Annotated in this window: 45 protein-coding genes and 2 pseudogenes (2 of these 47 only partly in view); 8 read left to right on the top strand and 39 right to left on the bottom strand. The window is 65.1% G+C overall.

The window, feature by feature from the left end; translation table 11 throughout:
- The 12 genes from FAZ98_RS01745 to FAZ98_RS01690 all read right to left on the bottom strand — a co-directional run.
- Nucleotides 1-1,648: the 5' portion of a YadA-like family protein gene (locus FAZ98_RS01745; RefSeq protein WP_158948191.1), read on the bottom strand. It extends 1,406 nt beyond the left edge of the window; 1,648 of the gene's 3,054 nt are visible here — the first part of the coding sequence; it begins with the start codon at nt 1,646-1,648; its stop codon lies off the left edge, out of view.
- A gap of 537 nt (nt 1,649-2,185) precedes the next feature.
- Nucleotides 2,186-3,001, bottom strand: coding sequence for an orotidine-5'-phosphate decarboxylase (gene pyrF, locus FAZ98_RS01740; protein WP_158948189.1), 816 nt, complete (start codon nt 2,999-3,001; stop codon nt 2,186-2,188).
- A gap of 278 nt (nt 3,002-3,279) precedes the next feature.
- Entirely contained in the window at nt 3,280-4,464 is a 1,185-nt protein-coding gene (locus FAZ98_RS01735) for an aldose 1-epimerase (RefSeq protein WP_158948187.1), read from the bottom strand.
- Nucleotides 4,465-4,788: 324 nt separating this feature from the next.
- The gene (locus tag FAZ98_RS01730; protein WP_158948185.1) at nt 4,789-5,721 is read right to left on the bottom strand and encodes an SMP-30/gluconolactonase/LRE family protein; all 933 of its coding nucleotides are present in this window, start codon (nt 5,719-5,721) and stop codon (nt 4,789-4,791) included.
- Nucleotides 5,718-6,518 carry an SDR family NAD(P)-dependent oxidoreductase gene (locus FAZ98_RS01725; protein WP_158948183.1) on the bottom strand — a complete coding sequence of 267 codons (801 nt, stop codon included), beginning with the start codon at nt 6,516-6,518 and terminating at the stop codon, nt 5,718-5,720. Before FAZ98_RS01725 ends, FAZ98_RS01730 begins: the two co-directional genes overlap by 4 nt.
- 42 nt (nt 6,519-6,560) lie before the next feature.
- Nucleotides 6,561-7,595 (bottom strand): L-arabinose ABC transporter permease AraH, encoded by a 1,035-nt coding sequence (gene araH, locus FAZ98_RS01720; RefSeq protein WP_158948181.1) that lies wholly within the window; start codon nt 7,593-7,595, stop codon nt 6,561-6,563.
- Between the two features lie 23 nt (nt 7,596-7,618).
- Complete coding sequence (gene araG, locus FAZ98_RS01715; RefSeq protein ID WP_158948179.1) at nt 7,619-9,130, bottom strand: L-arabinose ABC transporter ATP-binding protein AraG; 1,512 nt, start codon at nt 9,128-9,130, stop codon at nt 7,619-7,621.
- A 124-nt stretch (nt 9,131-9,254) separates the two neighbouring features.
- Complete coding sequence (locus FAZ98_RS01710) at nt 9,255-10,256, bottom strand: arabinose ABC transporter substrate-binding protein (protein ID WP_158948177.1); 1,002 nt, start codon at nt 10,254-10,256, stop codon at nt 9,255-9,257.
- A gap of 163 nt (nt 10,257-10,419) precedes the next feature.
- Nucleotides 10,420-11,199 carry an SDR family oxidoreductase gene (locus tag FAZ98_RS01705; RefSeq protein ID WP_158948175.1) on the bottom strand — a complete coding sequence of 260 codons (780 nt, stop codon included), beginning with the start codon at nt 11,197-11,199 and terminating at the stop codon, nt 10,420-10,422.
- Nucleotides 11,196-11,882: a 2-dehydro-3-deoxy-6-phosphogalactonate aldolase gene (locus FAZ98_RS01700; protein WP_158948173.1), complete on the bottom strand. Its 687-nt coding sequence runs from the start codon at nt 11,880-11,882 to the stop codon at nt 11,196-11,198. The genes FAZ98_RS01705 and FAZ98_RS01700 overlap by 4 nt, the downstream gene beginning before the upstream one ends.
- Before the next feature lie 47 nt (nt 11,883-11,929).
- On the bottom strand, nt 11,930-13,003 hold the full coding sequence (locus FAZ98_RS01695) for a 2-dehydro-3-deoxygalactonokinase (RefSeq protein WP_233272727.1): 1,074 nt from the start codon (nt 13,001-13,003) through the stop codon (nt 11,930-11,932).
- On the bottom strand, nt 13,003-13,944 hold the full coding sequence (locus FAZ98_RS01690) for an IclR family transcriptional regulator (protein ID WP_158948169.1): 942 nt from the start codon (nt 13,942-13,944) through the stop codon (nt 13,003-13,005). The genes FAZ98_RS01695 and FAZ98_RS01690 overlap by 1 nt, the downstream gene beginning before the upstream one ends.
- 504 nt (nt 13,945-14,448) lie before the next feature.
- On the opposite strand from FAZ98_RS01690, the gene FAZ98_RS01685 reads away from it, so the two are divergent.
- A complete protein-coding gene (locus FAZ98_RS01685) occupies nt 14,449-14,796 on the top strand; it encodes a type II toxin-antitoxin system RelE/ParE family toxin (protein WP_199272277.1) in 348 nt (115 codons plus the stop codon).
- A pseudogene (locus tag FAZ98_RS01680) lies at nt 14,793-15,014 on the top strand (helix-turn-helix domain-containing protein); the annotation flags it as partial. The gene FAZ98_RS01685 and the pseudogene FAZ98_RS01680, both read left to right, overlap by 4 nt.
- 208 nt (nt 15,015-15,222) lie before the next feature.
- Here the strand turns inward: FAZ98_RS01680 and FAZ98_RS01675 are convergent.
- From FAZ98_RS01675 to FAZ98_RS01665, 3 genes are all read right to left on the bottom strand, one after another.
- A complete protein-coding gene (locus tag FAZ98_RS01675) occupies nt 15,223-15,612 on the bottom strand; it encodes a RidA family protein (RefSeq protein ID WP_158948165.1) in 390 nt (129 codons plus the stop codon).
- A 136-nt stretch (nt 15,613-15,748) separates the two neighbouring features.
- Complete coding sequence (locus tag FAZ98_RS01670; RefSeq protein ID WP_158948163.1) at nt 15,749-17,278, bottom strand: N-acyl-D-amino-acid deacylase family protein; 1,530 nt, start codon at nt 17,276-17,278, stop codon at nt 15,749-15,751.
- A 58-nt stretch (nt 17,279-17,336) separates the two neighbouring features.
- Nucleotides 17,337-18,311: a MurR/RpiR family transcriptional regulator gene (locus tag FAZ98_RS01665; RefSeq protein WP_158948161.1), complete on the bottom strand. Its 975-nt coding sequence runs from the start codon at nt 18,309-18,311 to the stop codon at nt 17,337-17,339.
- Nucleotides 18,312-18,485: 174 nt separating this feature from the next.
- On the opposite strand from FAZ98_RS01665, the gene FAZ98_RS01660 reads away from it, so the two are divergent.
- Entirely contained in the window at nt 18,486-19,766 is a 1,281-nt protein-coding gene (locus tag FAZ98_RS01660) for an amino acid deaminase (protein WP_158948159.1), read from the top strand.
- A 76-nt stretch (nt 19,767-19,842) separates the two neighbouring features.
- Here the strand turns inward: FAZ98_RS01660 and FAZ98_RS01655 are convergent, their stop codons facing one another.
- Both FAZ98_RS01655 and FAZ98_RS01650 read right to left on the bottom strand, forming a co-directional pair.
- A complete protein-coding gene (locus tag FAZ98_RS01655) occupies nt 19,843-20,310 on the bottom strand; it encodes a MarR family winged helix-turn-helix transcriptional regulator (RefSeq protein ID WP_158948157.1) in 468 nt (155 codons plus the stop codon).
- Nucleotides 20,311-20,419: 109 nt separating this feature from the next.
- Nucleotides 20,420-22,015, bottom strand: a complete 1,596-nt coding sequence (locus tag FAZ98_RS01650; protein WP_158948155.1) for an MDR family MFS transporter — start codon at nt 22,013-22,015, stop codon at nt 20,420-20,422.
- A gap of 122 nt (nt 22,016-22,137) precedes the next feature.
- Between FAZ98_RS01650 and FAZ98_RS01645 the strand changes: the two genes are divergently transcribed.
- On the top strand, nt 22,138-23,046 hold the full coding sequence (locus FAZ98_RS01645) for an EcsC family protein (protein ID WP_158948153.1): 909 nt from the start codon (nt 22,138-22,140) through the stop codon (nt 23,044-23,046).
- On the opposite strand, the gene FAZ98_RS01640 is transcribed toward FAZ98_RS01645, so the two are convergent.
- The 3 genes from FAZ98_RS01640 to FAZ98_RS01630 form a co-directional block, all read right to left on the bottom strand.
- On the bottom strand, nt 23,016-24,020 hold the full coding sequence (locus tag FAZ98_RS01640) for an alpha/beta hydrolase (RefSeq protein WP_158948151.1): 1,005 nt from the start codon (nt 24,018-24,020) through the stop codon (nt 23,016-23,018). The two genes, FAZ98_RS01645 and FAZ98_RS01640, sit on opposite strands and share 31 nt — an antisense overlap.
- 94 nt (nt 24,021-24,114) lie before the next feature.
- Nucleotides 24,115-24,549 (bottom strand): CHRD domain-containing protein, encoded by a 435-nt coding sequence (locus FAZ98_RS01635; RefSeq protein ID WP_158948149.1) that lies wholly within the window; start codon nt 24,547-24,549, stop codon nt 24,115-24,117.
- Nucleotides 24,550-24,817: 268 nt separating this feature from the next.
- Nucleotides 24,818-25,975 carry a porin gene (locus FAZ98_RS01630; RefSeq protein ID WP_158948147.1) on the bottom strand — a complete coding sequence of 386 codons (1,158 nt, stop codon included), beginning with the start codon at nt 25,973-25,975 and terminating at the stop codon, nt 24,818-24,820.
- Between the two features lie 491 nt (nt 25,976-26,466).
- On the opposite strand from FAZ98_RS01630, the gene FAZ98_RS01625 reads away from it, so the two are divergent.
- The gene (locus FAZ98_RS01625; RefSeq protein WP_158948145.1) at nt 26,467-27,513 is read left to right on the top strand and encodes a LysR family transcriptional regulator; all 1,047 of its coding nucleotides are present in this window, start codon (nt 26,467-26,469) and stop codon (nt 27,511-27,513) included.
- Nucleotides 27,514-27,769: 256 nt separating this feature from the next.
- On the opposite strand, the gene FAZ98_RS01620 is transcribed toward FAZ98_RS01625, so the two are convergent.
- The 6 genes from FAZ98_RS01620 to FAZ98_RS01595 form a co-directional block, all read right to left on the bottom strand.
- The gene (locus FAZ98_RS01620) at nt 27,770-32,242 is read right to left on the bottom strand and encodes an ATP-binding protein (protein ID WP_158948143.1); all 4,473 of its coding nucleotides are present in this window, start codon (nt 32,240-32,242) and stop codon (nt 27,770-27,772) included.
- 550 nt (nt 32,243-32,792) lie between these two features.
- A complete protein-coding gene (locus FAZ98_RS01615; RefSeq protein ID WP_158948141.1) occupies nt 32,793-33,533 on the bottom strand; it encodes an aquaporin in 741 nt (246 codons plus the stop codon).
- A gap of 273 nt (nt 33,534-33,806) precedes the next feature.
- The gene (locus tag FAZ98_RS01610) at nt 33,807-34,550 is read right to left on the bottom strand and encodes a response regulator transcription factor (protein WP_158948139.1); all 744 of its coding nucleotides are present in this window, start codon (nt 34,548-34,550) and stop codon (nt 33,807-33,809) included.
- The gene (locus FAZ98_RS01605; RefSeq protein WP_233272637.1) at nt 34,547-35,365 is read right to left on the bottom strand and encodes a response regulator transcription factor; all 819 of its coding nucleotides are present in this window, start codon (nt 35,363-35,365) and stop codon (nt 34,547-34,549) included. Before FAZ98_RS01605 ends, FAZ98_RS01610 begins: the two co-directional genes overlap by 4 nt.
- Nucleotides 35,362-36,003 (bottom strand): response regulator transcription factor, encoded by a 642-nt coding sequence (locus FAZ98_RS01600; RefSeq protein ID WP_158948137.1) that lies wholly within the window; start codon nt 36,001-36,003, stop codon nt 35,362-35,364. Before FAZ98_RS01600 ends, FAZ98_RS01605 begins: the two co-directional genes overlap by 4 nt.
- A gap of 275 nt (nt 36,004-36,278) precedes the next feature.
- Nucleotides 36,279-37,652: an MFS transporter gene (locus FAZ98_RS01595; protein ID WP_158948135.1), complete on the bottom strand. Its 1,374-nt coding sequence runs from the start codon at nt 37,650-37,652 to the stop codon at nt 36,279-36,281.
- Nucleotides 37,653-37,819: 167 nt separating this feature from the next.
- Here FAZ98_RS01595 and FAZ98_RS01590 point away from each other — a divergent pair, with 167 nt between their 5' ends.
- Nucleotides 37,820-38,728 (top strand): LysR family transcriptional regulator, encoded by a 909-nt coding sequence (locus FAZ98_RS01590; protein WP_158948133.1) that lies wholly within the window; start codon nt 37,820-37,822, stop codon nt 38,726-38,728.
- A 106-nt stretch (nt 38,729-38,834) separates the two neighbouring features.
- On the opposite strand, the gene FAZ98_RS01585 is transcribed toward FAZ98_RS01590, so the two are convergent.
- The 11 genes and pseudogenes from FAZ98_RS01585 to FAZ98_RS01535 form a co-directional block, all read right to left on the bottom strand.
- Nucleotides 38,835-39,800, bottom strand: a complete 966-nt coding sequence (locus FAZ98_RS01585) for a threo-3-hydroxy-L-aspartate ammonia-lyase (RefSeq protein WP_158948131.1) — start codon at nt 39,798-39,800, stop codon at nt 38,835-38,837.
- The gene (locus tag FAZ98_RS01580) at nt 39,797-40,477 is read right to left on the bottom strand and encodes a helix-turn-helix transcriptional regulator (RefSeq protein ID WP_158951825.1); all 681 of its coding nucleotides are present in this window, start codon (nt 40,475-40,477) and stop codon (nt 39,797-39,799) included. The genes FAZ98_RS01585 and FAZ98_RS01580 overlap by 4 nt, the downstream gene beginning before the upstream one ends.
- Before the next feature lie 496 nt (nt 40,478-40,973).
- Nucleotides 40,974-41,636: a hypothetical protein gene (locus FAZ98_RS01575; RefSeq protein ID WP_158948129.1), complete on the bottom strand. Its 663-nt coding sequence runs from the start codon at nt 41,634-41,636 to the stop codon at nt 40,974-40,976.
- A gap of 47 nt (nt 41,637-41,683) precedes the next feature.
- Nucleotides 41,684-43,927: an ATP-dependent DNA helicase gene (locus FAZ98_RS01570; RefSeq protein ID WP_158948127.1), complete on the bottom strand. Its 2,244-nt coding sequence runs from the start codon at nt 43,925-43,927 to the stop codon at nt 41,684-41,686.
- The gene (locus FAZ98_RS01565) at nt 43,924-44,364 is read right to left on the bottom strand and encodes a VPA1267 family protein (protein WP_158948125.1); all 441 of its coding nucleotides are present in this window, start codon (nt 44,362-44,364) and stop codon (nt 43,924-43,926) included. Before FAZ98_RS01565 ends, FAZ98_RS01570 begins: the two co-directional genes overlap by 4 nt.
- The gene (locus tag FAZ98_RS01560) at nt 44,364-44,798 is read right to left on the bottom strand and encodes a hypothetical protein (protein WP_158948123.1); all 435 of its coding nucleotides are present in this window, start codon (nt 44,796-44,798) and stop codon (nt 44,364-44,366) included. The genes FAZ98_RS01565 and FAZ98_RS01560 overlap by 1 nt, the downstream gene beginning before the upstream one ends.
- Nucleotides 44,795-46,813 (bottom strand): integrase, encoded by a 2,019-nt coding sequence (locus FAZ98_RS01555; protein ID WP_158948121.1) that lies wholly within the window; start codon nt 46,811-46,813, stop codon nt 44,795-44,797. Before FAZ98_RS01555 ends, FAZ98_RS01560 begins: the two co-directional genes overlap by 4 nt.
- On the bottom strand, nt 46,810-48,354 hold the full coding sequence (locus FAZ98_RS01550) for a site-specific integrase (RefSeq protein WP_158948119.1): 1,545 nt from the start codon (nt 48,352-48,354) through the stop codon (nt 46,810-46,812). Before FAZ98_RS01550 ends, FAZ98_RS01555 begins: the two co-directional genes overlap by 4 nt.
- Nucleotides 48,329-49,591 (bottom strand): tyrosine-type recombinase/integrase, encoded by a 1,263-nt coding sequence (locus FAZ98_RS01545; RefSeq protein ID WP_158948117.1) that lies wholly within the window; start codon nt 49,589-49,591, stop codon nt 48,329-48,331. The genes FAZ98_RS01550 and FAZ98_RS01545 overlap by 26 nt, the downstream gene beginning before the upstream one ends.
- A 134-nt stretch (nt 49,592-49,725) precedes the next feature.
- Nucleotides 49,726-50,271, bottom strand: coding sequence for a single-stranded DNA-binding protein (locus tag FAZ98_RS01540; protein ID WP_158948115.1), 546 nt, complete (start codon nt 50,269-50,271; stop codon nt 49,726-49,728).
- A gap of 117 nt (nt 50,272-50,388) precedes the next feature.
- Nucleotides 50,389-51,523, bottom strand: a pseudogene (locus FAZ98_RS01535) (MFS transporter).
- Between the two features lie 625 nt (nt 51,524-52,148).
- On the opposite strand from FAZ98_RS01535, the gene uvrA reads away from it, so the two are divergent.
- Together uvrA and FAZ98_RS01525 are read left to right on the top strand one after the other, a co-directional pair.
- A complete protein-coding gene (gene uvrA / locus FAZ98_RS01530) occupies nt 52,149-55,061 on the top strand; it encodes an excinuclease ABC subunit UvrA (RefSeq protein ID WP_158948113.1) in 2,913 nt (970 codons plus the stop codon).
- A gap of 69 nt (nt 55,062-55,130) precedes the next feature.
- A complete protein-coding gene (locus FAZ98_RS01525; protein ID WP_158948111.1) occupies nt 55,131-56,237 on the top strand; it encodes an AI-2E family transporter in 1,107 nt (368 codons plus the stop codon).
- A gap of 100 nt (nt 56,238-56,337) precedes the next feature.
- Here the strand turns inward: FAZ98_RS01525 and purU are convergent, their stop codons facing one another.
- Nucleotides 56,338-57,207 (bottom strand): formyltetrahydrofolate deformylase, encoded by an 870-nt coding sequence (gene purU, locus FAZ98_RS01520; RefSeq protein WP_158948109.1) that lies wholly within the window; start codon nt 57,205-57,207, stop codon nt 56,338-56,340.
- Nucleotides 57,208-57,266: 59 nt separating this feature from the next.
- Nucleotides 57,267-57,671: the 3' end of an NUDIX hydrolase gene (locus FAZ98_RS01515; RefSeq protein ID WP_158948107.1), read on the bottom strand. The gene runs 456 nt beyond the window's last position; the window shows 405 of its 861 coding nt (coding positions 457-861); its start codon lies off the right edge, out of view — the gene reads right to left on this strand; its stop codon occupies nt 57,267-57,269.

The following is a 57,671-nucleotide window of genomic DNA, read 5'->3' as shown; positions in this document are numbered from 1 at the left end:
CGCCGCTTGCCGTCGTCACGCCAGTGGTGTTGGCGACCGAGCCCTGGCCCAGTGCCACCGAGTTCGCGACCGTCGCTTGCGCGCCCTGGCCCAGGGCCGTTGCGTTCGCTGCGGTTGCCTTCGCAGCGCCACCGAAAGCACTCGCGCTCGCGCCCGAAGCCGTTGCGCCGTAGCCGATTGCAGCAGCGTTGTTACTCGGACCCGTACCGTTTGCGTACGAGTTGGTGCCGAAGGCCACGTCCCCGTTGTTCAGCGTTTGTGCAAGCGCACCCACTGCAGCGGAGTTGAAGCCAGACGCACTGGCCCCATTGCCGATCGCAATGGTGTTCGTGTTGCTCGACTTAGCCGACTGGCCGAGCGCGATCGCGCTCGAGCCCGAGGCTTGTGCTGCGGAGCCGATCGCCGTGGCGTAACCACCCGTCGCGGCTGCATTTGAGCCGAATGCCGCGGTGCCTGCGGCGCTGGCGACCGCACTCGTACCTACCGCTGTCGCGTACTGGTTGTTCGTTCCACCGCCGGTTGCACTGGAAGACGCGCCCAGGGCCATATCGCCTAGTTTGTTGGCGATTGCGGCATTGCCCATGGCTTCGGTGTAGTCAGCCAGCGCCCTGGCCGTCGAACCAATCGACACCGAGTTTGCGCCCGCAGCCGTCGCCCCGGTACCGATCGCCGCAGTGTTCGTGCTGCTCGACACAGCCGACTGGCCGAGCGCGATCGCGCTCGCGCCCGAGGCTTTTGCAGCGGAGCCGATCGCCGTGGCGTAACCACCCGTCGCGGCTGCATTTGAGCCGAGTGCCGTGGTGCCCGCGCCGCTGGCGGCCGCATTCGTACCTACCGCTGTCGCGTACTGATTGATCGCGCCACCGCCGGTTGCACTGGAAGACGCGCCCAGGGCCATATCGCCCAGTTTGTTGGCGACTGACCCATTGCCCATGGCTTCACTGTAGTCAGCCAGCGCCTTGGAGTTCGACGAAAGCGCCGCCGAACTCAGGCCCGCTGCGGTCGACGTCGAACCAATCGCCACCGAGCTTGCGCCCGATGCGCGCGTCGCGTCGCCGAGCGCCGTGGCGTTGTTGGCGGAAGCCACCGAGTTCTGGCCAAGCGCCGTTGCGCTTGTGCCACCAGCCGCCGCGTTCTGGCCAATCGCGTTTGAGCCCGAGCCCGTAGCCTTTGTCGAGTCGCCCAAAGCCATTGCGTAGCTGCCAGATGCAACGCTAGTTCTCCCCATCGCAGTGGCCCCGCTACCACTCGCGTTCGCACCCCAGCCAAATGCCATCGCGTAGTTGCTTGTGGCGGATGCGGCGTAGCCAAATGCCGCAGCACCGCCTCCACTTGCGGTAGAACCGCTGCCGAATGCCTGAGCGTACCCGCCCGAGGACAACGCATTCACCCCCACCGCGACGCCCGTTTGACCGTCATTGGTACTGGCGGTGACCTTCGCGCCGGAGCCAATGGCAATCTGGGGGGCACTCACGATCGATCCGCCGTCAATGCCGCTCGCGTGCGCGACGCCGCCTAGCGCTGCAAGCGAACCCGCGACGATCAATTTCGCGCTGCGGTTCTTCTTGCCACGCGCAACGGCAGTTTCCGCCGCCGCAACCCACGTTCCGGTTGCTTCGTTCCAGACTGAACGATAAGCCTTATTCATTTGCAATCCTAAATTAATCTTGAAGATTTACAGAGATTTTTGAGCATTCCAATCCCGTCTGAAATTTCAACCGGGTCAGTCTCAAATCACATCAGGTCAGAGGGCAACCAAAGCGTCGGCTCCCACTCACGAGCCCAGGAAAAATCGGCAGAAAGCCTTTCGACTTCCATGACCTAATATCGCGTTTTTCGAGCGGCGAACCTATCGAATGACTTCGATTAACGAACCGCACTTGGCAGGCCGAAGCGTGCTGGCAACGCGCTCAGCGAGTCATCTGAAGTGGAGAAAGAAAATCGAATTCGAGTCGTTCCAGACGCATCGACACACGCGCCGAATACACGCGCGCAGGGTCTTTGGCCATGTAGTGGGCATCATACGAATCGGAAAATGCCGGACGTATCAGAGAACTCTTAATTTCTCGGCATTGCACCAAGAAGTCTCTGAAATCAGCAAAGAATGTTAGGAAAACTTTAAGTCACTTCGGGCACGCGTCGCAACGCGCGCCCGATACAAACAAGGCTTAAACAGAATTGACGATTAGCGGAACGCGTTAATCGTGTCGCGCGTGTTCCGTGCAGCCGTTGCGGCCGCCTGCGCGTAGTCCTCGCCCTTGCTCGCGTAAATGATCGCGCGCGACGAGTTGACGAGCATGCCGGTGCCGTTCGCGGTGCGGCCCGCCTTGACGGTGGCCTCCACGTCGCCGCCCTGCGCGCCAATGCCCGGAATCAGCAACGGCATGTCGCCGACAATGCCGCGCACCGTTTCGATTTCCTTCGGGAACGTCGCACCCACCACGAGGCCGAGTTCGCCGCTGGCGTTCCATGTGTTGGCCGCGAGATCCGCCACGACCTGATAAAGCGGGCGGCCCGCGGTGTCAAGAAACTGAAGATCCGAACCGCCGGGGTTCGAGGTACGGCACAGCACGATCACGCCTTTGCCCTTGTGCTCGAGCCACGGCTCGATCGAATCGAAACCCATGTACGGGTTGACCGTCACGGCATCGGCCTGGAAGCGCTCGAAGGCTTCGCGCGCGTACTGTTCCGCCGTGCTGCCGATGTCGCCGCGCTTGGCGTCGAGAATCACGGGCAGGCCGGGATGCTTCTCGTGAACGTGCGCGATCAGCGCTTCGAGCTGGTCTTCGGCGCGGTGCGCGGCGAAATAGGCGATCTGCGGCTTGAACGAGCACGCATAGGGCGCCGTGGCATCGACGATCTCGCGGCAAAACTCGAAGATCGCGTCGCTGCGGCCATTGAGCGCAGCCGGGAATTTTGTCGGTTCGGGGTCGAGGCCCACGCACAGCAGCGAGCCGGTGCGCTGCCAGGCGGCGCCGAGGGTCTGAATGAAAGAGGTCATGGTGAGGGCTTGCGGCGGGCCGCGCGTTTGCAGGATAAGGAAACGGCGCGTATTTTACCCGCCTTGGGATGGCGGGTCGTGCGGGCGTCCGTGGCGCGCCGCGCATGGCGCTGACCGAGCCCCTGGCGAAATCCGCACACGAACGCCTTGCCGTGCGCGGCGCCATGAATAACGGGCCAGAACGCTTTGCTGCAATGTCGATCGGCAAAAAAAGGCGCTCACGCGCCTTTTCGGATGGCTCAAACGAGAAGCGCCCGCTTAGGCCCGCTTAGGCCCGCTTAGGCCCGCGCCCGCGCGCCCTTCCCGCCCCGCGCACCGTTGCGGCCCCGTGCGCCCGCGCGGTGCGGGTTCGCCGCCGCCCGCATGTCCATGCGCTCCACCGTGAATGAGAAACGCCGCACGAGCCGCTCGCCGTGCGCGAGCACGGTCATGCCGTTGGCGTCGCCGCCGCCGCGCAGGTTCACGGCATTGATCGGGTGATCGACGGGCTCGAAGCAGAAGAAGTCCTTGCCCGGCGGCGTGTAGAGCACGTAGTAATCCGTGTTCGCGCAAATGGAAAGCGAGAGCCGCTTGCGCTCCCACACCACGGCCGCGCGCCCGCTCCAGCCGCTGAACGCATGATTGACGAGCTGTTCCGGCAGCGGATACGCCACGCCGAACTGCCACGCGGGCGGCGCGGGCACGTGGCGTTTGGGCAGCCAGTCGTCGCCGGAAAGCCACAGGCCGCTCGCGGGTGCGGAGAGTTCCGTGCTCGTGTCGCGCGCGAGGAACGGGTGCACGCCCAGACCGAACGGCAGCGCGTCGCGGCCCGTGTTCTCCACTTCGAGCGTCATCGCCAGCGTGGCGCCGTCGAGCGCGTAGCCCAGCGCCGCGCGGAACGCGTACGGCTCGCCATTGCTGCGATCGAGCACGAGACGCACGTTTTCGCGATCGGCGCTTTCGACGGTCCACGGCGCGAGCCAGCCGTCGCCGTGAATCGGCATGGGTTCGCCGGCGCGATTGCGCGGAATTTCGATGTCGCGGCCGCCGAAGTGGAAGCGCCCGTCGCCGATCCGGTTCGAATACGGCAGCAACGGGTAGCACGCGAGTTCGTTCGGGTCCATGCGCGCGCTCACGTGCTCGCAGCGGCGGAACACGGGTTCGAGCACGCCTTCGCTGCGCCAGTCGAAGCGCGTGATGCCGCCGCCCAGTTGCGGCGCGACGTCGAGGCGCAAGTAGGCGTTGGCGAGCGTCACGCAGGCCACGTCGCTCACGCCTGCCGCGCCGATCGCGACCGCCGAGGTGCTCGGCCCCGGCATGACCGGATGCGTGGCCGCTTCGAGCCGCGCGCGCCGCGCGGCCGCGGCGGGTGAGACAGGCGCGGCGCCACCGGCAGCCTGATTGGCTGCGGGCGCGCTCGCGGCGTTGAGAGAAGGTGTGGAGGAAGGATTCGATCGACGCACAGCGGAATTCGCGACGCTCATGAGAGGCTCCTCGAGAGGCAAGTCTTGGATTGCCGCCTTGACGGGTTCAAGGCGGCTCACGGGTGGCCTTGCCGCTCGGGTGCGCGATGCGTGCACGCGCGCGTGGCCGCTTCTTGTGTTCGCCCTTCTACTCGATGACGCTTTGAACTGGCAACTGCGGTTTGTCCTGGCGGACCTTCGTGTTGCCCGATGACAACGCTAAACCACGATGGGCAACGGCCAACGACAATGCCGCCCCTGCGCACCGCTCACGGCATTTGCTTCGTCCTGCTGACGAAGTTTGCTAACCGTTTGTCAACCCGCGTGCCAACCGCCCATCACGCGTTACGCGTTACGCGACTCGCTCCGGCGCCCCGCAAACAGCGGCTCGGTAAGGCCCGTGTGCGCCACGTGGGCCGCGAACACGCCGCCCGCCTGCGGTTCGCGCGCGAGCGCTTCGTCGCTCATTTCCGCGCGCGCACTCGTCACGTAAAGGGTGTCCAGCAACGCACCGCCGAGGGTAACGCAGCTTGGCTGCGCTGTGGGAATGTTTACGCGCGCCGTTTCCACGCCATCGGCGCCGTAGCGCACCACGCGCGCGCCGCCCCATTGCGCATTCCAGAGGCCGCCTTCCGCGTCCACCGTCGAGCCATCGGGGCCGCCGGTTGGGTCCGTGAGCTTCACGAAGCAGCGAGCGTTAGCAATCGTCCCGTCGGCGCCGTAGTCGCATGCCTGGATCTCGCCCGTGAGCGTGTCGCAAAAGTACATCGTCGCGCCGTCGGGGCTGAACGCAATGCTGTTCGAGATCGCGGGCGCGGGCAGCGGCAGGCGCTCCAGCGTGAGATCGTGATTCAGCCGGTAGAACCCGCCGATCGCCTGCATCGGCGCGCCTTCGTATTTCGTGCCGAACACGAAGCGGCCCTGGCGGTCGCAGCGGCCGTCGTTCAGGCGCGTGGGCACGCCCGGCTCGACTTCCACGATGCTCTCGATCTCGCCCGTTGCCAGGTCGAAGAACGCGAGCCGCGATTCGAGCCCGAGCAGCAGCGTGTTTGGGTCCTCGCACAGCGCGAAGCACGCGAGACGCTCGGGCATCGTCCACGTTTGCGGCTGCTCGCCCGAAGCCTGCGCGTCGTAACGGAACAGGCGTTTGCCTTCGATATCGGTCCAGTAGAGCCGGCCGCTGCGCGCGCACCACGTCGCCCCTTCGCCCAGTTCGCACTGCACGGGCACGAGCAGTCCGGCAACGTCCTCGCCTTGCGTTTCGCGCGGCGCGCTCATGCCCAGCCTCCGTCGACCACCACGTCCTGCGCCGTGATCATGCGGCTGTCGTCGGCGGCGAGGAACAGCGCCATGCGCGCGAGGTCGGCGGGCAGCAGCTCCTCGCCGATGCACTGGCCGCGCTTGATGTTCGCGCGGCCTTCGTCGTCGAGCCACAGGCGGCGCTGCTTCTCGGTCATCACCCAGCCCGGCACGAGCGTGTTCACGCGGATGCCATGCGCGCCCAGGTCTTTCGCGAGGCCGCGCGTCAAGCCTTGCACCGCCGACTTGCTCATCGTGTAGACCGGCATTTCCGCCTGCTTGAGCATCCAGCTGATCGAACCCAGATTGATGATCGAGCCCGCGCGCGCCGCTTTCATGTCTTCCGCCACGGCTTGCGCCGCGAACAGTTGATGGCGAAGGTTCACCGCCACGCCCGCGTCGAACGACTCGGGCGTGACCGAGGCCAGCGTGTGACGCTTGTCGTTGGCCGCGTTGTTCACGAGCACCTGGATCGGGCCGAGCGCGGCTTTCACGTCGGCGATGGCGGCGCGCAACGCGCCGATGTCGGTGAGATCGACCGTGGCGAACAGCGGCTTGTGACGCGAGTCGCCGAGTTCGTCGGCGAGCGCCTGGCCCGCGCTCGCGTCGATGTCGAAGAACGCGACGCGCGCGCCTTGCGCGGCGAAGTGCTCGACGAACGACGCGCCGATACCGGTCGCGCCGCCCGTGATCAGCACGACGCGGTCGACGAGGCTCGGGTAGCGCGCGTAGTTCTCATGCGCGTGATGCGCGGTAGCGTTAGCCGGGGACGACATAAGCTCAACTCCTCAAGGTGGGATCGGCGGCTTTTAACCGGATCAGTCGCGCGAACCGCGGTTCTTCAACTGGTCGAGCAGCACCGCCGCCAGCAGGATCGCGCCGCGCACGAGGTACTGGTAGAACGCGTCGATATTGAGCAGGTTCATGACGTTCTCGACCGTGCCCATGATCAGCACGCCGATCACCACGCCCGAGATGGTCGCGCGGCCGCCCAGCAGCGAAACGCCGCCCAGCACGCACGCCGAGATCACGTTCAGCTCGAAGCCTTCGGCCGCGTTCGGCTGGCCCGAGGTGATGCGCGCCGCCAGAATCACACCCGCGAGCGCCGTGACCGCGCCCTGGATCAGGAAGATCCACACGCGCGTGCGCTCGACCTTGATACCGGCGAGACGCGAGGCTTCCGGATTGCCGCCGATCGCCAGCGTGTTGCGGCCGTACACGGTTTGATTGAGCATCACGCCGAACACGATGAAGCAGATGAGCGTGACCCAGATCGGCATTTGCACGCCGAAGAAGGCCATCGTGCCCATGGCGATGAAGGTGTCGGACGAAACCCCCACGGCCTGACCGTGCGAGACGATAAAGCCGAGGCCGCGCACGATTTCCATCGTCGCGAGCGTGGTGATCAGCGCGTTGATGCGCAGGTACGCGATCACCGCGCCGTTCACGAAGCCGATGGCCGCGCCCGCCGCCACCGCCGCCACGATCGCGATGAACGTGTTATTGGTGGCGTTGAGCACCATCGCGCAGAGCACGCCCGCGAACGCGACCGTTGACCCCACCGAAAGGTCGAAGTCGCGCGAGGCGAGACAGAACATCATCGTGCAGGCGACCATGCCGATCTGCGAAACCGACAGCGCGAGACCGAGCATGTTCTCGACGGAGAAGAAGTGATCCACCGTCAGCGACATCACGATGAACATCACCGCGAAGATCACGATGAGGCTGTACTCGGTGATCTGCTGCCACCACTTCTGCTTGTCGGACTTTTGCGGAATAAGCGCTTCCGCTGCGCTGTGCGCGACGCTCTTGGCTGCGTCGGCGGCATCCGCCGCCAGATTCTCTCGTTGCATTTCCTTGACTCCTCCCCGTTGCGTCATGCCGCGCGCTTCTGCGCGCCTTGCGGCAGCGCGAGATCGAGCACCGCATGTTCGCTCGCCGCGCTACGCGGCAACTCACCCGAAATCCGGCCTTCGCGCATCACCACGATGCGGTCCGACACGCCCAGCACTTCCGGCAATTCCGATGACACCATCACGATCGCACAGCCGCGTTGCGCGAGCTGGTAGATCACGTTGTAGATTTCGTGCTTCGCGCCCACGTCGATACCGCGCGTGGGCTCGTCGAGAATCACGACCTTCAGGTCCGGCTCGGCGAGCCAGCGCGACAGAATCGCTTTCTGCTGATTGCCGCCCGAAAGAAAGCGGATCTTCTGGCGGCGGCTCGGCGTCTTGATCTTCAGGAGCTTGATGAAGCGGTCCGCCGTTTCGGCTTCCTTCTTGCGGTCGAGGAACATGCCCGCGCGCAGGAAATGGCGGCGGCAACTGATGTTGATGTTCTCCGAAACCGTGGCCATCGCCACGATGCCCTGCTCCTTGCGATCTTCCGGGCACAGCACGATGCCGTGACGGATCGCGTCGCTCGCGCTCTTCACGCGAATGACCTTGCCGTCCAGTTCCAGCTCGCCCGCGCGCCGCTTGTGGGTGCCGTAGATCAACTGCATCAGTTCGCTGCGGCCCGCGCCCACGAGGCCGAAAAAGCCAACGATCTCGCCCGCCTTCACCTCGAAGCTCGCGGCCTGCGCGAGCGGCGCGCCTTCGATGCCGCGCACCGCGAAGCGCGTGTTGCCCAGCTCGCGCGGCGCGTAGTTGTAGATGTCGCTGATCTCGCGGCCCACCATCTCGGCCACGAGCGTTTCGCGCTTCACCTCTTCGAGCTTCTCGTGCGAGGCGATCTTGCGGCCGTCGCGGAAGATCGTGCAGGCGTTGCACAGCTCGTAGATCTCGTCCATGCGGTGCGAGATGTAGATGAGCGCGCGGTTGTCGGCGCGCAGTTCGCGCACGAGCTTGAACAGCACTTCGGTCTCGCGGTGCGAGAGCGAGCTGGTGGGCTCGTCGAGCGCGATCACGCGCGCGTTGCGCAGCAGCGCCTTGCAGATTTCCACCATCTGGCGTTGCGCGATGGAAAGCTTGCGCAGCTTCGCCGCGGGGTCGAGATCGACGCCCATCGCGGCGAGCCGTTCGCGCACGAACGCGCGTGCCTCGCGGCGCTTCACCCAGCCGAGCGAATTGGGCAGCGCGCCGAGCAGCAGGTTTTCCATGACCGTGAGGTCGGGCACGTATTGCAGTTCCTGATGGATCACGGCAATGCCCGCGCCGATCGACGCGGCGGCGTCGGCAAAACGCGTCTCGTTGCCGTCGATCAGGATGCGGCCCGAGTCGGGCTGATATTCGCCGCCGAGAATCTTCAGCAGCGTGGACTTGCCCGCGCCGTTCTCGCCCATGAGGCCATGCACTTCGCCCGCGTTCACGTCGAACGACACGCCGTCGAGCGCGCGCACGCCAGGGAACACCTTGCCGATATTGTCAAAACGCAGTGTCGCTGACACTTCGGTTTCCTCTCATTCGATACGCCGCGAGCGCGGCGGCGCAATCACCCCGGATTGCGCCGCCGCCCCGCCGCGGGAAACACACTTCAAACCACTTGCCTGGAAACGCGGTGTTTCGAGGCGCTTACTTCGAAGCGAGACCCATCTGCTGACGCACGCTTTCCACGTTGTCGCGCGTGGCCAGCATGCCCGTCGTCAGCGTGAGCTTCGGCGGTTCCTTGCCTTGCGTGATCCAGGCGTACATCAGGTCCGAGGTTTCTTCGCCGTGACGCTTCGGGCTGATGATGACCGTGCCGTAGAAGCCCGTGGGTTGCGGCTTCTTGAACTCGTTGAGCGCCGAGTCCGAACCGCCGATGCCAATGCCGATCATGTTGTCGGCCTTGAAACCGCGGCCTTCCGCTGCGCGCACGGCGCCGAGCACGCCCTCGTCGTTCAGCGCATAAGCCACCCAGTGCTTGAACTGCGGGTTCTTCGTCAGCGCGATGTTGGCGGCGTTGAAGGCGTTTTCCGTGTCGGTCTTGGCTTGCGGCGCCATGATGATGTTGGCCTTCGGGAAGCCCGCGGCCACCAGCGCGTCGGTCGCGCCGCTGGTGCGGTCATGCGCCGTGGGCAGCTGTTCGTAGGTCACGTCGATCGCGCCCACGTCCTTCATGTCCCAGCCGCGCTTCTTGATCTCGGCGGCGATGCCGTCGCCCACCTGCTTGCCGATGTTGTAAGCCGAAATGCCCATGTGCGGCACCGACTCGATCGGCTTGCCCGCGCCGTCCACCAGACGGTCGTCCACCGTCATCATCTTGAGGTTGTCGGCCTTCGCCTTGGCGACGATGCCCGGCCCGAGCTTCACGTCCGGCGTGCAGATGATGAAGCCCTGCGCCTTTTGCGCGGCGAGGTTGTCGATCGCGCTCATCACCTTTTCACCCGAGGGCGCGCCGATCTTCACGAGCGTGAAGCCCTTTTCCTTCGCGGCCATTTCGGCGAACTTCCACTCGTCCTGGAACCACGGCTCTTCGGGCTGCTTCACGAGAAAGCCGATCTTCACCGGGTCGGCGGCCTGCGCGATGGGCGCTTGCGCGAACATGGCGGTGGCAGCGGCGGCCACCAGCGTCAGAAAGATACGTCGTTGCATGCTGTCAGTCTCCTGTCTTCTTCAGTCACGGGAAGGGTGTCGGCCGCCTCTTCTTTTGCCCGTCGAAACGCGCGGCCAGCGTGTCGTCGGATTCCTGCGTTATCGGTTTTCCTTCGTGCTGCGAATTACTTTTTTATGGCGTCGATGTGGCTTGATTCCAGCGTCAATCGTGATACAGCGCCGTGCGGCCGCCGTCGATGGTGATGCAGCTCGCATTGATGAACGGCGCTTCGTCCGAAGCGAGGAACACGGCTGTCATCGCCACTTCGTCGGGATGGCCGATACGCTTCATCGGCTGCAACGCGAGCGTCGCGTCGCGCGCGGCCTGCGGGTCGGGCTGCTCGTTCCACCAGTCGTGCGTGAGCTGCGTTTCGATGTAGCCCGGCGCGATCGCGTTCACGCGCACGTTCTTCGGCGCGTACTCGATACCGAGCGCGCGCGTCAAGCCGATCACGCCGTGCTTCGCCACCGGATACGGAAAGCAGCCCGGAATGATCTGGAACGAATGCGTGGACGCGATATTGACGATGCTGCCCGCGCGCCGCTCGACCATGCCGGGCAGCACCGCGCGGCAACCGTTCCAGACGCCGTCCAGATCGACGGCGAAACAGCGCCGCCAGTCGTCGTCGGTCATCGTGAGCGGGTCGGCGAACACGTTGATGCCCGCGTTGTTCACGAGCACGTCCACGGCGCCGAAGTCGCGCTCCGCACGGGCCACGGCGTCGCGCACCGAGGCGGCCTGCGTCACGTCCGTCTCTACCGCGAGCACCTGCGCGCCCGCGTGTTCGGCGGCGATGGCGCGCGCCGTGGTCTCGCCCAAAGCGAGATCGAGTTCCGCGAGCACGACCGCCGCGCCCTGGGCCGCGAACGCGCGCGCGATCGCCGCGCCGATGCCGCGTCCGGCGCCCGTCACGAGCGCGACCTTGCCCGCGAGCCGAGTCACTTTTGCGCTCCGCGCGCGTCGTGCGTGCGCTTCCAGCCTTCGATGAAAGCGATGGCGTTCGCGCGCGTGGTCGCCACGTCCTGCCCCGGCTTGTAGAGCGCCGAGCCGAGGCCGAAGCCGGTCGCGCCCGCCGCGAGCTGCGGCCCCATGTTGTCGGGCGTCACGCCGCCCACCGGCAGCAGCGGCACGATGGCCGGCACCACGGCGCGCCACGCCTTCGTCACGGCCGGGCCGAGCTGTTCGGCCGGAAACATCTTGAGCGCGTCGGCGCCGTGCTTGAGCGCGCTGAACGCCTCGGTGGGCGTGGCGACGCCCGGCACGCAGGCGAGCCCTTGCAGCTTCGCGGCGAGGATCACGTCGACATCGGCATGCGGCATCACGATCAGCTCGCCGCCCGCGTTGCGCACGTCGCGCACGCGTTCGGTCGAGAGCACGGTGCCCGCGCCCACGAGCGCGTCGGCGGGCAGCACTTTGCGGATCGCCGCGATGCTGTCCAGCGGCTGCGGCGAGTTGAGCGGCACCTCGATCAGGCGAAAGCCCGCCTCGTAGAGCGCGCGGCCGTGCTCTGCGGCTTCGGCGGGCTGGATGCCGCGCACGATCGCGACCATGCGGCACGCCGCGAAAGCCGTGACGAAGCCGGCGTGCGGCGTGTACGGTGCGGGCAGGTTCAGTTCGGGTTGCATGTCGGCGTCCTGTTCGTTCCGGTGTCTCTATCTGTCGATGTGTCGGGTCAGCGCGGCGTGACGAGGCCGGCCTGCACGGCGATGCGCCAGAGGCCGTGCTCGGTCGCGTGCCGCACCAGACGCGCGCCGTCGCAGCCGAACTGCGCGAGCGCGAGCCGGTAGCGCTCGCACAGCGCCTCGGCGCCGATCAGTTGCGGCGCGCACGCGGCGAGCGAGACGTCGCGTCGCGCCAGCGCCGCTTCGAGGCCCGCGAGTTCGTGCCCGATGACGAGGCCCGAGAGATAGTCGGGCTGTTCGTCGGCGGCCAGCTGGCCCGTGAGACCGAGCGTGCGCGCGCTGAACGCGGTGGCCAGCAAACCGACGCAGCCTTGCTCGCGCGCCACGCTCACGCCGCGCAGAAACGCCGCCGTGTCGGGATCGACGGGATGCTTCATCGTGCGGCCGAGAATCGTGTGCGCGCACAACGCCGCGTAGATCTCGCCGGTCATGAAGGTGTAGAAGCGCGCGATGCGCTCGCCTTCCACCACGACCCATTTCGCGTGCGTGCCGGGCAGGCCGATCAGCGCGGGCGGGGCGTCGCCGGTGTCATCGACATTCGATGTCGCGCCCGAGGCGCCCGAATCCGCGCCGGATACGGTGCCAGCCGCCGTCAACGCGCCGAAAATCTGCGTTTCCTCGCCGCGCATCACGTTGGGCAAGGCGCCGGGTTCGAGCACGCCGGGCACCACGGCCACCTCGGCGCCCGAGGCCGCGCGCACCCGCACGATGCCGTCCACCAGCGCCTGCGCGCCCGCGGGCGTTTCCACGTACGGCGCCTGCACCCAGCCCTGCGCGCTGCCGACCATGCCGGCCGCCAGCACGGGCAGACCGGGCGCCTGAGCGAGCCACACGCCCACCGCTTCGTCGAATGCCACGTCGAAGCCGCCTTCCTCGGCCGGCACCGGCAGATTCATGATGCCCGCCGTCGAGGCGCGCGTGGCCAGCACCTTGCCCGCCGCATCGAACAGATACGCGCGCAGCGAGGTCGTGCCCCAGTCGAGCGCGATCAACGCCGCCTGGCTCAGGTCCGGCGTCGCATCGTGCGCCGCGCCGGCACCCTTCACGTCGTTCTCGCGCGCCATCATCGACGAATCCTGCGCGTAGCCGGCTGCGGCGCGCGCCAGCCGAGTTCCTGCGAAATCGCGCGCGCTTCGCGCTGCACGACGGGAATCAGTTCATCCATGCGTTCGAGCGGCATGTAAGGAATCGTGCTCGCGACGGAGAGCGCCGCGACGACCGCGCCCGAGGCGTCGCGCACGGGCGCCGCCACGCAGCGGATCGAGATTTCGTTTTCTTCGAGATCGAACGTGTAGCCGCCAGCCGCATAGGTGGCCATGCGCTTGATGAACGTCTCGGGTTCGAGGCTGCTGTCGGGGCGAAAGCTCACGCCCGCGAGCGTGCGGCGCGAGGCGTCGAACAGTTCGCGCCACGTTTGCGGCGCGAGGTCGAGCATCATCGCCTTGCCGATGCCCGTGGACGCGAGCGGCATGCGGTGCCCGACGCGCGAGCGCATTTCGAGGCCGCGCTGGCCGGGAATCTTGTCGATGTAGAGCACGTCGTCGCCGTCGCGCACGCCCAGATGGATCGTGTCGAGCGTTTCGTCGGCGAGGGCTTGCAGATGCGCGCGCGCCACGGCCGTGAGCGGCATCTGTTCGAGCGCGATCGTGCCGAGTTCGATCAGCTTCGGGCCGAGCAGATAGCCGCCCTGCACCTGCCGCAGATAGCGCGCTTGCACGAGGCTGGAAACGAGGCGATGCGTGGTGCTGCGCGTGGTGCCGAGCACCGCGCCGAACGAACGCAGATCGCGCACGCCGGCGGCGGCGGCTTCGAGAATCGCGAGGCCGCGCAGCAGCGTTTGCGTGCCGGCCTGTTGCATCGAGCCGTCGAGCAGCGAGCTGGCGAGGCCGATTTCGTCGGCGCCGCCGTGGCCGCCCGTGGCGCCGGTGCCGCGCGAAGCCGTACGCGAGGGCGCCGCCGACGCTTCGTCGTGCCCGGCAACCGAGGGGGACATCGCTTTGTTCATGGCGATTTCGGGAAAGAGACGGGGGAGCGGCGCGGCGTCAGACGACGGCGCGCGAGCCATGGGCAAAGGCGGCAAGAGCGGTGCAAGGCGCTGGCGCGCTCGAGTGCGGAAGGCTGAAAGCCGCGCGCTTCGCAGGCTGCAACATGGCGATGTCTCCTGGTGTCGCCGGCAGGCTGCGCGAGGCGCGGCTGCCGGGCTGTGTCTCAGTGTCTTGTGCCGATTCTCGTTGTGCGACGCCGCGCTGCATTTCGCGCATGACGCGTCGGATCGGATGGGTTGGATTGTAGGCAGATTTTTTCCGGTTCTCCAATATGTGATTGGGGCGCTCATATATTGGGAAATTGGAAGAGCGCCAATAGCAAATGGTGCGCCTGGCCGGACGGCCAACGTTGCAGGCGAGTTTGACGTGAGTAAAGGCGCTGACGGGAAAGGGTTCGGAGACTTGAGCGATGTCATTCCCGGCGTGCGCCGGGCCGCTCAACGCTCTCTAATTTATATAAAATTTTGTATAATCGAACCCACTTGAAACCGCTGGAATTTCGCGGCAGCAGCTATGCGGATCTTTGCAAGTTTCCGCCTGACATCCGCAAGGAAGCGGGTCGCCAGTTACAGCGCGTGCAGGAAGGCCGCGAACCAAACGACTGGAAGCCGATGAATCCAGTCGGGCGTGGCGCACGGGAAATCCGTCTACGCGACGCTTCCGGCGCATTTCGCGTGATTTACGTGACGCAGATCGGCGAAGTCATTTATGTCTTGCACTGCTTTCAGAAAAAATCCGAAAGAACCGCGTTCGTCGATCTGTCGCTCGCCGCGCGGCGCTACCGCGATGTAGTCAAGGAGTTGCGATCATGAGCCGCAAAATGCAAGAGAATCAGCGCTTCGAGAGTATCTGGGACGCGCTCGAAGAAACGCCTCAGGCAGCCCAGAACATGACACTGCGCTGCAGCCTCATGATCGAACTTGAGGAATACATCAAGCGCCGCAAGCTCACCCAAACGCGAGCCGCCGAACTCTTCGGCGTCACGCAGCCGCGCGTCTCCGACCTCACTCGCGGAAAAATCGATCTCTTCTCGCTCGACGCGCTCATCAACATGGCCGTTTCAGCTGGCATGAAAGTCGAAATGAGCATCACTGAGCGCAAGCCGCTCGACGACAATCCGCAGGAAAAAAAGCAAGAAAAGGCGCCAGAGAAAGCACGGGCCAAAAAGCCAGCAAAACGGCTGCCGGATAACTCCGGCAGCCGTTCTCCAGGCGACAGCGCACAGTGGGAAGAAACCGTTACTTCCCCGCCGGCGCCTTATACGCCACGCAGTCCACTTCGACCTTGCAGTCCACCACCATGCTCGACTGCACGCACGCGCGTGCCGGCGGATGCTCGCCGAAATACTCGCGGAACACCTTGTTGAACGAGGTGAAATCGCGCGCGTCGTCGAGCCACACGCCGCAGCGCACGACGTGCTCCGCGCCGTAGCCCGCCTCCTTCAGGATCGCGAACAGGTTCTGGATCGCCTTGTGCGACTGCTCGACGATATTGCCGTTGATGACCTCGCCGTTTTCCATCGGCGTCTGGCCCGAGACGTACAGCCAGCCGTCGGCTTCCACGGCACGCGCGAACGGCAGATGTTGTCCGCCCTGCCCCTTGCCGCCTTCCGCTCCAATTCGTTTCATCGTTTGCTCCTTTGAGATCGTGCGGCGCGCCGGGCTTCGTGGGCCAGGCGCGCCGAGGGTCGAAATGTGTCGATACCGAATGCGATGCCGATACGGAAGCGCATCGCGATCGCATGCGGCATCGCGTTGAACACGTTCAGAACGCGCTCGCTTCCGGGTTCGCTTCCCGGTTCACTTCTGGGTTCGCTTCCGGGTTCACCTCGGCGTTCCCTTCGCGCTTGCCGCGCGCGACGAAATGGCCCGCGCGCTCGCCCGTGGGTTGCCCGTCGCGATACGAAAGCACGCCGTTCACCCACACCGCGTCGATGCCTTCGGCCACCTGCTGCGGCTTTTCGAAGGTCGCCGCATCGCGCACCTTCGCCGGGTCGAACAGCACGAGATCGGCATGCCAGCCCACGTGCAGCTCGCCGCGCTGCGCGAGGCCGAAGCGCCGCGCCGAGAGCCCCGTCATCTTGCGCACCGCTTCTTCGAGCGGCAGCAACTTCGCGTCGCGCGCGTAATGCCCGAGCACGCGCGGAAACGCTCCCCACAAACGCGGATGCGGCAGCGGATCGTTCGGCAAACCGTCCGAGCCCACCATCGAAGCCGGATGCGAGAGGATGCGCCGCACGTCGTCCTCGGACATGTTGTGATACACCGCGCCCGCCGGTTGCAGCCGCTGGCCCGCCTCCTGTTGCGACACGCCCCACTCCGCGGCGATGTCCTTGATGAGCTTGCCCGCCTGCTCGGGATGCGGCGTCGACCACGTAATGGTGATGTCGATGTCGCCGCTCACCTGCCGGAGGTCGAGCGTCGAAGAACTGCGGCTGTATGGATAGCAGTCGCAGCCCACCGGCTGATAGCGGCGCGCGTTGTCGAGCGAGGCGAGCACTTCCTCGCTGCGCCCCCAGTTCTGCGGGCCCGCGCATTTCAGGTGCGAAATCACCACCGGCACGCGCGCATGCTTGCCGATGTGATACGCCTCGTTCATCGCGTCGAGAATCGCGTCGAACTCGGTGCGCATGTGCGTGGTGTAGAGCGCGCCCGCGGCGGCCAGCGGTTCGGCGAGCGTGGCGACTTCTTCCGTCGACGCTTCGAACGCCGAACCATAGGCGAGTCCCGTCGACAACCCGAGCGCGCCGTGCGCGAGCGCTTCCTCGAGCTGCGCGCGCATGGCGGCGATCTCGCCCGGCGTGGCCGCGCGCTTGAGGTTGTCGAGATGATTGTTGCGCAGCGCCGTATGGCCGATCAGCGCGCCCACGTTCACGGCCGGTTTCGCGGCATTCACCGCGTCCACATACGCGGCGAAGGTCGGATAGCCGAACGCGGCGCGATCGCCGAGCAGGTTCATCGGGTCGGGCGGATCGCCGTTGAGCGTGACCGGCGCGGCGCTGATGCCGCAATTGCCGACGATCACCGTCGTCACGCCCTGGCTGATCTTGGGCAGCATCTGCGGCGCGCGGATCACGTGCGTGTCGTCGTGCGTGTGGACGTCGATGAAACCCGGCGCGAGCGCGCGGCCCTCGGCCTCGATCACCGTTTCGGCGAGCCAGTTCGAAAGATTGCCGATCGCGGCGATGCGGCCGTCGCGCAACGCCACGTCGCGCTCGACGGGCGGCGCGCCGGTGCCGTCGTAGAGCATGGCGCCGACGATCAGCGTGTCGGCGGCTTCGGGATGCGAATGCATGCGCGTTCTCCTAAGGATGGCTTCAATCGCTTCAATCGCTTCAGTCTCTTCAGTCGCGTCAATCGCCGAGCGGCTGGCGTTCGCCGCCGCCGCGATGCGCGTCGAGCGTGTGCTTCATGCGGCGCAACAGCTCGCGGCTCGTTTCGGGCTGCGCGAGCGCCAGCTCCGTCACGAGCACGTCGAGCGCCATCATCATCGCGTAACGCGAGGAGGACGGCTTGTAGATGAAATCGGTTTCGCTCGTGACGATGGGCACGAGCCAGTCGGCCAGCGCGGCGAGCGGCGAGGCGGGCGCGGTGATCGTTACGAGTTTCGCGCCGTAATCGCGCGCAATGCGGCACGCATCGAGCAACTCGGGCACGCGACCTGTTACGGACAACGCAACGACCACGCAATCGGGCGCGAGCGTGCTCGCCACCATGCGTTGCAGCAGGCTGTCCTGATACGACGCGACCGGACGGCCGAGACGCACGAGCCGGAAGCGCAATTCGTCGGCGAGTGCGCTCGAACCGCCGCCCATGCCGAACACGTAGATCATGCGCGCGGCGCCCAGCGCGGCGGCGGCTTCGGCAAACGGCGCCTGGCGCAGCAGTTCGTGATTGCGCGCGAGCGCCGTGTGCACTTCTTCGTAGACGCGCGTGGCGAGCGGCTCGGCCTGCGCGACAGCGTGGGGTTCGGCCTGCGGATCGATCAGGGCGTCGGCGTGCCAGCCCGAGGCACCCGCCGCGCCGTCGCGCGACATGTCGACGGCCCGCGTGCCGCGCAGGAAACGCTCGCCAACGGCCGCGGCCTGCGCGAGCCGCAGCTTGAGTTCGCGCACGTCCGCGCAGCCCACGGCTTTCGCGAAACGCGTGACCGAAGCGACGCTCACGCCCGCGCGCCGCGCGAGTTCGCCGATACTCGCGCGCGCGGCGCCCGCGAGATCGTCGAGGATCAACGCGGCCACGTCGCGCTCGGCGGGACGCAGGCCGGGCACGCACTGCGCAATGCGTGCGACGATGTCGAAGCGGGCCGGGTCGGTGGCGAGATTCATGCGGGAATGCCGGTCAGAGACACGCTGTTAGTAAATAACATTTCACGAGGCGATGTTACTTTGTGTACTATCGCTGAGTCAACGCCGAACCTTCCCGCATTGCCGGGGATTGGCGAAATCAAGGCAAAATCAGGCATAAAGACGAATACACCGGACCGTATGGAGCGAACGGAAATGAAAGTTACAAACTATCAGAGTGCGACGATCGACCCGAACAGCAAGGGTCTCGGCAACGTGCCGGGCGCGAGCGTGCCGCTCGCCGACGCCACGCGCCTCGAATGGAATCTGCTCGACGAAGACGTGAGCCTGCCGGCCGCGGTGCTCTACGCGGACCGCGTGGAGCACAACCTCAAGTGGATGCAGGAATTCGTCACGCGCTACGGCGTGAAGCTCGCGCCGCACGGCAAGACCACGATGGCGCCGCAACTCTTTCGCCGCCAGCTCGACACCGGCGCATGGGGCATCACGCTCGCCACCGCGCATCAGACACGCGCGGCATATCGCGGCGGCGTCTCGCGCGTGCTGATGGCGAACCAGCTGGTGGGCCGCCGCAACATGGCGATCATCGCGGAGTTGCTGAGCGATCAGGACTTCGAGTTCTTCTGCATCGTCGACTCCGTGGAAGGCGTCGAGCAGCTCGGCGAGTTCTTCCGCGCCTCGCGCCGCACGCTGCAAGTGCTGCTCGAACTCGGCGTGCCGCGCGGCCGCACCGGCGTGCGCGACGCCGAAACCCGCGAGGCCGTGCTCGCGGCCATCGCCAACTATCCCGACTCGCTCAAGCTCGCGGGCGTCGAGATCTACGAAGGCATCCTCAAGGAAGAAAGCGAAGTGCGCACCTTCCTGCGCGACGCGCTCAACGTCACCCAGGAACTCGCGGCGGCGGGCCGCTTCGGGCGCTCGCCCGCGCTGCTCTCAGGCGCGGGATCGGCATGGTACGACGTGGTGGCGGAGGAGTTCGCGCCGGCCACCCAGGCAGGCACGATCGACGTGGTGCTGCGCCCCGGCTGCTACGTCACGCACGACGTGGGCGTCTACAAGCAGGCGCAATCGCAGATCCTCACGCGCAACCCGGTCGCGCGCGAAATGGGCGTGGCGCTGCAACCCGCGTTGCAGCTTTGGGCGTACGTGCAGTCGATTCCGGAGCCGGGCCGCGCGATCGTCGGCTTCGGCAAGCGCGACGCGGCGTTCGATGCGGGCTTCCCGGAGCCCTCGCGTCACTATCGCCCCTCGCAGGGCGGCGCGCCGCGCGAAGTGGCCGCGAGCGAAGGCTGGGAAGTGTTCCAGATGATGGATCAGCATGCCTACCTGCAGATCCCGGCGGGCACCGACCTCAAGGTCGGCGACATGATCGCGTTCGACATCTCGCACCCGTGCCTCACGTTCGACAAGTGGCGCCAGGTGCTGATGGTCGACCCGTCGTATCGCGTGACGGAAGTGATCGAAACGTTCTTCTGAGCGCGCGGTTATCGGCAAAACCGCGGGACACCACGCGTGACAAAACGCCGGGCGGCATTACCGCGCCCGGCGTTGTTCATTCCGCTTCCGGCTGCGCCTGGGGCAACGGCTCCGCGCCCGCCGCCACCTCGCCGATGCGCTCCTCCATCATGCCCAGCGCATCCTTGAGCGCCGTGAGCGCCTCGTCGGGCAGCGCCATCGTCACGTTGAGGAAGTCGTTGCGTCGCGGCAAGCCTTCTTCTACCGCGGCGCGCCCGGCTTCGGTGAGCGTCACGTTGGTGATGCGGTTGTCGCGCTCGTCGGCGCGGCGCGCGATCCAGCCGAGCGATTCGAGCGGCTTCAACTGCCGCGTGAGCGCGCCCGGGTCCACACGCAGCCGCTCGACGAGCCGCTTTTGCGACGACTCGCCGTTCTGGTCGTAGAGCGCGAGCAGAATGCGCCAGCGCGGCATCGGATGGCCGACGCGCGCCTCGAACGCCGCCATGAACGCGCGGTAAGTGCGCCCGAATTGCTGAACGATGGCGATGCGGTCCTGAGTGTCCATAAGCGGTTTCAAACGAGATTCAGACGGGTTTTCAGACGGATTTCAGACGGGCTTCAAGCCGGTTTCGCGCGAGGCTCGACCGGCTCGCGCCGACCACGGCGCCGCGCGCTCAATCGGCATGCATCACGGGCTCGGGCTTGCTGCGCAGCTTGATGGGCGGCACGCGGCGCGTCTGCCACAGCGAGATCAGCGCGATGATCGCCGCCAGCGCGAGGCCGAGGTGAATCGCGCTCACCAGCGCCTCGCGCGCGGCTTCGAGCAGCGGCGCGCCGTGATGGCCCGCGCGCGTGAGATCGGCGACGAGCGAGGTTTGCGCCTCGCGGTTGATGAGGATCTGCGGGTCGGCGAGCTGCGGCAGCCAGTGCGTGGCCTGCTCGGCGTCGAGCGCCTTGTGCACGCCGTTCGTGTACAGCTGCGTGACCATCGTGCCGACGATCGCCGTGCCGAACATGCCGCCGATCATGCGCAGCGACTGCAGCAGCGCGGTGGCAATGCCGAGATGCTCGCGACCCGCCGTCTGCTGCGCGAAGATCGTGAGATTGGGCAGCACGAGGCCGAGCCCCATGCCGCCAACGATCATGCTGCCCATCAGCAGCGCGCGCGGCGTGCCGCGCGTGGCGATCGCGATCACGAAACAGCAGAACGCGATCATCGCGAAACCAATGTAGAGCATGAGATTCGGCTTGCTGATCCGCGAAATGACGCGCCCGTTCGCGATGCTGCCCACGGTAATGAACACCACGAACGGCGTGATCACCACGCCCGCTTCGTTCGGCGTCATGCCAAAGCCGCCCTGGAACAGCAGCGGCGCGTAGAACAGCAGCGAAAACAGCGTGAAGCCGCCGAGCACCGCGAGCGTGAACAGCGCGTTGAGGCTGGCGTTGCGAAACATGTCGATGGGCAGGATCGGCTGCGGGCACACACGCTCCCAGCGCCACAGCCCATAGGCCGCCACCACGGCGAGCACGAGCAGACCGAGCGAGCCCGCCGTGAGCCCGTGCTCCGGCAGGCGCTCCACGAAGAGTTGCAGACTGCCGAGCGCGATCGCGATGAGCAGCGCGCCGGGCCAGTCGAGCCGCATGCGTTCGCGATGCTCGACGTGCCGCAAATGCGGCAGATAGCGCCACACGAAGTAGAACGAGATCAGCCCGACCGGCAGATTGACGTAGAACACGGAGCGCCAGCCGCAGTACTGCGTGAGAAAGCCGCCCAGCGAAGGCCCGACCGCATTGGCGATGCCGAACGCGGAACTCATCACGACCTGCCAGCGCAGGCGCACGACGGAGTCGGGGAACAGATCGGGAATGCAGGCGAACGCGGTGCCCACGAGCATGCCGCCGCCAATACCTTGCAGCCCGCGCGCGATCACGAGAAACAACATGCTGTTGGCTGCGCCGCACAACACGGAAGCGGCGGTGAACACGATGATCGACGCAATCACGAAGGGTTTGCGCCCGTAGTAGTCGCCGAGCCGCCCGAAGATCGGCACGGTGATGACCGAGGCCAGCAAGTACGAGGTGGCGACCCACGCGTACAGCTCGAAGCCGCGCAGTTCGGCGACGATGGTGGGCAGCGCGGTGCCCACGACGGTCTGATCGAGGGCGACCAGCATCGTCACGAACGAGACACCGAGAATGGCGAGCAGCGACTCGCGGAACGGCAGAACCTGCCCGGCCGAATGGTGGGCGGCGGTATGAACGGCCATTTTTTGATCCAGCAATGGTTGACGCGTCAAAGAATTGGCATCATAGCATGACCGCCTCCGTTACACTGGGGCATCGCATCCAGATCGGCCCTGGCAACTCGGCCTGCAAATCCGGGAGAGTCATGACCCCTGATCGTCTCGAACGCTTCGATCCCGCACTGCCCGGCGCCGCGCTGTCCGCCGCCGATCTCGACACGCTGCGGCGCGCGAAACATCGGCTGGAAACGCCGCCGCTCGGCATGAAACTCGCGGCCATCGTGGGCGCGCCCGTCGAAAAGCTGATCGCCCGGTTGCCCGGCTTGGCCAACGACAAGGTCAACGAGGCCACCCAGGCCGCGCTGCGCAAATGCCTGCAACTCGCGCTCAAGACGCTCGGCAAGCCCGGCGCGCTGGCGCTTTCCGGCGCAACCTCCACCGCACTTTCCGTCGATACAACCCCCGCCGACGCCAAACCGAACCTCAAGCCCAGCAACCTGCTGCACAAGTTCGCCGTGGCCACGACCGGCGCGGCGGGCGGCGCGTTCGGCCTGTTCGCGCTGCCGGTGGAATTGCCGGTCACGACCACGCTGATGTTTCGCTCGATCTGCGACATCGCGCGCAGCGAAGGCGAGGATTTATCCGGCGCCGATACCCAGCTCCAGTGTCTGACCGTGTTCGGCATGGGCGGACGCTCGAGCGCCGACGACGAAGCCGACTTCGGCTACTTCGTGGTGCGCGGCGCGCTGGCTCAGGCGGTCTCGAAAGCCTCGACCGAAATGGCGACGAAGGGGTTCGCCGCGCACGGCTCGACCGCGCTGCTTAAACTCATGCAGACCGTGGCCGCGCGCTTCTCCGTGCAGGTCAGCGAACAGGTGGCGGCGAAGTCGATTCCGGCCATCGGCGCGGTGCTCGGCGCGATGGTCAACACCGTGTTCATCGACCACTTCCAGCAGGTCGCGCACGGGCATTTCACCGTGCGCCGCCTCGAACGCCGCTACGGCGAGGCGGCCGTGCACGCCGCTTACGACGCGATCGACCTGACGCTCGACTGAATCTCGGGCGATTGAACGGCGCTCGACAACGCGACGCCGCCCGCGCCCGGCTCGCTCGCGGCGCTCACACGGCGCACGAAGCGCGCGGCGTCGTCGAGCGTGCGGCGCGCCTCGGGCAGAAACGGCGCGTAGATCGGCCAGATATGCGGCAGATTGGGCGCGATCTCGCAATCGACGCTCACGCCCGCCGCGCGGGCGCGCTCGGCCACGCGGCGCGTGTCGTCGAGCAGGGTTTCGGTGCTGCCCGCGTAGAGGCTCAAGGGCGGCAGGCCGTGCAGATCGGCGTAGAGCGGCGAAACGTACGGATGCGCGGCGTCCGTCGTGCCGAGATAAAGCGGCGCGATGCGGGCGAATACGTCGCCGCAAAACATGGGATCGCGGCCGTCGTTGTCGCGAATCGAGGCGCCCGTGGCGGCGAGGTCCGTCCACGGCGAGAACAGGATCGCGCCGGCCGGCAGTGCGTCGCCCGCGTCGCGCAACGCCACCAGGGTGGCGAGCGCGAGTCCGCCGCCCGCCGAATCGCCGGCGATCACGATCGAACTCGCCGGCACGCCTTCGGCGAGCAGACGCCGGTACGCGGCGAGCGCGTCGTCATGCGCGGCGGGAAACGGATGCTCGGGCGCGAGGCGATACGCGAGCGAAAAGCAATCGGCATCGGTGCGCTTCGCGAGCCCGAAAGCGATCGCGCGATGCGTGCGCGGCGAGCAGAAGTAATAGCCGCCGCCGTGTAAATACAAAATCGTGCGCGTCGCGTGGCCCGCCTCGGCCCGGCGCTCGCGCACGAGCCATTCGCCGCGCAACGGCGCCTCGGGGCAGGCGTACTGCTCGCGCAAACGCCAGCCACGCGGCGGCGGCGGCGTCCACACGCGCCGCGACGTGAGCGTGCGCACGCGCGCGACGTCGACCGGCTTGCGTGTCTCAGGCAGGAAATTGCGGCGCAAGGACCAGCAGATCAGCGTGTTTTGCCAACTCATCGGCTGGAGTCCTCGCCCGTTCGTGATGTCGAGACCGGCTGCGCGGCAGCCGGTCGCTCAGGTTGTCGATACCGCAATGCCGTGAAGGCGGCGCTTAGCTGGCCGGCAGCACCTGACCGCGAATTTCGCCGGACGGGTTCTGTTGCGTATGAACGTTGAAGTACCACTGCCCGCCCATCAGATCCGTGACCTGCTTCTCGGTGAGCGTGGCGGAACCCTTGATCGGGCTCGCGAGCTTGTCCTTCGGAATCGGCACCTGCACGTTGGCGTTCTGGCCAACCGGCGCGGGACCGTGGAAGTGCGCGGCCGTGGCGGGCCCCGTCAGGCCCTCGTAAGTCACCGTCCACGTCAGCGACTTCGTGGACGTGTCGAAGGTCGCGTTGAGCATGCCGTGCCCCTGGCTCACGCGCGGCGGCACTTCACTGGACGGTTCGAGATCGGCTTTCAGCGCGACGGTATCGGCGAAGGCGGCGCTGGAGGCAAGGACACACAGTGCGAAGGCGAGCTGAAGCGAACGAAGCGCTTTCATGGGATTTCTCCTGTTGTTTTTGCGCGCCATGACAGTGAGCCAAAGCCGCGCTCCCACATGCTAGAGCAAATCCGCGAGGCGCGTCCGATGCGCCGATATGCGGCCGGCCTCCCCTTCGCGCGGCCTCGAAAATGCGGGCGAAAAAAAGGGCGCCGCAAGCGACGCCCTCAACCCAAGTACTACCTTCTTGCCATCCGGTGCTTCGTGCTTGATACCACTTCATGCCGGTCTGATGCCGGCAAGCCGCACGAGGACCCCGAATTCTTTTTTAGAAGCGGTGACGGATACCCGTCGTGATCACGCCTTGGTTCTTCGACGACGAGACGCCGTCGGTGCCAGTGACTTGCGTCAGGCCCACTGCGTTCTGGCCAGCGCCCCACAGGCCCACGCCTTCGATGTACACGTCGGTGCGCTTGGAGAGCGCGTAGTCAGCCTGCAGGCCGAACTGGTTCCAGTGCGCCGAGTTGCTGCCCGTGTACGCCGACTCCGGCAGCGCGCCGCGCATCGTCGTGTACGCGTACATACCGCCCACGCTCAGCGCCGGCGTCAGGTTGTAACGCACGTTCGCTTCGAGGTTGTTGATACGCACCGAGTCGTTGAACACGTCGTTCACGCGCGTTTGCGTGAAGACCACGCCGCCGACCAGCGGACCGTAGGCGTAGCTCGCGCCCGCGCCCCACGTGCGTTGACGCTGGCTGTCGCCGCCGAGCGCATTGAAGAGGCCCGTGACCGGCGTGCCCGAGACTGCGGCGGCGCCGTTTGCACGATCCAGACCTTGTGCCTGCAGGTAAGCCGCGCCGAGACGCAGGCCACCGTAGTTGTAGCTTGCGCCGGCGCTGTATGCGCGACCGTTCGCGAAGCCGCCGGCCTGGTTCGAGAAGCCGTACATGCCGCCGAACTCGAAGCCCGAGTAGTTGGCGCTACGGAACTTGACCGAATTGTTGACCGAGAACGAACCGTTCAGGTTGTCGTTGTCGCCGAGGTGGGACATGTAGGTGCCGCCCCACGTGCCGGCTGCCGTCAGCGGTGCGACATAGTCGACGACCGAGTCGAACTGGCGGCCGAACGTGACCGTGCCGACCTGGTCTTGCGTGAGACCGACGTAAGCCTGGCGATTGAACAGGCCGCCGTTCTGCTGGCCGTTCATCACGTTGAAGCCGCTTTCGAGGGTGAAGATTGCGCGCAGACCGCCGCCCAGATCTTCCGTGCCACGCAGGCCCCAACGGCTGGCCTGGAGGTTGCCGCTCGTCATGGCGAAGTTCCTGTCGCCCGTGGGATGGCCATAGGCGTTCACGCCATTGGCGACGTTCGTCGTGTACGAGAAACCGGCATCGACGATACCGTATAGCGTCACGCTGCTTTGTGCGTACGACGCCGATGCGAAAGTCGCAGCGACTGCCGCCGCGATTACGAGGTTCTTTTTCATATGCTTCCTTCGATGCAAGGCCTTTCGGCAAAAATGGATGCCGTCGCCGGCCTCACGCCGGCATAGCGAGTCCATGGCGCCGCAAACACGGCACCGCATTGATATGCATGACGAAGTTTGGAGCGTCGCTTTTGCACGGGCCATCCCGCTATCCGGCAAAAGCGTTTTCGAAGAAGTCGAAAATTGCTGCCGTTAACCCGCAAAGCGCTTAAGCGTCAATGCTCACGAGCTATCTCGTATTTGCGTGAATGTGCCTATAGACAAGGCGTATCCCGATAATGCGTTGCCGCTGGACAACACGCTAATTTCAGGACAACGCGGTATTAGGACGATTCCGATTCGCCGGAACGAGAGGCGTCGGTAATATCCGTCGCGGCATGCGCTGACGTCGCGCACAATGCTTCGCCATCCTCAATTTCCCCCTCGGCTTTTTCGCCCTCACCCGCCTTCACCGAAGTCCCGCCTGTCTTATGTCCACGCGTCCCAAAACGATGAATCAGTTGCAAGCGATGCGGGTATTCGTCAGCGTCGCCGAGCATGGCTCGTTCGGACGCGCAGCCGCGAGTCTCGCCATGTCGAATGCCGTGGTGACGCGCTATGTCGCGCTGCTGGAAGCGCATCTCGAAACGCGGCTCATCAATCGCAACACCCGCAGCGCGTCTTTGACCGAGGCGGGCGCGGCTTATGCGCAGGGTTGCCGCCAGGTGCTCGACGATCTCGAACGCATCGAGACCCACATCGCGCATGGTGTCTCGGTGCCGTCGGGCATTTTGCGCGTGGTGGCGCACGCGTCGTTTTCGTTGCACGATCTCACGCCGCTGCTGCAGCACTATCTCGCCGCGTTTCCCAAAGTGCGGCTTTCGCTCACGCTGCTGCATCGGCCCGTCGATCTGATCGAAGAAGGCTTCGACGCGGGTATCGTCGCGCCGCGCCAGGTGAGCGGCGGCACACTGATCCGGCGCCCGCTCGTGAGCGTTGCGCCTATCGCAGTGGCCGCGCCCGCTTACCTCGCCAGCCACGTGGCGAACGGCGTGGCAAACCGCGCTGTCAATGGCGTTGCCGAAGGCATTGCCGCGCCCATGCGCCCGGCCGATCTCGCGCGTCATACGCTGCTGGCGCCTTCCGCCGACATCCACGGCAACGAATGGCATTTCGAGCGCGCCGACGGTACGCGCGAGACGGTGCTGATCGAGCCCGCTTACGCGGTCAACAATTCGGTGATGTTGCGGCAGGCGGCGCTCGCGGGCATGGGCATCACGATCCTGCCCGCCAACCACGTGGCCGCTGATCTGGCGCAAGGTTTGCTCGTGCGCATGCTGGCCGGATGGGAGATTCGCGAGGCGGACAAGGAGTTGTCGCTCGTGTATCCGGGGCGCCGTCACGTGCCAGCGAAAACGCGCTCGTTCGTCGATTTCACGGTCGAATGGTTTCGTAAGCGTGACGTGGCCATGCCGCGTGCCGGCTACGCCGTGAATTCGCCCGACACAGCGTTAACGAATTCGATGCCCGCGATTATCCGCACTTCCGGTAACAGTTAATTGATCGAAATTGTCTCGATTTCTGACAGCGCGACCACTAAGCTTCTTCCTGCGAGAAGTGACTCTTCATCGAAGGGTCTCCAAGCTTGAACGCGGCTTCGGCCGCGTTTTTTTTCGCCTGTATCTCGCGCATCGACTGCGCATCGACTGCGCATCGACTGCGCATTTATTGGGACGCGGAATGGGGACACGGCCTCGGGACGCCGGGTTGGAATGCCGGGTACCGCGCTCGCGCCCTCTAAAGCGCGAGGCGACGTCAGGCGAGCAGCGCCGCCTGCTGTTCGATGCTACCCAGCATGGCATGACAGATGCGTATCAGCGCTTCGCCTTCCTCGCGCAGTTGCTCGGCCGAATGCGTGTTCATATGCCCGCGAAACGCTTCCAGTTCGGCGAGTAGCGCCGGATATTGCAACACGCCCACCGCGCCCGCGAGCCGGTGATGCCATTCCCGCAAACGCGGAATATCGACCTCTTCGAGCAGCGGCGGCAATGCGTCGAGGTCGTCGCGCATTGCCGAAACGAATGAGCCGAGCAAGGTTTTCACCGTCGCTTCGCCGCCCCACACCTGGATCATGTGCGCGAGATCGAGCGGCTCGAACGTGCGCGTGTTCGCGGTCTTGTCGACCACGGCGGCCGTACCGGTATCGGCGCCCGCCATCACGCGCTCGGCGACGCCCGAGTCGCGCCCGCCCTCCTCCTGCGCCGAACGCTGCACGCCTTCCACGCCGAACCAGCGCGCGAGATGCTCGCGCAACGTCGCCACGCGCGTGGGTTTGATGAGGCAGTCGTCCATGCCCGCCTGCACGCACTGGCTGCGATTTTCGGGCGCGGTGTTCGCCGTGATGGCGAGGATGGGCAGATGCCGCTCGGTGCCGGCGTGGCGCTCCTGCTCGCGAATGCGACGCGCGAGGTCGTAGCCCGATACGTTCGGCATATGGCAATCGGTGATGAGACAACCGTAATCCGTGGATGCGAGCGCGGCGAGTGCCTGCGCGCCATCGTCGACAACATCGCACGCGAACCCGAGCAGCGCCAGTTGATGGCGGATCAGTTCCTGATTCACGGGGTGGTCTTCGGCGACGAGAATCAAACGCCCCGCCGCGCGTTCTCCATCGCGTTCGGGCGCGGCGAGCAGCGCTCCGGTCGCGGCCACGTTGGCCACGGGAGCGCGCTTCGCGCCTGAGCGGGGCTGCCACGCCGGCTTGAGCGGCAGGCCCGCGAGCGCCATCGCGCAGGCTGCGCTCAGCCCGCGCCACGACAGCGGGTTGACGCTCACGCGCACGCCGGTCTCGGCCACGCGGTAGCCGCTCGGCTTGGGCTTCTCCGTGAGTATCAGCACGGGCGCGCCGAGCGCACCCAGCCCGGCCGCGAGCGTCTCGGAAGCGAAGACCATGTCGACGTTGTCCGCGCGCCCGCCGCGCGTGAGCTGCTGCGCCTCGACGCGCCGCATCCGCATGCCGAGCGCCGTGCAGAAGTTCAGCACCGCGGTCGCCACGCCGTCGTCGTCGCACACCACCACGCCGCGCTTGCCGCGCAAGCCGTCGCTGGCGCTGTCGCGGGCTTCCACGGGTAGCGCGATGGACAGCGTGAGACGCGTGCCGCGCCCCACGGCGCTTTCCAGAGTGAGCGCGCCGCCCATCAACGCGGCGAGCTTGCGGCAAATGGTGAGACCGAGCCCGGTGCCGCCGAAGCGGCGCGTGGTCGAGGTTTCGGCCTGCACGAACGGTTCGAAGAGTTGCGCCTGCGCTTCGGGCGCGATGCCGATGCCGGTGTCGAGCACGGCGATCGACAGTTGCTGACTCGCCAGTGCGAGGTCATCCGGCACGTCGATATCGCGCGCGCGCACGTGCACGCTCACCTCGCCTTGCAGCGTGAACTTGATCGCGTTGCTGAGCAGATTGAAGAGAATCTGGCGCAGCCGCACGCTGTCGCCGCGCAGCGTAGCCGCGACGCCCGGCTCGATGTCGACGCGCACCTTCAACCCCTTTTCGTGCGCGCGCGCGGCGAGCAGCCCCACGGCGTTGTCGACGAGGTCGCGCACGTCGAACGGCTGCGAGTCGATCACGAGATGACCGGCCTGGATCTTCGAGTAGTCGAGCAAGTCGTCGAGAATCTGCAGCAGCGCGCCCGCCGATTCATGGACCATGCCGACCATCTGGCCTTGATCCGCGTTGAGCGGCGTGCGTTCGAGCACTTCGACGAGTCCCAGTACACCGTTCATCGGCGTGCGGATTTCGTGGCTCATCATGGCGAGAAAATCGTCTTTCGCGCGCGAGGCCGCTTCGGCGTTGTCGCGCGCGTGTTCGAGTTCGTGGGCGCGCGCGTGTTCGACGTTGGCGTCGACCGCATAGCCGCTCCAGACGATCGCGCCGCCCTCGGCGCGGCGCGGCACGAACGCCGCGCGCACCCACACGCGCCCGGCCGCGCCGTGGAAACGAAACTCGGTATGCACGGACACCGCGCGGCGCGCCGAGCGTTCGAGACAGGCCGCGAGCCGCGCGCGGTCCTGGCGGCATACCCGCGTGAGGTCGACGGTATGCGTGCGCATGAGCGCGTCGGCAGATTCGCCGAGCAGGCGCAACGTGTCGCCGCCGATATACGGAAACGTGTAGCTGCCGTCGCGCGCGCGCCGCAGCTGGAACACCACGATGGGCAACGAACGCGTGACTTCGGAGAGCAGCCGTTCGGACTCGCGCGCGCGCAGTTCGGCGTAGCGGATGTCGGTCACGTCGATCATCGTGCCGAGCACGCAGAACGGCGCGCCGTGCAGATCGCGGCACAAGCGTGTCCAGAAGATGCCGTGGCGCGGCTCGCCCTCCGGCGTTTCGAAGACGATATCGACACGCTGACCCTCGCCCGCGACGATCGTGCGCCGGTACTGCTCGTCCATGCGGCGGCTGTTTTCCGGCCCCCATGCCGCCACCGCCGTACCCGAACGGCCCAGCGCCTGGGCGCGCGGCACGCCCGTTACCTCCTCGAACGCGCGATTCACCGCAAGATAGCGATTCTCCAGATCGCGCGCGCTGAGCGGATACGGGATCATCTCCATCATCGTGTCCTGCAACTCGACCTGACGCGCGAGCACACGCTCGGCGCGGCGCCGCCGGCGCATCTCGCGCTGCAACAGCGCATAGGCGCGCAACGTCACGACGAGCAGCACGCCGAACACGATCACGAGCGGCAACAGGCGCAGCGCGTTGACACTCCAACCGCCCGTGCGCGTAGCGGCGGGCGCCGTCCAGCGATTGCGGATCTTCTGCTGTTCGGCGGGCGGCATCGCGTCGAGCGCGCGGTCGACCAGATGCGCGAGCGGTGCGAGGTCGGCGCGCACGGCGAACGCCGTCGAATCGTCCATGCCGACCGCCCCCAATACCTTGAGGGAGTCGAGATAGACCCCGCTCAGCGGCGCGTCGAGCGCCGCGGCGTTGCCGATCAGCACGTCGGCCTGGTTGTGCGCGACCATCCACAGACCGGCATCGATGCTTTCCGCGCGCACGACCGGCACACCGGGCGCACTCGCGCCGAGTTCGGGCGGCGCGCTCGCGTGCGGCGCGAGTACGATGCGACGCCCGGTGAAGTCGCTGAGCGCACGCGCCATCGGCTCGTCGCGGCGGCCCACCATGACGAGCCGATAGTGCTCGAACGCTTTCGTGTACACCACGCCTGTGCCGAGCACGGCGTCGTTCGCGGAGGTGGCGGCCAGCGCGATCTCGCCGCGCCCCAGCATTTCGACGATGCGGCCCCATGGCGCGACGGGCACACGCTCGAACGTGACGCCGAGCGTGCGGCCGAGGTAGTCGAGATAGTCGTTGGCCATACCCGACGGCTGGCGCGCGGCGCTCAGGAAGCTGAACGGCATCCAGCCGACGTCGTAGCCGGCCTTGAGCGGCGGCAGCGTGCGCAGCCAGGCGCGCTCCTGAGCGGTGAGCGTGAACGACGCCTGGGTGGCCGCCGCGCTTTCGCCCGCGTTGCCGAGCCAGCGCGAACGCAGCGCCGCCGCCGTCGCGGGCCGTACGCCGCCGAGCAGCGTGTTCAGACGGTCGCGCAACGCGAGCTTCGGAGCCGGCACGCCGAAGCGCAGTTCACTTGTGCGGCCACGCTCCTCGAATGCCACGCGCAGATCGCCAAACGCTTCGAGCGAAAGTGCGTAGCGCGCGACCGGCGAAAAACCGATATAGACGTCGGCGATGCCCTCCGCGACGGCTTGCAGCGCGGCCGGCGTGTTCGCGTAGCTGTGGAAGCGGGCGCGAGGAAAGCGCGCGCGCAAGCTCGTTTCGAGCGCGTAACCGCGCTCGATCGCGATCCTCGCGCTGGCGAGCCGGGGCGTGGCGGTGGCGAGCGTCTCGTGACCCGCACGGGTGACGAACGCCGTGGTGCCGGAGAGATACGGTGTCGTGAATGCGAGGCAGCGCTCGCGCGTGGGCGTGCGCGCAAAGCTCATCACCACGTCGATGTTGCCCGCGCAGGCGGCCGCGAGCAACGCGGGCATGTCGGCGAAGACGCGCGGTTCGAGGGTGACGCCTTCGCCGACGAGCATACGCAGATAGTCGCCGCTGAAGCCGGTGAGCGTCGCTCCGTCGAGGTCTTCGAGCGGCGGCCAGCCGCCCGCCAGCACGCCCACCACGAGTTGCGACTGGGCAATGCCTTGCGAAGGCGCGTTTCCAGCGGGTGCGGCTTGCGCTGCGGGCGCGGCGAGCAGACCGGCGGCGACGACACAGGCGGTGAGCACGCATGACGCGAAGGCGCGGGTTGTCGACGTGCGTGTTGGCGACGTGCGTGTTGGCGACGTGCGTGTTGGCGACGTGCGTGTTGGCGACGTGCGGGTTGTCGACGTGCGGGTTGTCGACGTGAGTGTTGCCGCCGTGAGTGTTGTCGACGTGAGTGTTGGCGACGTGAGTGTTGCCGCCGTGAATGTTGTCGTCGTGAGTGTTGCCGCTGTGAATGTTGGCGACGTGCGTGTTGGCGACGTGCGTGTTGGCGACGTGCGCGTTGGCGACATGCGCGTTGGCGACATGCAGATTGCGGCCGCCCCACGCCGCGCCAGCGCGCGTGCCACGAGGTCGCGACCGTACGCGACGCTCGCCGCGCTCGCGGCACGCCTGATAACGCGCGCGAACGAGGCGGAAACGCGGTGGAGCGGATTCATCGACACAAATGACAACGGCACGAAAACCACGACGCGCACGGCGAGCGCAACGCGGACATTAAGCACGTCAAGCATGGTGAGCACGAGGCCCACGACGAGCGCCGGCAGGCGAAGCCAGCGAGGCGAGCGGCGTTCACGAGCCGTCGCGCAAGGGCGCCGCTTCCGGCGCAGCGAGTTCGCGCGGCTTGCCCAGGAAGCGATGCGCGACACCGGCCGCCGCGCCGCCGATCAGCGGCGCCGCCCAGAACAGCCAGAGTTGATCGAGCGCCCAGTCGCCGACAAACAACGCGGGCGCCGTCGAGCGCGCGGGATTCGCGCCGCCGTTGCTGACCGGTACGGCGACGAGATAGATGGCCATGAGGCAAGCGCCCAGCGCGACGGGCGCCGACTTGCGCCGGCCCGACGTGCTCGACATCGCGAGATGCACGAAAACCAGCACGAACGTCAGTACGAGTTCGAGCGAGAACACAGCGGCGAGCGCGTATTCGCCCGGCGAATGGTCGTCGTAGCCGTTACTCGCGAAGTCCGCCACCGCTACCGAAAAGCCGGGCCTGCCGCTCGCAATGCGTACCAGCAACGCCGCGCCGACGATTGCGCCGATGGTTTGCGCCGCGATGTACGGCGCGACGTCGCGCACGGGAAAGCGCCGCGAGATCGCGTAGCCGATCGTGACGGCAGGATTGAAATGCGCGCTCGACGGGCGCGCGGCCGCGTAATTCGCCACCGTCAACGCCAGCCCGAACGCCATGGCCATTTCGAGCACGTTGCAGCCCTGCGCGGGGACGCTCGCATTCAGCACCGTGGCCGCGCAACCGGCGAACACGAGCCACGCGGTGCCCGCGCCCTCGACCGCCAACCGCTTTCCGAGCTTCATTCGTGTCTCCGTGTTTGATCGGCATTGCGGGGATTGCACCGATAGCGCGCAAGATCGCGCGACGCGGTCGTAGGACCGGTCGCGAGACGCGTATGGTTTGTCTGACCGGGGTTGCATCGCGCGGAGTGCCGGGACGGCAATATCTGACGAACCACGCGTCGAGCTTGAAATTATGGAGAGACGATCCCCGCAATCAGATAGGACAACTCTGAAAACACGGCAGACGTTACGTGGCAGGCGGTAGGAAAAGCGCTGAAATCCGGGTCGGGCGTTTCAGGTGATGCCGACGAGCGTCGCGAAGTCGATCAGATCGCGCTCGGTGACCAGCCCGAGCTTGCGCATGGTGCTGCGTTTTTGCGAGCTGATGGTTTTCACGCTGCGTTGCAGGCGGTTCGCGATCTCGCAGACGGGCATGCCCTGCGCGTAGAGCTGGAACACTTCCCACTCGCGCGCGCTCGGGATACCGGCGCAGGGCGCGCAGTCGGCGCCGGCGTTGTCGAGCGCGGCGCGCACGTGCTCCGACAGAAACGCCTGACCCGCGCAGGCTGCCGCGAGTGCGGACAGCAACGCAACCGTGACGTCGCGTTTATCGACGATCACGGTGAGGCCGATCTGCAGCAGGCCGGTGAGGATCTGCGGCGTTGACATCATCGTGAGTACGACCACGGCCGGCGCGCCGCTCGCCTGCGCGAGCCGCCGCAACACCGCGAGCGAACTGTATTCGCCATGCAGCCCCGGCATGCACAGATCCGAAATGACGACGTCGCAAGGCGTCATGTCGAGTTGGGTGGCGAGCGCGAGTGTGTCGTCGGCTTCGCCCACCACGGTGGCGCCCGGTGTGGCGCGCAGCAATTGCGTCACGCCAAGGCGCACGCAGGCGTGGTCGTCGGCGACGAGCACACGCAACGGTGCAGGCGCGCGCTCGACCGGCGGGGTCGCGGGGCGAGCCACGAGCTGCGGGTAATTCGCCTGCTCCCCCTGTGCAGCGAGCCCGCGCTCGTAAAGCGCCTCATTCATGTCAGCTCGCTCTGCGTGACGCCGCATTCCACGGCGAATCGATACAGCTCGATGTCGTTGGTGAGCGCGAGCTTTTTCATTGCCGAACACTTTTGCGCGCTGATGGTTTTCACGCTGCGCCCGAGCCGCCCCGCGATTTCGGTCACGCCAAGGCCGCGCGCGTAGTGCGTGAGCACCTCGAATTCGCGCCGCGTGAGCAGGCGATGCACTTCCTCGCGGCGTTCGTTGCGCGCCGCTTCGGCGAGCAGATCGCGCACGACCGGCCCCACGTAATGCTCGCGCGCCATGGCCGACACGATGGCCACGGGAATCAGGTCGATGCGGTCGCGCTTGCTCAACATGCCCTCCACGTCGAGCGAGATGGCCTTGCGCAGCGCCTGGGCGTCGGTTTCCATGGTGAGCACGACCACGGGCTTGTTCGCGAATTCGCTGCGAAATGCGCGGATCGCTTCATGCGCGTCGAACTGGCCCGGACCCGCCATGTGGAGGTCCATCAGCACGAGATCGAACGCATGCAGCGCGGCGGCTTCGAACAGCGTGGACACGCTTTGCGCGCGCGCGACGATCTGCAGGTTGGGATAGTTGGCGATCAGGCTGTCGAGCGCATGCAGCACGAGCGGATGATCGTCGGCGACGATCACGCGCACGGGCGCCGCGCTATCGAGCGTTTCGGGCGCGGCAGCGACGGCCGTGTCCGGCGCGCCCGGCGGTTGCCCGCGCGAAACGGGCGACTCGAGCATCGCGTGCGAGGGCTGCGCCCGGTGCGTGGCGCGCCGCATGGAACCCGGCGCGAGCGAAACGGCGAACGTAGTCATATCAGTCCATGCGCCCTGACGAACGCAAAAAGGCCGGCGTCGTTGCTCACGCCGAGTTTTGCCATGGCGTCGCGTTTCTGGCGGCTCACGGTGCGCACGTCGCGCTCCAGCGTGCGCGCGATTTCGGTGATGGTGTTGCCGCTCACGAATTTGCGGATCACTTCGGATTCGCGCGGCGTGAGACGCGGCAGCGGCGTGCCGATACCCAGGTCGCCCGCCGCCAGCTCATGCTGGATGGACGGGCTCAGCCACGCGCGCCCGCGACCCGCGCCGCGCACGGCGTCGGCAAGGTCGTCCATGGGTTCGCTCTTGCGCAGCATGGCCATCACGCCGGTGTGCATCACCGCGCGCAGGATGGCGACGTTGGCGATGCTCGTGAGCACGACCACGCGCAGCTCGGGCCAGTCGCGGCGCAGGCGGCGCACGAGACGCAGGCCGTCTTCGGCGTTGCCGGCGGGCTCGGGCATGGTGAGGTCGGTAACGACGACGTCGCAGTTCACCGTGTCGAGCAGCGTGAACAACTCGCTCGCGTTACACGCTTCGCCGACGACCTCGATGTCACCGGCGGCGGCCAGCGCGGAACGCACGCCGAGCAGGACGAAGGGATGGTCGTCCGCCAGGACGGCACGTAACTTCACGCGGTTCTCCTCTGATTCGACTTCACGCGGTTCTCCTCTGATTCGAATAGATTTTCGCGCTGCGAACGAATGTGAACAGGCACGATGGCGAATGCATGGAACGTCATGCAATCGAAGCCTTTTATCTGAACATCGAAACTCGTTCGCCTGAATCGGAGATTTCTGAATCGTTAAATTCTCCTTAATGATGTTTCGACCGTGCTATGCGTGTTGAATCGCGGGCCGACTCGCCGCGCTGCGTGCGCGCAAGACGCTGCCGATTTCGCTCGCCTGAGCTAAACGCGCGGCGGCGAGATGCGAGTGATCGTGTCGAGCGCGTCGATCTTGATTGCCTCGACGCCACGATTCCGGCGATCGAAGCGACGCCCCGTGTCCTCACCGTGCGCGGCGTTCGCGTTGCGCGGACCGGCGAACGCGGGCCACGCGAGTGCCGCGCACAGCGCCGCCGCGCTCCACACGGCTGGCCACGCATGCCAGGCCAGCAGCGCCGGAATGGCCGAGGGCGCGACCCAGAACGCGATGAACGCGCCCGTGTTGCCCATCGCGAGTGCGGTGCCCACGCGCCCGTTACCCGCGAGCGTCGCGAGTTCGGTGAACGCCACGCCATGCCACGCCGAAGCCGCCACTCCGCCGAGCACGAGCACCAGCGCCATCGCCGCAACGACCACGCCGTGCGCCGCATGACCGTGCGATGCGAAGCCGCTCTGCACCGCCAGCACCGCGAATAGCGTGACGGTGAGCGCCGCGCAGCCGCGCAGATACGCGCCGCGATTGCCGCGCCGGTCGGTCCAGCGGCCGCTCCAGACGCGCATGAAAGCCGCGCCGCCCTGCACCGCGAACAGCGTCGCGCTGACGGCCACCGTGCCCGCGCGCCCCACGTCGTGCAGGAAGATGCTCGCGAACGACAGCACGGCGACCTGCGGCATACAAAGCGCGCCGATACCGATCACCATGCGCCATACAGGCGCGCTGCGCAGCGGCGAGACGGCAGGCGCCGTTTCGGACTGCGTAGCGTTGGCGTTTCCGGGCTCCGCTGCCGGTTCGTGCAGCCACACGAAGGTGAGCGCCAGGGCCACCAGGCACAGCGCCGCCAGCACGCCGAACACCGCCGCGAATCCCGCATGCACCGCCAGCGCCGGCAGGACGAGCGCGCCCAGTCCGCCGCCTGCGGGCACCGCCGTCTGCCGGATGCTCATCGCGAGGCCGCGTTCGCGCGCCGCGAACCATGTCATCACGGCACGCCCGCTCGAACCATTCACGCTACCGCCGAGCAAGCCCAGCGCGAGCAGGCCGAGCGCGAGCGTCGTGGGCGCGGGCACGTGCGCGGGCGTGGGCGCGCCCCATAGCGCCATGACCGCGAGCGCGAGCGCCGTGGTGCCGAGGCCCGTGAGCAGCACGCGCCGGTCGCCCCATCGGTCGGTGAGCAATCCCCACGGCAGTTCGGACAGCACGATGCCGAGCCCGAGCATGCCGAGCACGAAACCGAGTTCGCCCGTGCCGAGACGGTAGTCGGCGCGCAGTACGACGGCCGTGGCGGGAATGCCGCCGAACGCCGCCGCGAAGCTCACGTTGGCGGCGAAACCCACGCCGAGCACTTTCCAGCGATGCGATGCGCCACGCGTTGCGCCGCGCGTTGTCCCACGTTTCATGACGACCTCCTGATGCCGATGCAAAGGGTTGACCAAGGGCATCGTAGAAGCGCACTATCTATCGGAAAAGAGGGAATTTCCAATCGCTCGATTCGGTTTTACCGAAACATCGGCATCGGCAGATTCTCGGCGGATTCACGGCACAATCAGCGCAAAACATCACGACCATGAGCACACGCGGTTTCGATCTCGCGCAATTGCGCACCTTTATTGCCGTCACGGAGGCGGGCAGCGTGTCGGCGGGCGCCGAACGCGTGTTTCTCTCGCAGTCGTCGGTGAGCGAGCAGTTGAAGAAGCTCGAGGAGCGCGTCGGCCAGCCGCTGTTCGTGCGCAGCAAGCAAGGTATGGCGGCCACGCCCGCGGGCGCGAAGCTGCTCGACCACGCGCGCCGCATCGTCGCGGTGTGCGACGCCGCCTTCGACGACATGCTCGGCCGCTCGCTCGACGGCGAGTTGCGCCTCGCGATCACCGACTACTACCGGCCGCACGACGTCGCCGAAATCATTCGCCGCTTCGCGAGCCAGCATCCGCGTTTGCGTCTGCATGTGACGGTGCTGCCGAGCGCCGTGATCGACAGCGGCGCCGAGGACAACGCCTACGACATCGGCCTGTCGCTGCGGCTCATGGAGGACGGCGCGCGGGCGAGCGCGCGCAGGAGCACGGTGATTCGCCGCGAGAAGCTCGTGTGGGTGGGTGCGGAGGCGATGCTGCGCGAGCGGCCCGCATTCATGCCGCAAGCGCCGCAAGCACCGTTCAGGGCGCCGTGGCCGCTCGTGCTGCTGCCGTCCACGTGCCAGTTGCAGCGCCGTGTGGTGAAACTGCTGGACGACGCGCGCATGCCGTATCTGATCTCGCATTCGGCGTCGGGGGTGGCCGGGCTCCAGCTCGCGCTGAAGGCGGGGTTGGGGATTTCCTGCTTGAACGAATCGGCGATCGGCGACGGCATCGTGGCCTGCCCCGCTTCGTTCGGACTGCCGAATTTGCCGGCCGCGGAATTCCATCTGCTGCCGGGGCAACCGGGCGAGGCCGCTCACGTGACGAACGCGCGCGTGGCGCTCGCCGAACTGCTGGGCTGACTGGCCAATATGCGCCGATGTTCGTCGATGTTTCTCCGCTAGCGGCCAACCCGCCCACCATCGGCGAAATTCGCTCAACTTATCAGGCGCGCGAGGCTAAAAACCGTCAAGCCGCCTGCACGAGTTCCGCGAAGCGCAGCAGATCGACGTTGCCGCCCGAGATCACCACGCCCACGCGCTTGCCGCGCACATCCACCTTGCCGTGCAGTACGGCCGCCGCCGCGAGGCAGCCGGTGGGCTCGACCACGATCTTCATGCGGCTCGCGAAAAACTTCATCGTGTCGACGAGTTCGGCGTCGCTCACCGTGACGATCTCGCTCACGCGCTCGCGGATCACGGCGAAGGTCAGCTCGCCGAGATGCTGCGTTTGCGCGCCGTCGGCGAGCGTCTTCGGCGTGTCGATATGGACGATCTGGCCGCTCTGGAAGCTGCGCTGGCCGTCGTTGCCCGCTTCCGGTTCCACGCCGATCACCGTGCAGGCGGGCGACATCGCGTGCGCCGCCGTCGCGCAGCCGGAGAGCAGGCCGCCGCCGCCGAGCGGCGTGAGCAGCAGGTCGAGTTCGCCCGTTTCCTCGAACAATTCCTTGGCCGCCGTGCCTTGGCCCGCCATCACGTGGGCGTGGTCGTAAGGCGGGATCAGCGTGAGACCGCGCTCGGCCGCGAGCCGCTTGCCCAGCGCTTCGCGGTCTTCCGTGTAACGGTCGTAGAACACGACTTCGCCGCCGTAGCCGCGCGTGGCCTCGACCTTCACCGCGGGCGCGTCGTGCGGCATGACGATCACGGCTTTCACGCCCTGCAATTTCGCCGATAAAGCAATGGCCTGCGCGTGATTACCCGACGAAAACGTGATGACGCCACCCGCTTTCTGCTCGGGCGTGAATTGCGCGATGGCGTTGTAGCCGCCGCGAAACTTGAACGCGCCCATGCGCTGGAAGTTTTCGCACTTGAAGAACACCTGCGCGCCCGTGCGTTCGTTGGCGGTGCGCGAAGTGAGCACGGGCGTGCGGTGCGCGATGCCGCGCAGGCGTTCGTGGGCGGCGACGACGTCTTCGAAGGTGATGGGCAGGGTCATGATTGGTGTTCGGCGGGCAGGTAGGTGTAGACGGTCGAGCGCGCGACGCCGAGCGTGGCGGCGACGTCGGCGAGTGCGTGGCGCAGGTTCAGGTGGCCGCTCGCGGCCAGTTCGCGCACGGCTTCGCGGCGCTGCGCGAGCGTCATGCCGATGGGCGTGGTGTTGCGCGCCGCGGCGAAGCGTTCGAGCGCCGCGCGCACTTCGCCGCTGCTGCGCTGCGCGAGCGTTTCGGCGACAGGCGCGGCCACGCCGGTCTGGATCAGCTGGCCGAGGCCCGCCGTCACGGCGCCGAGCAGCGAGACGTCCATGTTCAGGCAGAGCGCGGCGACGCACTCGCCCGCGTGGTTCTTCAGGCCGATCGACGTGCTCTTGGCCGGGCGGCCGTCGGGAAAGCGGTTCGGGTAGCTCGCCACCACGTCGGGGAAACCGGGGTCGGCAAGGCGCGCGAGGCCCATTTCCGTGGCCGCGTCGCCGACCTGCCGTCCCGACAGATTGTTGGCGATCGCCACCACCGAATGCTCGGGCCGCGTGAGGTCGTGCAGCACGACTTCGACCAGCGGGGCGAGCGTCTGGCCGAGCGCTTCCACGATCTTGCGGCCTTCGCGCAGCAAAAGCGCGGTTTCGTCGCTCGATGGGGAAGCCGGGGCGCGCGGGGCGGGTTCGCGGTCGGGTATCATGATCGACATTTTGACACTTACTGACTGTTTGTCAATCGACAGAAAAAGTCTGCCGGATGCGGCGCGCCAACAAAAAGCCCCGGATGCCAGGCCAGGTGGCCGGAATCCGGGGCTCATGATCTTGCCGCCGCGCCGCAAGCGGCGCCACGAAGCGGCTTAAAACGGTTATCCCCACTAAAAAATGTTGGTAGATGGCTCGATGTGAGTGAGTAAAAGGCTTTCCGGCAGTCCCACCAAACAGGATTGTTGGTAGGGTTGTTCTCGTAGGCCATTTTCAGGGCATACCGAGCGTCAGACTGCAACTTTGTGGGTAGTACCTGCCCGGCTATAGACGCCAAGAACGCGTATGTATGGCATGGTTGGAAGCCCGATAATGCCGAGCTTCCAACCATGCCTCAGCCTATCAATCCCATCGCGCGTCAAGGGTCCGCTGCGCCGGGCTAACGCCCGCCCTTGACCCATTCAGCGTTATCGCGCAGAGGTGGATACGTCTCATTTATTGAATCGCACCCGGGGTCTCGCCACGCACATGGTCCTCGTGCAATCGAGCGGCGTGCGAGCTATCGAGCACTGAAAGCATAAGAGCTGCCCAGTCGAGAAACGCCTGGCCCAGTTCACTCGGTGCGATACGTCCCACGACCGCTGACTGACCGTTGGGCTGGGGGATAGCCCATTGAAACACGCACGGTGAAAGTGCAATCGAGTTGTTATCGACTGCGCTCGCAATCACGAAGCGCGGATTCATCGTGACTGTCCCGTCAGCACAAGCAATAAACACCAAGAGCCGTCGAGGGCTGGCTTCACCACCGTCGCGCTTCGGCACGTGTGACAGCACCACCTTTCTCGAATGCTCGTCCAGTTCGGTCAAGCCTACTGCAAGCACAGCCACCCATTCGTCGTCACGCTTGAGGTCGCTCACAATGACGCTGCGATAGGCCAAATCTACCCCTGGCTCCAGTAGCTTGGAGGAAAGGTCGTGGTCGTCATAGATACACGCGTCGACACCACCTGCGGCATTGACAAGGCTAGACTTAATGTTCGCGATTGCCGGAGGGGCCTTGCCACTGCCTCCACCGACATTTTTCACCATCTGAAGCGCTCCGTCGAAATGATGGCGGATGCACCCAATAATCAGTTCCTTGTGCTTGACCGACTCCATCGAAGCTCCCGTTTATGCAAATGTCAGATTTGAAATTTTGACCGATTTTACGCAGTCTCAGGCGCACTGACTTCGATAGGCTCAAGGTATCTCATTAGAGCCTGCTCCAATGCGACCTTGCGAGTATGTGCCTTGGGAGGTCCAAGCACTGCCTTGCGCGCGGCGGCCATATTGCCCACCAGTAGGACCTGCACCTGCGCGCGGGTGATAGCGGTGTAGAGCAACGTGCGGTCCAAGAGCCGCGAATCCGTCACGGGCACGATGACTCGAGGCCATTGCGAGCCTTGAGCCTTGTGGACGGTAACTGCACGGCCCAGCTCGATATCCTCGAGCATGTCCTCCGTGAACGCGCGGAGAATGCCGTCGTCCCATTCCACCCAAGCGAGAACGGCTGGCGACAGTGCTGACGCCTCCACGGGCGGGGCTTCTACGCGCATGACTTTACCGAGCGACCCGTTTTGCAATGCCTTGTCCCACATATTGCGCGTACATAAGAGCACATCGCCCTGATTGAACCCGCAGTGCTCCGGCCTCTCGAACTCGTCATTCCACCGAGTTACTGCAGCACACCCATTTGTGAAGCGCTCCTGACACAGCTGATTTAGAACTTTCGTTCCCGCCGGCCCATTACGCAACGGAGACAACACCTGAGTGCGCTCAGGGTCCATGGCATACAGTTGGACAACCAGTTCGGCAATCTGCCGGTCGTCGCATGGAATGAAGGCGACCGGGGCGGTGTGGTCGGTTGCTACAGTGGGCCAGTGTCCGGCACGAACCGCCGACGCCACCCTGGCTATCTCACCGCCATAGCGCTTCACGGTCTTCAGCTCTATGGCTGGGATAGCCGCCAGTTGCACGAGGCAATGAAGAACCAACCCGGGTCCAACGGGCATCAATTGATGAGGGTCACCAGCCAACAACAAACGCACATGGGAGGGCAACGCTGCGCAGATGCGACTCATCGAAACGATATCGACCATGCTCGCTTCATCGATAACGAGCACGGTGGGGCCGTCGAAGTCAGCATCTCGCATCGCCTTCAGGAAGCTAGCAATCGTCACGGCCGCGCGGCCGGTTGCCTCCTGCATTCGTTTGGCGGCACGTCCCGCGAGAGCGACCTGGAGAACTCTTACACCCGAACCGTCGTAGATACGGTAGAGCGACTTGAGGACGGTTGTTTTGCCAACACCAGCCCCACCCGTGATGCAAGCGAACGCTTGCTCCGCAGCCAGATGGATGGCGGCCTGCTGCTCCTGATTCAGGCTAATTCCATCTTCAGCCTGAACCGCCGCGATTACCCGGTCTACTGCAGCGCGGTCGAGCAGTTGCTGCGCATCGCTTGTCAGCCGTTCGCAAATCGCTTTGGCCACCTGCCGCTCCATGACCAGCGCGCCTAGCGGCTGCAACCCGAAGGCGCTCTCCACGACGCTGCCATTGGCCAAACCCTCGTCCATAGCTTCGGCAAGCAGGCTTCGCCAGGACACGCCTCGTGATTCGCCGAGAAGCGGGACCACCAGCTTCTCGAGGTCAGACTTGAGCATGGCCGTATGGCCATTGGCAAACATCCGGTAGCATGCTTCCTCGACCGCGCCGCGCAGGCGTCGCGGGTCATCCGCCGAAACGCCAAATCGCGTCATCGCCAGCCGGTCGACATCTGTCCATTTGCCGAGGAAAGAAAGGAGGCGGTAAGGGTCCTCTTCGATGCGGGCCTGCGCCTCGAGGCCAAAGTACCTCGATACCTTGCGACCGACGCTCAAGTCAAAGCCATGCACCTGCAACCACTGAAGTGTCTGCGACTGGCCGTGCTCGGCCCAGGCGTTGACCAGAGTCTGCGCGGCGTCGTCAGTCAACACGTCAACTAACGTCGACGCATCTCCCGCGTCCAAGATGGAATACAGGCGCTCGCCGAATCGCTCCCACAGCCGACGCGCTTTGACTGAACCGAGGCCCTCAAACGCGGGGTTATCGGCTATATATTTGATGATGTGCTCGCCGGCGGGCATCGCGAGATGAACGACGGCAGCTTCCACCTGCCGCTCAAGCAGCTCGAAGCCGTCGACGACGACACGCCGCTCGGTAACCGGACCGCTAACATGCCACCACTGGCCGCGCTCCACACGCGTGGTGCCTAGCGCCGTCCGGGTAGCCTTGATTACGACGTACGCACGCGTGTCAGGAACTGAACCGGTCGCGTCGATTGGAACGCCGGTGAAGATTGCACCGCCGAAGCCGCGAGGATTCTGCGAGCGCACGCCTGTTACCCGGAGCGTCACCGTGACGGCTTCCGTCATCGAGGCAGCCTCCCGGTCTCAGCCAAGGCGTCCTGCAGCACTGAGAAGCGAGCTAACAGCCGCTTAAGCTCGGCGTTTTCCGCGCGCAGGCTAGCGTTTTCTTGCTCCAACCGCGACAGACGCTCCGCATCCCGCGCTGCACGCATGGGTTCAACTCGTCGCACCGGAATGGCTGCGTCAGCCTCCGATTCCCCAACCGACGCGACAGGCGGGAGCACGCCACGCTCTCGCAGCGATGTCTCGAGAGCCTTCAGCGCATCGCGTATGCGAGGATTCTGTGCCAGCGCCGACTTGGCAAAACCACATTCGGCAGCAATTTCCGTCCGTGACAGGACTCCACGTGCCACCATGTTACGGAAGTCCTCATCCGTTTTCGAAGCAGCCCAGGTCGCAAACTTCCGGACGTTTTCTTCCGCCAGTTGCTGTCCGCTCGCCATCACTTCACCCTTTTGGTTCGGTCCCGTTCGGGCTTGGGCAGCGGGGCATTGAGCATAGCCATCGTCACGCCTTTCCGCTCAGCATTGGTTGCCCACGTGACGAACTGCTCGAGGAGTAGCTGATTCTCCTTCTCCAGGCGCTCTACCTTGGCCTTGTAGCGGGCCGCTTGCTCCAGCGCTGCCCGGACCCGCTCATCCCGAGGCTGACTAGGTTCGCCCTTCCACGTACCGCGTAGCGCATCCTTCTTGAGCGAGAAGGCGTTGGCTATTTCCGCATACTCTGCAAACGTGAAGCGTGAATACCTGACGCCGGAGGCCTCCTCCACTGCGTCTAGCAGCAAGTCCCACGTGAGCTTGCCCGTCCAACCGTCAAGGATATCGATTACGACCTTGATTCGCTCTTCGGTCAGGTCGGGCGCGCGAGTCTTCTTCATGGCAGCACGTTTCGCTCAGTGTTCTTGAGGACGTTGACGGGTCGCGCATTGGCATCGGAGATGAGCGGAGCGTTGGCCAGGTCGAGCCGGATTCGAGCGCCAAGCGGCACCGATGGGTCCTCCAGAATGGACAGCATGGCATTGACTCGCTCAAGCGTCTGGGACTGATGCTTTACCCAATTGTCGGCGCCGAACTCCTCGTCGCTCAGGGCTTCTCGAGCCTGGCCGAGCAGGTATTCCGTCTCGCCCTTCAGCAAACGAAGATTGGCTTCCTTGTGTTTTTCGCCCTTGACGCACTCCTGCTCCTCACAGTTCATGCAGTCGCGGTACATCTGGCAAGGTTCGCTGGCAAAGTTGTGGGTGCACCAGCCGTACTCGGTTGTGTGGGCGGCGACGATACCAATTCCCTGGAACTCACTGCGTAAGATGAGCTCCCGTCCGCCCTTGGCCACCAAATTCGAAGTGAACCCGGCCTTCAGAGCCGCACTGATGGGCGCCTGCACCTCGTCCGAACTCATGTGGTCGTAGGCGCGGTTCTGCTTCACGTCCTTGCGTCCAGAGAAGATGGCAATCTCTGTGCTGCTGAGGCCGCCCATCTGGGCGAGCATATTCAGATAGTGTCTCAGGCTATGACTCGCAAGTTCGATAGGCGAGCCGTCGTCTTCCGTGTAGCCGAAACGCTCAAAGATGGAGATGGCGGTAAGGTCGTCCCGGCCACCGAGGCGGTTCAAGATAGTGCTGTAGTCGACGCAGCTGAACATGCAGAGGTAACTTGCCTTCCGAGAATGCACCTCATGGGTCTTTACAAGAGCCATCGCGTCTTCACAAAGGAGCTCGGGGGCTCCCGGAACATAGGGAAACGTTGCCGGTAGCATCGCGACCACCGCACGCTCCACATCGGCGAAACGGTAACCAGTCCGGCGGCCGCTCAGCGGCACTCCGGCAAGTTGATTGGTTCGTGCCCAAGTGCTCGCGGAGTTCCTCGACTTCTTCGTAGTGCCGTCGCCCCATAAGACTAACCCCAGCTCCTCGGCTGTCAGCACCTCTTGGTCACGGAGGTGCGCTGCACCCTCATGCAGGTACAGCTTCCCAGGGTTTGCGGTGTACCAAGTTGCAATCTGCTGCGCCGACGCGGTCACCTTTAGCAGGTTCGCGACGGCCTGCCTGGCGACCGGCGCCATCTCGGACGGAAGCCATTTCGTTGTGTCGTCAAATCCTTTGGAACCTGGCCATCGCACCCCTAGCTTGCCGAGAAATTCGCTTTCTCCCTCAACGATACAATTGCGCTGCAGCCTGAGAACCTCATTGATACGTTCTGGCGCACAGACCATCAACGCGGTGTAGCTGGACACCAGCAAATCCGGCGTTTCAGTAGCCTGATGGAAGATGCCGGCCAGCGCGCGAAGCGCCGCTGCCGAAGGCAGCTTCTCCTGTCGCGCGGCCAAGGCCTCCTTCGATATTCTGGACCCCAGCTCCTGCGGCTTTTTCATACCGTGAAACCACGGATGTCGTAACGAAATGAAGCCGTTGGAGTTCATCAGCTCCGCAATCATCTCGAGCTGCCCTGCAATCCGGTACGCAACTGTTGGCGAAACCTGCTTCTTGGCCAGTTCCACGGCAGTGTCCAGCACATCAGGGTTCACCGCCGTCGGCCTGGAGCCCTTGCTCCACTCTCGCAACGCGGCCTCCAAACATCGAAGAGCCGCGATGCGGTTACCTTTGGAGGTGACCGGCCGCTTATCTTGAAGATAGATGAGAGTCGCCTTCGCGAAGTCCAGAAACGGATGCGGCAAACTCGGCTCGGGCTTGTCTTCGCGGGACGCTTCGAGGGTGCTGAACACGGCCCGATTTACTTTGTTTTGCCCTTTGAGGTATCCAACATCCCAAACATTCTTATCGAACTGCCCCCGCGCGCCCAGCACGTCCGAGTTCCTGCAAAGCGCAATGAAGGCCTCGAGATTGACCTGCGGCCTCAGTTCAGCACGCGGCGTAAAGTGGAGAACTGCGACGCTCACGAGGTCGTCTCCTGCTCACGCTGTGCCCATACCACGGCACATTCAGCAATCACCTCTTGGACCGCCAGAATGGCGTCGTCGTTGATTGCTGCAAGCCTCTCGTCGCTTACCCACTTTTCGCGCTCAACCTGCAGGCGTAGAAGCACCTTTTGATGAGGGGCATTGAGCCATGGCTCGAATTTGAAACAGGTGTAGCACGCAACCGGCTTGTTGAAGGCGCATCCGCTACCCTTGCCAGCGCAACTACCGACCGGGTCCTTCGAAACCCGAAAGTCAATGATTCGGCTTCCAGGCGCGTCTTTGTAAGTCGAATGCTCCTCCCCCTCCACCAACTGACCTTTGAAAGCGCGAGCAAGAGGAGCCAGTTGGGCGCCTATCGCCTTGTCGATGTTCTCGACAATTTTGGGCGAAGCCTGCACGTAGACGCCCACGTGCTGGAGGTCCGCGTGCCCCAGCCGGTCAGCGATGACGGTCTTGCTCGCGCCCTCTTCTGCGAGGCGTACACCGAAGGTGTAGCGAAACCGCCTGGGCACAACTGGAATAGGCGAGAACGCGAGGCGCTCAGTAGGCGGGGCAATGGCGTGCAAACTTTTGCTAAATATTCTCGAAAGCGCGGGACTGGTGCAATGACCAAGGAACAGGTCGGCTTCCGCACGGCGGTTTTCAGATGTGCCCAGCATCATTACGATGCTCTCTGGAAACAGTGCCGAATCGTCACCGTGCCCTAACATGTTGAGGTCAGTGATGTACTCTTGGGCGAGCCGCCCCGTCTGAGGGCTCAAATCAAACTCTTTGAAAGACGTGCGAGCGTGCGCCTCGCGCGTCTTTGCTTGAGGGAGAAGAAGCGCGAACGAGCCGTCTCGGACAGTCAGGTCTTTAACTTTCAACGACGCATACTGTGAGATACGACCTCCGCAGGCAAAGAGTAGCCGAGTTAGCACGGCAACCCACTTGGGCACGTCACCCGTGCCATACGCTGCGTCAACGGCCTTATACAGCGCCGTGTATTCTGCTTCGGTAAAAGGCCCCTCCTCAGGGTCTCGGGTGAGAACTGCTTTTCCCTTAGTGTTGCCCGGCTTACGCCGCTCACGCAAATACTTGATGCAATCAGGCTCGACGCCGGGAATACGTAGTGCACCCCACTTTTGTAGCAGAACGTTCAACCTCCCCACGCGCCATCGCTCGTGCTCATCGAGGCGCGCCGCATAGTTCCCAACGTCCGCAGCCGTGATAGTCGGAAGAGGAATCGCCTCGTCTCTGAGCGAGAGAAAGTGTACGAACTCTTGGAAGAGATTGGACAAATGGCTCGCAGAGCTGCTTTTCGCAAAAAACAGAAGCGCGTGCTTTAATGGCTCTCGAAAGAATCTGTACTGACCAACGAACCTGCGGTAGTCCAAGCGAAGCCCGAACGGCCCATCAACCCAAGCCCAAATATCGTCGTTCGGATTGAATGCAATGCCCCGTCGTGTGAACGCTGTGTTCGGCAATGGAAGCGCGAGTGGGGTTGAGAGGTCTTCATTTATCTTGTTTGAGTTTTTCATCGAGTCGCTCTTGCAGCTTCAGTGCAACCTCTCGCCCTTTGCGGGCGGTATGTCGGCGCGTGTAAGTGGCGGCCATCGCCGAGTTATCACTCCAGCCCTGCTGGGCATTGCGGGCCTTTTCTTCGACCGTATCGGTTAGCCCGAGCGCCTCGGCCTGCTCGGAGAATCGGTCGTTCCAGGTGTGACGCATGACGTGGCTCGTCAGCCTCACCGGCAAACCTGGACACGCCGTGCGCAGCTGTGCGAACAGCTTGTCGATGCTGGACTCCGATAGCGCATCGCCCTCATCAGAGACTATGATTTGCGGAACCTTCCGGGCTGCCTTGATTGCGCGACGTTCTGTGTTGATGAAGCTCCACAGCCTCCTCATGATGGCGGGTCTGAGCTCAATCTCGCGGTCGTTCGTTTTGGTATTGGCTTGAATGCGACGAAGGTCCTCTGCAGCGTCCGCACGGCGGATGATGCGCAGCTTCGGCTGGCTAGGGTTCAGGTCCCCAATCTGGAGCCCCAGGAGTTCTCCGCGCCGCATCCCGGTTGCCAGCAGGAGCACAACAATCAGCCAGTTACGCAGACGGACGAAACCGCGCTCCCACGGATTATTGGGTGATGCGGGATGAACGACAGCGAGAACTCGCTCCATCTCCTCTTCACTCAGACCGACGCGGGCATTTAATTTGGCTCGCTTTGGAACCTTCGGGATGTTTGCGCGGAATGCCGTAAGAGCATCTTCTTTCTCGGCCTTGAGGGACCTGCGCTCAGACTGTGACAGCGTGCTTCCGACATAGTCCGACAGGAAATTCAGAAAGTCGGCCATGTATCGGAGCCGGGAGGCTTGCGTCGCAACATCAACCGCTTCACGCTCCGTCTCGCCACTCTTCCGGCGGAGTCGGACTCGCAGCAGATTTATGACATTGGACTTGCCCTTGTCTGCTTCGTCCGCATCGAGGTCATCCATTCGATACTGAACAGCAGATGCGAGCCGGTTCAGTTCGGGGGCAGTTAGGAAATGCCCGGCGGCCAATCGCCCGAGCAGGGCCACCTTTGTTTTATCGAGTTCTCGGTACAGCAATGCCAAGGTCAGGCAAACAAAGTGAATGGTGTTTGCTGCACGCCCCTTCCGTCTGTATTTGTCCAGGTACAACGTAACTTCGTGGACCGGAAGTCCATAGGGAACCTGGAGAACCGAAAGGCGTTCTCCATTCTGAAAACGAACCCGCATAGCAACGTACTCGGCCATCAACCCACCATTTTCGCCTAGTAAGGGTTAAGCTTTTGACGAATTAAACCACGAGAAAAAGTGTTGGTAAAGGAAAAAGCCCGCCTCCTCGCGGAGTGCGGGCTTTAATCAACAGAAAATTTGTTTTTTCTGGTCTAGAACGGAATATCGTCGTCCATTTCGTCGAAACCGCCGCCAGCCGGCGCGTTCGAACGACCGCCGCCACCGCCGGCGTTGCCGCCCGACGAACGCGGTGCGCCACCACCACCACCGCCGCCGCCCGAAGCCCGGCCGCCGCCGCGCGGCGCCGACTGCTGGCTGTAGCCGCCGTCGTCGCCCATGTCGCCGCCGCCCGCCGAGGCGCCGCCGCGGCCGCCCAGCATCTGCATCTGGTCAGCCACGATTTCCGTCGAGTAACGGTCCGTGCCGTCTTGCGCCTGCCACTTGCGCGTGCGGATGCGGCCTTCGATATACACCGACGAGCCCTTCTTCAGATATTCCGAGACGATTTCGGCGAGACGGCCGAAGAACGCCACGCGGTGCCATTCGGTCATTTCCTTGAATTCGCCGGACGCCTTGTCCTTGTAGCGGTCCGTCGTTGCCAGGCGGATGTTCGCCACGGCGTCGCCGCTCGGCAGATAGCGCACTTCCGGCTCGGCGCCGAGGTTGCCGACGAGAATGACCTTGTTCACGGATGCCATGAATTTCTCTCCTGTTGATTCCGTTGAGAGGAGCGGCCGCGCGGCGCGCGCATCATGCGCTTTCGCCCGGTGCGGACCGCCTCCGCGAATGTCGTTAATGCGAACGCTGGGTTCGGATCAGGCGCGCTTGAGCGGCACCTTCATATTGGCCGCGATTATAAGCCAGCACAATACGAGCCCCGAACACGCGTAAAACACCGTACTGGCGCCGTCGTGCTTGAGCAGCCAGCCGCCCACCACGCCGCCGAGCGCGAGCCCGAGCGACTGCGTGGTGTTGTACACGCCCGTGGCCGCGCCCTTGCGGTTGCCCGGCGCGAGCTTCGAGACGAGCGAAGGCTGCGACGCCTCGAGGATGTTGAAACCGAGGAAGTACACGAACAGCACCGCCGCCACGATTGCCAATGTATGCGCGAGCGAGCCGAGCAACAACTGGCCGATCAGGATAAGCGCGATTGCCGAGACCACCACGGCCTTCATCTTGCCGCGCTTCTCCGCGGCGATGATGGCGGGCACCATCAGCACGAATGAGAGGCCCATGACCGGCAGATACACCTTCCAGTGCGAGGCCACCGGCAGACCGGCGTCGACGAGCAGGCGCGGCACCACCAAAAACAGCGCGGTCTGCGTGGCATGCAGCACGAGCACGCCAAAATTCAAACGCAGCAGCTCGACGTTGTGCAGCACCTCGGCGAACGGCGCGCGCACGTGCACGGGTTTGCTGGGCGCGTCGGGGACGACCCAGATCACCACGCCCACGGCCAGGGATCGAGAACACGCCGACCAGCGCGAACAGGCCGCTCATGCCGAGCCAGTGGAACACGATGGGCGCGCCCACGATGGCCACGGCGAACGACATGCCGATCGAGCCGCCCACCATCGCCATGGCCTTGGTGCGATGCTCCTCGGAAGTCAGGTCGGCGATGAACGCGAGCACCGCCGACGAGACCGCGCCCATGCCCTGAATGACGCGCCCGACGATGATCCACACCATGTCGTGCGCGCCCGCGGCCACGAAGCTGCCGATGGCGAAGATCACGAGGCCCGTGGCGATCACCGGTTTGCGGCCAATGCGGTCGGAGACCCAGCCGTAGAAGATGTACAGGAGTGACTGCGTGACGCCGTACGCGCCGAGCGCGATGCCGACGAGCAGCAGGTTGTCGCCGCCGGGAACGGTTTTCGCGTAGACCGAAAACACCGGCATGATCATGAAGAGGCCCAGCATGCGCAGCGCGAAGATCGCGGCGAGCGACACGGTCGCGCGCACTTCGGGCGCGCTCATGCGTGTGGAGGTGGCGGGTGAATTGGAGGACATCGGAGCGTGGTAAATGTGGTTCGCCGCTGCCGGCTCACGTGAGCGGGCGAAGGCGAGCTTCGTTGTTGCCGCGGCGGTCTTGCATGAACGGGAACGAAGGTGGCACGAAATAACGGATGATGCGACGGGAACGCCGCGCGAACACGAACGGTAGACGAGACAGGCGAAGCGCGTGTGTATCGCATGTATCGCGTGCATCACTCGTATCGCTCACAGCGGGCAAAAGCACGCGGGTCTTGCAACGCGAACGAGGCACCCCATCTGCGAAAGTACCGTGCCCGGGTTGAGACACGAGCACCATGCAAACCCGGCCCGCGAATCACACGATGCGCACGATGCCGCCCGTAGCGCCCTCGACGACCGGCGGTTGCCGCGCTCGTGACGCAACACCCGTCTCGACGCCGAAGCCTCCCGTAGCCCTGCTGTGGACCCTCGTGCCGAAAGCCCGCCAATACCGGCTTTCAGGCAGGTTCAGGCGCCTTTCGAAGACCGTCGGCAAGCCATAACGGCGGTCTGGAAAAGTCGTTATAGTAGCAGGTTTAGCCCCCCTTTCTCCCGCAGGTTCATGGAACAAATCCGTATCCGTGGGGCCCGAACCCACAACCTGAAGAACGTCAATCTGGACCTGCCGCGCCGCCAGCTCGTGGTGATCACCGGGCTTTCGGGCTCGGGCAAGTCCTCGCTGGCGTTCGACACGCTCTACGCGGAAGGCCAGCGCCGCTACGTGGAGAGCCTGTCCGCCTACGCGCGCCAGTTCCTGCAACTCATGGAGAAGCCCGACGTCGACCTCATCGAGGGACTGTCGCCGGCCATCTCCATCGAGCAGAAGGCCACCTCGCACAATCCGCGTTCGACGGTCGGCACCGTCACCGAAATCCACGACTACCTGCGACTTCTTTACGCACGTATCGGCACGCCGTACTGCCCGGACCACGAAATTCCGCTGGAGTCGCAAAGCGTCTCGCAGATGGTGGACGCCGCGCTCGCGCTGCCCGAAGAGACCCGGCTGATGATCCTCGCGCCCGTGATCGTGGACCGCAAGGGCGAGCACGCCGAACTCTTCGACGACATGCAGGCGCAGGGTTTCGTGCGCTTCCGGGTGCGCTCGGGCGGCGGCACGGCCAACGAGGGCGAGGCGAAGATCTATGAAGTGGAGTCGCTGCCCAAGCTCAAGAAGAGCGAGCGTCACACCATCGACGTGGTCGTGGACCGCCTGAAAGTGCGCCCCGACATGAAGCAGCGCCTCGCGGAATCGTTCGAAACCGCGCTGCGTCTTGCCGAAGGCCGCGCCGTCGCGCTCGAAATGGACACGAACAAGGAGCATCTGTTCAGCTCGAAGTTCGCCTGCCCGATCTGCTCGTACTCGCTGCCGGAACTGGAGCCGCGCCTCTTCTCGTTCAACAACCCGATGGGCGCGTGCCCCGAGTGCGACGGCCTCGGCCAGATCACGTTCTTCGACCCGAAGCGCGTGGTGGCGCACCCGTCGCTGTCGCTCGCGGCGGGCGCCGTGAAGGGCTGGGACCGGCGCAACCAGTTCTACTTCCAGATGCTCCAGAGTCTCGCGGCGTTCTTCGATTTCGACATCGACACCGCGTTCGAGGACTTGCCCGAAAAGGTCCGCAAGATCCTGCTCTACGGCTCGGGCAAGCAGGAAATCCCGTTCTCGTATATCAACGAGCGCGGCCGCACCTCCGTGCGCGAGCACGTGTTCGAAGGCATCATCCCGAATCTCGAGCGCCGCTACCGCGAAACCGACTCGGCCGCGGTGCGCGAGGAACTCGCGAAATATCAGAACAATCAGGCCTGCCCGCATTGCGAAGGCACGCGCCTGCGCCGCGAGGCGCGCTTCGTGCGCATCGGCACGAATGCGGGTGGCGAGCAACAGGCGCGCGCCATCTACGAGATCAGCGGCTGGCCGCTGCGCGACGCGCTCGGCTATTTCCAGACGCTGCGCCTCGAAGGCGCGAAGCGCGAGATCGCCGACAAGGTGGTGAAGGAAATCGTCGCGCGCCTCATGTTCCTCAACAACGTCGGGCTCGATTACCTCTCGCTGGAACGCAGCGCGGAGACGCTCTCGGGCGGCGAGGCGCAGCGCATCCGGCTCGCCTCGCAGATCGGCTCGGGCCTCACGGGCGTGATGTACGTGCTCGACGAACCGTCGATCGGCCTGCACCAGCGCGACAACGACCGGCTCATCGCCACGCTCAAGCATCTGCGCGACCTCGGCAATTCGGTGATCGTGGTCGAGCACGACGAAGACATGATCCGCATGGCCGACTACGTGGTGGACATGGGTCCGGGCGCGGGCGTGCACGGCGGCATGATCATCGCGCAGGGCACGCCGGGCGAAGTCGAGCACGATCCGGCCTCGATGACCGGGCAATATCTGTCGGGCGCGCGCCGCATCGAATACCCGGACGAGCGCAAGGAAGCCGACGAGCGGCGCCTGCGTATCGTCGAGGCGTACGGCAACAACCTCAAGCACGTGACGCTCGACCTGCCCGTGGGTCTGTTGACCTGCGTGACGGGCGTTTCGGGCTCGGGCAAGTCCACGCTCATCAACGACACGCTCTACAACGCCGTCGCGCAGCATTTGTACGGGTCGTCGGCGGAACCGGCGCCGTTCGAGGCGATCGAGGGCATGGAGCATTTCGACAAGGTCATCAACGTCGACCAGTCGCCGATCGGCCGCACGCCGCGCTCGAATCCCGCCACCTACACGGGCCTCTTCACGCCCATCCGCGAGTTGTTCGCGGGCGTGCCGGCGGCCAAGGAACGCGGCTACGAGTCGGGGCGCTTCTCGTTCAACGTGAAGGGCGGCCGCTGCGAAAGCTGCCAGGGCGACGGCGTGCTCAAGGTGGAAATGCACTTCCTGCCCGACGTCTACGTGCCTTGCGACGTCTGCCACGGCAAGCGTTACAACCGCGAAACGCTCGAGATTCAGTACAAGGGCCGGAACATCAGCGAAGTGCTCGACATGACGGTGGAATCCGCCTACGAGTTCTTCAAGGCGGTGCCGGTGGTCGCGCGCAAGCTGAAGACCTTGCTCGACGTGGGCCTCGGCTACATCCGGCTCGGCCAGTCGGCCACCACGCTTTCGGGCGGCGAGGCGCAGCGCGTGAAGCTTTCGCTGGAACTTTCCAAGCGCGACACGGGCCGCACGCTGTATATACTCGACGAGCCGACCACGGGCCTGCACTTCCACGACATCGCGTTGTTGCTGGAAGTGATCCACCGGCTTCGCGATCAGGGCAACACGGTGGTGATCATCGAGCATAATCTCGATGTAATCAAAACCGCCGACTGGGTCGTGGACATGGGCCCCGAAGGCGGCGCGGGCGGTGGGCAGATCGTGGCCCAGGGGACGCCCGAACACGTCGCGAAAGCGAAGGCCAGCTTCACGGGCCGCTATCTGGCGCCGCTGCTCAAGCGTCAGATGGCTGCGCTGGACACGGCGTCGACGGCTTCGGGCAAATAGAACCAGTCGTGGCAACAACGAATCGGGCGCCCTCGCGCGCCCGAGGTCTGGAGACGGAAAAGATCCAACATGGGTAAGCGCAACGAAGCGACCGACACGACCGGCTCCACGGGCGACAAGCAGCAGGTGCGCGATCTGCGGCCGCGACCGGTCAGGCTCACGAGCGACATGAGCCTGCCGAAGCTGTCGGCGGTGGAAATCGGCAGCTATCTGGCCGCGGTCGCCGGCATGTTGGCGATCCTGCATCTGAACCTGCTCGGCGCCCTGCTCGCGGGCATGCTCGTCTATCAGCTCGTCCACACCATTTCGCCGCTAATCGAGCGGCGCATGTCGAGCAGCCGCGCGCGCTGGCTCTCGGTCGTGCTGGTTTCGGTGGTGATCGTGGGCATCCTCACCGGTCTCACGGTGGGCGTGATCGAGCAGTTCGAGAACGACGTGCCGAGCGTGCAGAAGGTCATGGCGCAAATGATGACCTTCGTCGATCAGGCGCGCGGGCGCATTCCCGACCCCATCGCGGCCTACCTGCCCGTGGACGTCGCGCAGATGAAGCTCAAGGCGCTCGCGCTCATGCACGAGCACGCCACCCAGCTCGGTCAGGGCGGCAAGAACGCCGCGCGTATCGTCGGCCATATCGTGATCGGCATGATCATTGGCGCGATCGTGGCGATCGGCGCGCAGAAGAACGCCACGCGCCTGCCGCTCTCCACGGCGTTCGTCACGCGGGTGGCGCGTTTCGCCGACGCGTTCCGCCGCATCGTGTTCGCGCAGGTGAAGATCTCGGCCATCAACACGGTGTTCACGGGCCTGTTCCTGCTGCTCGTGCTGCCCATTTTTCACGCACCGCTGCCGCTCGCGAAGATGCTCGTGGTGGTGACGTTCGTGGTGGGCCTCCTGCCCGTGATCGGCAATCTGATCTCGAATACGCTGATCGTGGCCATCGCGCTCACCGTGAGCCTGCCCGCGGCGGTCACGGCGCTCGCCTTCCTGATCCTCATTCACAAGCTCGAATACTTCCTGAACGCGCGCATCGTGGGCGGCCAGATCGAGGCGCGCACGTGGGAATTGCTCGTGGCGATGCTGGTGATGGAAGCCGCGTTCGGCCTGCAAGGCGTGATCGCCGCGCCCATTTTTTACGCATATATCAAGCGCGAGCTGATTTATCTGCGGCTGGTTTGAGCCGCCGATCTCGTCGCCGGACGAAAAAAATGGCCCCTCGAGGGGCCATTTTTCATGGTGCTTCAGAAGCTGACGGGATCAGCGGCACATCAGCGACACATCAGCGGAAAACGACGGTCTTGTGGCCGTTGAGCAAAATACGCTGCTCGACATGCCATTTCACCGCGCGCGCGAGCGTCACGCATTCGACGTCGCGACCGATGGCCGTGAGCTGGTCCGGCGTCATGTTGTGATCCACGCGCTCGACTTCCTGCTCGATGATCGGGCCTTCGTCGAGATCCGACGTCACGTAGTGCGCCGTGGCGCCGATCAGCTTCACGCCGCGGTCGAACGCCTGGTAGTACGGCTTCGCGCCCTTGAAGCTCGGCAGGAACGAGTGATGGATGTTGATCGCGCGGCCTTCGAGCGCGCCGCACAACTGCGGCGAGAGGATCTGCATGTAGCGCGCGAGCACCACGAGATCGGCCTTCTCGTTGTTCACCACGTCGAGCACGCGCGCTTCCTGCGCGGCCTTGTCCGCCGCCGTGCCGCCGAGCAGCGGGAAGTGGTGGAACGGGATGTTGTAGCTCGCGGCGAGCTGATAAAAATCCTTGTGGTTCGAGATGATCGCCGGAATCTCGATCGGCAGCTGGCCCGTGCGGTAGCGGAACAGCAGGTCGTTCAGGCAGTGACCGATCTTCGACACCATCAGCACCACGCGCGGCTTCACGTTCGCGTCATGCAGCTCCCAGCGCATGCCGAACTCCTGTGCGAGCGGCGCGAACAGCTCGCGCAGGCCCTCGAGGCCCGGGTCGCCGCCCACTTGCTGGAAGTGCACGCGCATGAAGAATTCGCCCGTGTGGCTGTCGCCGAACTGGGCCGAGTCGAGAATGTTGCTGCCGCGCTCGAACAGGAAACCCGACACGGCATGCACGATGCCCGGCCGGTCGGCGCACGACAGTTTGAGGATGAAGCTGTGATCGGTCGACATGACCTTGGTAACTCCCATCTATGACCCGGTATTTCAAAGGGTTTGGTGAAAACGCCCTTTCACAGCGTCGGTGGTTCGAAGATCGCGGCAATGCCTTCGCACGCGTCTTCGTCGATCCATTGGCGGCGCAGCAGGCAGTCGAGCGTCGCGAGGCTCGCGTCCACCGTCATCGCGCCTTCCTCGATCCAGCGCGCCGTTTCGTCGATGCGCGCGAGGCGGTGCTCGCCCACTTCGCCGTCCTGATTGAGCGGCACGAAGTCGGCGGGCAACGCGAGATCGTAGATGAAGATCTGCTCGGCCTGGGTGCCTTCGGGCAGCGACTGCAACACGTGCGCCGTGCGGCCCGCGCGCGCCGTGCGCGCGAGATCGGCGGCAATGCCCGCCTCTTCCCAGCATTCCTTCACGAGCGTGGCCTCGACGCCGAAGCCCCAGCCGATGCCGCCCGCGACCACGTTGTCGAGCAT

The organism is Paraburkholderia acidisoli (assembly GCF_009789675.1).
GTDB lineage: Bacteria > Pseudomonadota > Gammaproteobacteria > Burkholderiales > Burkholderiaceae > Paraburkholderia > Paraburkholderia acidisoli.
This window is presented reverse-complemented; position numbering and strand designations above follow the sequence as displayed.

What these genes read in the sequence shown, in the direction of transcription:
- pyrF (WP_158948189.1), bottom strand. Translation starts at nt 3,001, where the DNA reads ATGACCTCTTTCATTCAGACCCTCGGCGCCGCCTGGCAGCGCACCGGC.
- FAZ98_RS01735 (WP_158948187.1), bottom strand. Translation starts at nt 4,464, where the DNA reads ATGAGCGTCGCGAATTCCGCTGTGCGTCGATCGAATCCTTCCTCCACA.
- FAZ98_RS01730 (WP_158948185.1), bottom strand. Translation starts at nt 5,721, where the DNA reads ATGAGCGCGCCGCGCGAAACGCAAGGCGAGGACGTTGCCGGACTGCTC.
- FAZ98_RS01725 (WP_158948183.1), bottom strand. Translation starts at nt 6,518, where the DNA reads ATGTCGTCCCCGGCTAACGCTACCGCGCATCACGCGCATGAGAACTAC.
- araH (WP_158948181.1), bottom strand. Translation starts at nt 7,595, where the DNA reads ATGCAACGAGAGAATCTGGCGGCGGATGCCGCCGACGCAGCCAAGAGC.
- FAZ98_RS01710 (WP_158948177.1), bottom strand. Translation starts at nt 10,256, where the DNA reads ATGCAACGACGTATCTTTCTGACGCTGGTGGCCGCCGCTGCCACCGCC.
- FAZ98_RS01700 (WP_158948173.1), bottom strand. Translation starts at nt 11,882, where the DNA reads ATGCAACCCGAACTGAACCTGCCCGCACCGTACACGCCGCACGCCGGC.
- FAZ98_RS01695 (WP_233272727.1), bottom strand. Translation starts at nt 13,003, where the DNA reads ATGGCGCGCGAGAACGACGTGAAGGGTGCCGGCGCGGCGCACGATGCG.
- FAZ98_RS01690 (WP_158948169.1), bottom strand. Translation starts at nt 13,944, where the DNA reads ATGAACAAAGCGATGTCCCCCTCGGTTGCCGGGCACGACGAAGCGTCG.
- FAZ98_RS01675 (WP_158948165.1), bottom strand. Translation starts at nt 15,612, where the DNA reads ATGAAACGAATTGGAGCGGAAGGCGGCAAGGGGCAGGGCGGACAACAT.
- FAZ98_RS01670 (WP_158948163.1), bottom strand. Translation starts at nt 17,278, where the DNA reads ATGCATTCGCATCCCGAAGCCGCCGACACGCTGATCGTCGGCGCCATG.
- FAZ98_RS01665 (WP_158948161.1), bottom strand. Translation starts at nt 18,311, where the DNA reads ATGAATCTCGCCACCGACCCGGCCCGCTTCGACATCGTCGCACGCATT.
- FAZ98_RS01660 (WP_158948159.1), top strand. Translation starts at nt 18,486, where the DNA reads ATGAAAGTTACAAACTATCAGAGTGCGACGATCGACCCGAACAGCAAG.
- FAZ98_RS01655 (WP_158948157.1), bottom strand. Translation starts at nt 20,310, where the DNA reads ATGGACACTCAGGACCGCATCGCCATCGTTCAGCAATTCGGGCGCACT.
- FAZ98_RS01650 (WP_158948155.1), bottom strand. Translation starts at nt 22,015, where the DNA reads ATGGCCGTTCATACCGCCGCCCACCATTCGGCCGGGCAGGTTCTGCCG.
- FAZ98_RS01645 (WP_158948153.1), top strand. Translation starts at nt 22,138, where the DNA reads ATGACCCCTGATCGTCTCGAACGCTTCGATCCCGCACTGCCCGGCGCC.
- FAZ98_RS01640 (WP_158948151.1), bottom strand. Translation starts at nt 24,020, where the DNA reads ATGAGTTGGCAAAACACGCTGATCTGCTGGTCCTTGCGCCGCAATTTC.
- FAZ98_RS01635 (WP_158948149.1), bottom strand. Translation starts at nt 24,549, where the DNA reads ATGAAAGCGCTTCGTTCGCTTCAGCTCGCCTTCGCACTGTGTGTCCTT.
- FAZ98_RS01630 (WP_158948147.1), bottom strand. Translation starts at nt 25,975, where the DNA reads ATGAAAAAGAACCTCGTAATCGCGGCGGCAGTCGCTGCGACTTTCGCA.
- FAZ98_RS01625 (WP_158948145.1), top strand. Translation starts at nt 26,467, where the DNA reads ATGAATCAGTTGCAAGCGATGCGGGTATTCGTCAGCGTCGCCGAGCAT.
- FAZ98_RS01615 (WP_158948141.1), bottom strand. Translation starts at nt 33,533, where the DNA reads ATGAAGCTCGGAAAGCGGTTGGCGGTCGAGGGCGCGGGCACCGCGTGG.
- FAZ98_RS01610 (WP_158948139.1), bottom strand. Translation starts at nt 34,550, where the DNA reads ATGAATGAGGCGCTTTACGAGCGCGGGCTCGCTGCACAGGGGGAGCAG.
- FAZ98_RS01605 (WP_233272637.1), bottom strand. Translation starts at nt 35,365, where the DNA reads ATGACTACGTTCGCCGTTTCGCTCGCGCCGGGTTCCATGCGGCGCGCC.
- FAZ98_RS01595 (WP_158948135.1), bottom strand. Translation starts at nt 37,652, where the DNA reads ATGAAACGTGGGACAACGCGCGGCGCAACGCGTGGCGCATCGCATCGC.
- FAZ98_RS01590 (WP_158948133.1), top strand. Translation starts at nt 37,820, where the DNA reads ATGAGCACACGCGGTTTCGATCTCGCGCAATTGCGCACCTTTATTGCC.
- FAZ98_RS01585 (WP_158948131.1), bottom strand. Translation starts at nt 39,800, where the DNA reads ATGACCCTGCCCATCACCTTCGAAGACGTCGTCGCCGCCCACGAACGC.
- FAZ98_RS01580 (WP_158951825.1), bottom strand. Translation starts at nt 40,477, where the DNA reads ATGATACCCGACCGCGAACCCGCCCCGCGCGCCCCGGCTTCCCCATCG.
- FAZ98_RS01575 (WP_158948129.1), bottom strand. Translation starts at nt 41,636, where the DNA reads ATGGAGTCGGTCAAGCACAAGGAACTGATTATTGGGTGCATCCGCCAT.
- FAZ98_RS01570 (WP_158948127.1), bottom strand. Translation starts at nt 43,927, where the DNA reads ATGACGGAAGCCGTCACGGTGACGCTCCGGGTAACAGGCGTGCGCTCG.
- FAZ98_RS01565 (WP_158948125.1), bottom strand. Translation starts at nt 44,364, where the DNA reads ATGGCGAGCGGACAGCAACTGGCGGAAGAAAACGTCCGGAAGTTTGCG.
- FAZ98_RS01560 (WP_158948123.1), bottom strand. Translation starts at nt 44,798, where the DNA reads ATGAAGAAGACTCGCGCGCCCGACCTGACCGAAGAGCGAATCAAGGTC.
- FAZ98_RS01550 (WP_158948119.1), bottom strand. Translation starts at nt 48,354, where the DNA reads ATGAAAAACTCAAACAAGATAAATGAAGACCTCTCAACCCCACTCGCG.
- FAZ98_RS01545 (WP_158948117.1), bottom strand. Translation starts at nt 49,591, where the DNA reads ATGGCCGAGTACGTTGCTATGCGGGTTCGTTTTCAGAATGGAGAACGC.
- FAZ98_RS01540 (WP_158948115.1), bottom strand. Translation starts at nt 50,271, where the DNA reads ATGGCATCCGTGAACAAGGTCATTCTCGTCGGCAACCTCGGCGCCGAG.
- uvrA (WP_158948113.1), top strand. Translation starts at nt 52,149, where the DNA reads ATGGAACAAATCCGTATCCGTGGGGCCCGAACCCACAACCTGAAGAAC.
- FAZ98_RS01525 (WP_158948111.1), top strand. Translation starts at nt 55,131, where the DNA reads ATGGGTAAGCGCAACGAAGCGACCGACACGACCGGCTCCACGGGCGAC.
- purU (WP_158948109.1), bottom strand. Translation starts at nt 57,207, where the DNA reads ATGTCGACCGATCACAGCTTCATCCTCAAACTGTCGTGCGCCGACCGG.